The following is a 57,671-nucleotide window of genomic DNA, read 5'->3' as shown; positions in this document are numbered from 1 at the left end:
TCCTGAATCAAATCGGCTTGATTCAGGCCGTAACCATCGTAGCCGCGAGCAATGGACACGACCACGCGCAAATGTGAAAGAATCAGTTTTTTGGCGGCTTCCAAGTCGCCTTTCATTTGACGTTCTGCCAGCTGCGTTTCTTCTTCTGCCGACAGCATGGGGATATTGTTTACGGTATGAATGTACTGCTCCAAGCTACCATGACCACTGGGGACGGGTAATGCAAAGGCGTTATTCATTGTCATCTATTGGTTTTCCTTAAATTGTGTAGAAGGCGGCCGTCTGAAACGGCGGCCTGTTTGATATACCGCTAAGCAGGTCAGTATAACACTGCTTATCGAATTGTGCTGATATTAGACAGGCATTTTGCGTATGGATTCAACACTTAATAGGTAAATTTTTGTATCTTTTTATTTTTGATAGCTTTATATTATTTGAGTATATTACTCGGAAATATACCTGCTTGCAACCGGCTGTCTTAAAAACTTTCAACACCTTGAAACATTAAATTATAAATTAATCATTATTCCGAATGATTTTACGCCTGCCTGCCCAATAAAATATTATTGCGCACAAACCCAATAAAATCATCAAAGACCACGAACCTCCGAGTTTCATATATGGTGTTTCCCCCACATAGCCTTCAATTTTTCCCTCCAGCACCGTTTCGGTATCCGGTATGGTTTGTGCGACGATTTTTCCTTTCGGGTTTACGATCGCCGTAGCTCCGGTATTGGTTGCCCGGACCATATAACGGCCAAGTTCCAAAGAGCGTGCCTGCGATTGCTGCAAGTGTTGGAACATGGCATTTGATTTGCCGTACCACGCCATATTGCTGGCATTGGCGAGCAACGTGGCTTGCTTTGCCGACGCAATCAATTCGTCGCCGAAACCGTCTTCATAACAAATATTAAAAGCAACTTTTTGGTTTTTCATCACAAACGGTGTTTGTACGTTACCGCCGCGTTTGAAATCGGCCAACGGTATATTCATCATGCTGTATAGGGGCTCGGTCAACCACGGCAACGGTTTGTATTCTCCGAAAGGCACGAGATGGTTTTTGGCATAGTAAGAAACCTTATCGGGGGTTTCGCGACGATAGTCTGCCAAATTAATTACGGCGTTTTCATAATCTTGGCCGTCTGAAGTGTATTGGCTGATACCGACGGCCAATGCGCTGCCGTTTCGGGCGGCTTGTTCGGCAAATTGTTCGATTATGCCCTCGGGTAAATCCTGCCGCATCATGGGAATAGCCGTTTCAGGCAGAATAACGATATCGGCGTGTGAGCCGGCCACTTGCCCGTAATAGCGCTCGATAGTCGGAATCACTTGATCCGGCTGCCATTTCAATGTTTGAGGGATGTTTCCCTGCGCCAAAGCCACGGTGGCAGTGCTGCCGTCGGGGCGGGTAAATTCAAAATTTTTGGCAACATAACCTACTGCCGCCAAAATGATAATGGCAGATGCCGAAATCATCCGTTGTTTCAGACGGCCTTGATTATCAACCGATAAAACCAACCATGCACCCGTGAGCGCAGTGGCCAATGTAACCAAGTGGATACCGCCGAGCGGGGCGAATCCCGCCAGCGGGCTGTTATCGGCAATTTGCGAATAGCCGAGCGCACCCCAGCCGAAACCCGTCAGCAACCGTTCGCGGGCAAATTCGGCTAGCGTCCATAATACCGGTAAAACCAAACCGATCTTTGGCCAGCGCGGCAGACTGAATTTTTTCAACAGCCCAAAAACAGCAGCGGGATACAGGGCCAAAAAAGCGGGCAGCAGAAAAGTGAGCGGCACGGCGTACAGATTGGGCAGACCCGAAATATCGTGCAAAGCGGTGTGAATCCAATAAAATTGTGCGGTGTAGGCGATCAGCCCGAACAAATAAGCACTTTTTACGGCATGTTGCGGGCGCAATTCGATTAAGCGGATAAGTGCGCCAAACAGCAACGGCATCAGCCAGAAATGATAGTACGGTGCGAATGTAAGCGGTGTTGCGGCGGCGATAAGCAATAACGTCGGCCAATAAAACAAAGGTTTCCGCCAATATTGTTCGAGTTTGCGTAGAGAAGACATAAGCGTTTGAAAAGTGATTGTTTATTCTGAAACGGGCAACAAAATGAGAAGAGGCCGTCTGAAAAGGAACGTATGCATTATGCTTTTTCAGACGGCCTCATCCAGTTGCTTTTAGTGAGCGCCTTTTTTACTGAACATTTTCATTACCGGCAGTACCACCGCACACACCGCCGCTCCGGTAAGCAAACCGACAACCAATGTGGCTGCATGACCGCTCAAACCGGCATCCCAATGGCGGGCGTGAAGAAAGTAATGCACAAAATCGAGATTATGGGCAATGATGCCGCCGCCCACCAAAAACATGGCCAACATGCCGAGCACGCTCAGGCCGCGCATAAACCACGGCATAAAAAGAATAATGCCCTTACCCAACGCACGTGTCGCACCGTTCGGCTTGCCCATCAACCACATACCGAAATCGTCCATTTTAACGATGCCGGCCACCAAGCCGTACACCAGCACGGTCATGCCGATGCCGATAAGGGCCATAACCAATGATTTGGTTAAAACGCTGTACGTGCCGACCACGCCCAATGCAATGATGATGATTTCTGCGGAAAGGATAAAATCGGTGCGGATGGCACCTTTGATTTTGGTTTTTTCATCTACGATTTCATCGGCAGCGGCATGTTGCTCCTCAGCCACCTGCCGGTTTAAAAATTTATGCAGCAGCTTTTCCACGCCTTCAAAACACAGAAACGCGCCGCCTATCATCAGCAACGGTTTAATCAGCACAGGCAGAAAAATCGAAAGCAGCAGCGCTACCGGCACCAAAATAACCTTATTGACAAGCGACCCTTTTGCCACCGCCCACACAATCGGCAATTCGCGATCGGCGTTCACACCGGTTACCTGATTAGCATTCAAAGCCAAATCATCGCCGACCACGCCTGCGGTTTTTTTGGCCGCCACTTTGGTCATTACGGCCACATCATCCAAAACGGAAGCAATATCATCAAGAAGGGTAAAAAGAGAGGCAAAAGCCATATGTGTTCCTATGGATAAGCCGCTAAAAAAGCGTCTGTTTATTTAAACAAGCCCGCATTATAGCCGAATAATTCATGTTTTTTCATTCTTGCATTTTCAGACGGCCTCCGCGTTAAAGCATCTCTTTACAAAGGCCGTCTGAAAGCATACACAACCCGCACGGCATAACAAGCCGGTATTGATTCTATGCTAGAATGCGGCAATTTTACCCGCTATACGCAACGCAAATTATGGACGGTATCAACAGCCTGTTTTTATTGGGCGGACTACTGCTGTTTCTCAGCGTAATTTCAACCACTCTATCGGCACGGCTCGGCCTGCCGTTGCTGCTGATGTTTCTCGGCGTGGGTATGCTTGCCGGCGAAGAAGGCATAGGTGGGATTGCTTTTGATAACTTCTTCACCGCCACACTAATCGGCCAGCTTGCACTGGCCGTGATTCTGCTCGACGGCGGTTTGCGCACCAAACTCGACAGCTTCCGCATTGCCCTCAAACCTGCTTCGGTATTGGCAAGCTGGGGAGTGGTTGCTACCGTGGGCTTACTCGGCGTATTCGCTACGCTTTATATGGGTTTGGACTGGCGTTTCGGAATATTGATGGCGGCGATTGTCGGTTCCACCGATGCGGGTGCGGTGTTCAGCCTGCTGCGGCACAGTGGCGTGCGCTTAAACGAGCGGGTGCAGGCAACGCTCGAAATCGAATCGGGAGCCAACGATCCGATGGCGATTTTTTTAGTAACCGCTTTAATCGCCCTGACCATCAACCCTGAAGAAGCCGGCGTATTTTCGTTTTTATGGATGCTGGTACAGCAATTGGGGTTCGGCTTGGTTATCGGCTTTATCGGCGGCAAAATTCTGGCACGTCTGGTAGCGCGCCTGAATCTGGCCGAAGGGCTATATGCATTGATGATCGTTTCAGGCGGCCTGTTGGTGTTTGCCTTTACTAACCTGATCGGCGGCAGCGGCTTTTTGGCCGTTTACCTTACCGGCATCCTCATCGGCAACCAACGCAGCCACGCCACCGAACATGTGCTGCGCGTGATGGACGGTTTGGCATGGCTGGCACAAGCCAGTATGTTTGTGGTGCTGGGTTTGCTGGTAACGCCCACGCAATTGCTGGAACACGGCATAGACGCTTTGGTTATCGCCGCTTTTCTGATGTTGGTTGCCCGCCCGCTGGCGGTATTGAGCAGCGTATGGAAGTTCCACTACAACAAACGCGAGCTGGCCTACATCAGTTGGGTGGGCTTGCGCGGAGCGGTGCCGATTACTTTGGCGATGATGCCTTTGGTGATGGGTGTGCCGAACGCCCGTTTGTTGTTTGACGTGGCGTTTGCCGTAGTCATTTTGTCGCTGCTGATTCAGGGAACCACCATTCCCGTGGCCGCCCGCCTGCTGAAAGTGGCCGTTCCGCCGAAACCGGAACCGAAAGACAGCCGCGAAATCTGGCTTTCCGAAAACGAATCGGTGCCGCTTCTGGCTTATGAGGTAATGGCGGAATCGGATGCCGAAGGTATGCACCCCGACGAAGTGCCACAGGATTTGAGCCTGCTTTCCACCCGCTGCTTCGCGCTTATCCGCAATCATAAACGCGAAGAGTTGAGCTTGGATACCCGTCTTCAAGCCGGCGATACCGCATGGTATATCGTGCCGCCCGAGCAAGTGGATACGCTGGCCAAACGTTTTGCCGAAACCGGCACCACCGTGCGCCTCAGCCATAATTTCTTCGGCGAATTCGTGGTCAATCCTTCCAGCATAGCCGGCGATCTGGCCGATGCTTACGGCTTGCAGCTTTCGGAAGAAGAGCGCAAACTAACGTTGCGCGGCCTGTTTAAAGCCCGTTTTATGGGCAATGTTCCGGTGGAAGGCGACCGTATCCATATCGGCGATTTCGTGCTCACGGTAAAAGAAACCGACAAAGACGGCTCGATGAAATGGCTGGGCTTGAAGTGTCCCGGGCAGAGTGTGTAAAGGAATACCCGAAGGCCGTCTGAAACTTTTCAGACGGCCTTATTTGCCATTCAAACCGATATTTGTAAAACTGAGCACACCGGCGGCACACGGCACGGAAATATACTGTGGATAGCGGTTTCACCAAACGCCCGCATCGTGAAACAGGCCTAGAAAAACGGAAAGGAATACCATGAATATTTTCTATTTACTGCTGGCTCTGGTTGCAGGTGCAGGCATGTCGGTACAAACCGCTATCAACAGCCGCCTCAGTTTCGGCATCGGCGACCAACCTCTGGTGGCTTCATTGGTTTCTTTTATCGTCGGCACCGTCTGTTTACTGATCGTAACTCTGTTCCAATCCGACTGGGGCAATGTGTTCGCCCATGCAGGCCAACAGCCGTGGTGGAGGTGGCTCGGCGGTGCACTCGGCGCGGTGTTTGTGTTTACCATTGTTTTTCTCGCCCCCAAAATGGGCATCACCAATGTCGTGTTTTTACTGATTATCGGCCAGCTTGCCGCGGGTATGGTTATCGACGGCTACGGTCTGATTCAAATGCCCGTGCGCAGCATACACTGGTGGAAATTCGCCGGCATGGGGGTGATGCTGATCGGTTTGGCATTGTTTATGTTCGGCGACAAATGGTTTAAACAATAACGCTTGAGGCCGTCTGAAAAAGTATTCAGACGGCCTCCCCATCCTTTTCAAAATCCGATTCGGCATCACTACCTCCGATACACTTTTCCTTTTTTCAAATATGCAACAAAATCAAACCGAAAAAGACATGCTCGGCTCCGGCTGGATGATTATTGCCGCCTTGAGCTTCACGCTGATGAACTTATGGGTTAAATCCGCTTCCCTGCAATTCGGGCTGGGATCGGGCGAGCTGGTTTTCTGGCGCATGAGTTTCGCCGCACTGTTTTTAGGCTTTATGGCGAAAATGCAGGGCAAATCGTTCGCTTCGCCGCACTGGAAAGCGCATTTGAGCCGCAGCATATCGGGCACGCTGGGAATGTTTTGTATTTTTTATGCCATCATGCACCTGCCGCTGGCAACCGGAGTAACGCTCGGCTATACCTCGTCGATTTTTCTGGCGGTGCTTTCGTTTGTTGTGCTGAAAGAACGGATTTCGTTCTACACGCAACTGGTGCTGGTGCTCGGCTTCATCGGCGTGGTCGTGCTGTTGAACCCTTCGTTCCAAAGCGGGCAGGAATGGGCGGCATTGGTCGGTTTGTGCGGAGGCTTGCTGGCGGCATGGGCTTATTTGAAAGTTCGGGAGCTTTCTTTGCTCGGCGAACCGGGTTGGCGTGTGGTGTTTTATCTGTCGCTGGTCGGCACGGTTTTATCGGCAGGATGGGCCACCCTTAGCGGCTGGCATCCCGTTACCTTAAACACCCTGCCCTACCTGCTCGGCATCGGCACGTCGGCTTTGGTTGCGCAACTGTGTTTAACTCGTGCTTACAAGGTCGGCGACAAGTTTACCGTTGCCTCGCTTTCGTATCTCACCGTGGTATTTTCATCACTGGCCGGCGTTTGGTTTTTAGGAGACAAAATCAACTGGCAGGAAGTGCTGGGAATGGGTATTATTGTGGCAAGCGGCATCCTAAGCGGGATGAATCCCTTACGGTTGCGTAAATTCAAATTATTCAGATAAACAGGAGCGCATGATGATTTCCATCCGAGAACAAACTTATGGTTTGAATGTAGCTTTATACAACGAGTTTACGCTGGAAGATTTCCACGAATTCGAGCGCGCCGCTTTGGAGTGCACCCAAAAAATCCACCGCCCCGACATGCTTTTGGATTTGTCGATGTTGAAAGACTTCACGATCGACATGGCGGTGGAACAATTGAAGTTCATGCGCGAACATGAAGACGATTTCGGCCGTATTGCGATTGTGGTGAACGATATGTGGATCAAACTCGGCACCCGCCTCTCCAGCCTGATTACGCAACAGCATCCGAAATATTTCGATGATGCCGCCTCCGCCCAAGAGTGGCTGTTGGAAACACGTTCCTCATAAAAGCCGTTTCAAATACCAAAGGCCGTCTGAAAATAAACCTGTTGCAACAAGCAACGTTTGTTTTCAGACGGCCTTTTACTTCAATCGGGCCGGCAGCCGTTACTTCAATTTGGCCGCATCAATGATGAAATAACGTGCAGGCCGTTGTTTTTTCTTACTGCCTTCGTCTGCCATCACCACCAAATGCTGCTTGCCGTTGAATTTGGCAAAACCCACTGCTTCGGCATTTTTCAAACTCTTGATTTCAGGCAGGTTGACGGGACGGGCGGCCGATTTGGCATCGCCGTTCCAAAACCATAACTGCGAGTAATCTTTGCCGCCGTCGGGATTGCGAACCTCGTTGGTAATGCTGTAAACCTTGGCTACGGGGTCATAATCCAGCGAACGGATACCGCTGCCTTTGATATCCAGAAAAACCGTTTCGCCGAACACCGGAGCGGCTTTTTTCTCAAACATCTCGGCGGGATTATTAATCGGAATAATCATCGAAATACCGTTGGCAAGCGGCTCGCGCAACCCCAGTAGCAGGCGTTTGCCGGCATTGTCGTAAACCATGGCCTCGATATCGAGGTTTTCAAAATCGACATTGCGGCCGATTTTCCCTTGAACGGCTTTATGCACATTTTGCGCTTTTTTCAAAGCCTCTTTGATATTGGGGGCATCGCGCATATCTTTGGCAGTATTGCCCTCAAGTTTGAAACGCACCAAACGCTCGCGCTCAGGTTGGCGGTCCCCTTTTTTCGTTTTGCTATAAGAAGTGGAAGCATAAACATAACCGCCGGCATCGACGGCCAGTGCTTCCAAATCGCTTAATCTGCCTTTAACGCTTTTCATCAAAGCGGCGTTGGCGGCATCATCTTCTGTTAATGTACCGTTGGATGCTATTTTCAACAGGCTGAACGCTCTGTCGGGCTCATCTTCAATCACCAGCAAACGGCCGTCTGCCAGTTGTTGCACGGCCGACGGTTCGAAAATGCTTTTCAGATGGTGGAATTCAGATCCCTTTACGCTGCCCGCAGGGGCAGCAGAAACAGGACCGGCACAAACACCGCAAAATACCAACGCTGTCGCAGATAACCCCAAGGATAACTTTTTACGGGACATAAACATACTCTTCCTTTCTAAAATAAACAGCCGGCCAACTGAAAACCACCATCTGACACCTTGCCGCAAATCGCGGCAAAACGATGCAATCCCGTTATGGCCTTCGGTTATCCGGCTATGAATAGAGGCCCAACTGCCACCTTCCCGATTTCAGACGGCCTCCGGTATGCTGCAATATTAAAAATCGTTGTAATCGACAATCATATATTTGGCAGTAAGATTCTTTTTCGCATCTCCCTCATCACTCATCAATATCAGGCGGGGCTGGCCGTTGACTTTAACCGAATCAATGGCCTCCACGTTGGTCATGTGCCGCAGATTCGGCAGATCAACCGGTTTCGGTTCGTCTTTCGGGTCGCCGCTCCATGTCCAGAATTGCGAGAATTTCGTACCGTCTTCGTCTTTCACTTCGTTGGTCAGAATAAACGCTTTGAGCACCGGATCATAATTCAGAGAACGAATACCGCCCCCTTTTATGTCGATGAAAGCCACATCGACAAAATTGGGTTGCGCTCTTTCCGTGAACATCTGTTTAGGATTATCGATGTAGAGAATCATCGAGTGTTCGTTGAATTCGGGATCACGGAAGCCCAGCAGCAAACGGTTGGTACGCGGATCAAATGCCAAACCTTCGATATTGGTTGACTTGAAGTCCAAATACGTACCGATTTTTCCTTTGATTAAGGCTTTCAGCTGTTCTGAATTTTCTAAAGTATCCACCAGAGTATCAAAAGAGCTCAATTCACGCACATCATTGCCTTGAATCTTAAACCGCAGTAAATGCTCGCGGTCAGGACGGCGCAAGCCTTCGCGGGTACGTGAATGTGAAGTCGTGGCATAAATATAGCCCTCGTTATCGCGCGTCAGTCCCTCCAAGTCGCTCAACTTGCGCTTGAAGCCGCGGACAATGCGCGTATCAGCGGCATCATCTTCAACCAATGTGCCGTCGGGCCCGAAACTTAAAATACTGGCGGCACGCGACGATTCGTCTTCCATAACCAACAAACGGCCGTCGGGAAGCTGTTGCACGGCGGAAGGTTCAAAAACTCCCTTGAAGGTATTGATGCCGACATTGCGCAATTCGGCGGCCTCCTTATTCGCCTGCATAGACGGTATCACAGCAGGCAGGGTCTTCACGCCGATAAAAGCCACCAAGGAAGCCAACAACCCCCAGCGGAATGCTGCATAAGACATGTTCAGATATTTAAACTGCTTATTGGCAATCAAACCCAACCAATAAAGCTCGTCGCTCATCTTATGGTAAACTTGTTCACGGTCTGCCATGATGTCCTGCATCATCCGCCAATAACGCTCTTTGGAAATTTTCACACGGTCTTCGTAAATCAAGATATTCGGTGTTTCACCGAAATAATGTACGCGCGGCTGTATCACCCTCGTTTTGAAATCACTGATTTTAGCCTTGCGTTTCAATACATCCTGAAACCATTTCCACGCCACACGCATCTTACTGGTTCGTTCGGGCGAAGCCGACAATAGCGCAAAAACGATAGATGCGGCAGCAGTAAACATAAAAATACCCGCCGGAATCAAAAATTCGGGAGAAGAGGCAAAAATGAATGCGCCGGAAATCATCAATGCCGACACGATAAAACCATTTAGCGAAATCATGATGTTGGCCTTGGTCGCCGCCAATGCCAACAACTCCATCTCCGTACGGAAAGCGTTGCGGAACATCGTTTCCACACCCTTGGCCGTACCGATCTGCGGGCCGCTTTGCTCCGCCGCAAAAGCCAAGGCTTTTTCCCTGCGCCGCGCTTCTTTCTTGGCCGCCTTTTCAGCCTTTCTTGCGGCTTTGGCCGCCGCAATCTCTTCTTCGCTCAAATCTGAGTTTTCAAGCAGTATATCTTCCGATTCGGCAATATCATCTTCTGTTACCGCCTCTTCGGAAGGAGCCAACTCTCGAAAAGAATCGGGTTGGATGTCGAATTCGGCATCATAAACGAATTGCTCGTTTTGCTGCCCTTCCTGCTCGATCTGTGGAATACTGCCCGGCAAACCTTTCAATTCATTAGGTTCTTCAGGTTTATTATTTTGATTATCTAAAGTCATTTTTGTACTTTCTTCATTTTTCTAATTTACAAACATTATAGATACTAATGAGTAAAAAACACCGCTTTAAACTGCACGGAACATACAGAAAAGCGGCGTGATGTTTCAAATAAATGTTTTGACCACTCCCGGCATCAGCAACATACTGAATAATCAAAACCATAACCGCTCCGTTAAGAGGGTTAAGTTATAATATGACTATAAAAAAAGTAATGAATTCCTAAGCCAAGCTCAGGTTTACCAATTTTTCATATAACTTTACCGTATTCCACTTTCCGCTTACGGCCAGCGTCAACAAAGCCGTAGCCGTTTCAAGATTCGCTTTTCCGCCGTTTACCACTCCCGCCCGTCTCAAAGCACTGCCTTGCGCATATACGGCGGCGGCGCATCCCTTTTTCACTTGGCTGATGTTTAACAACAAACCGCCGTCGGCAGTAAAACGCTGCACGGCGCGGATAAACTCTTCATCCGCCGGTGCATTGCCGTGTCCGTAGCTTTGGAGAACCGCCGCATCGGCATCCGTCGTTTTCAGGCCGTCTGAAACCGCTTGGGCGGAAAAGCCCGGCACCAGCGTATAACAAACCACTTTGGCCTGCGTATCCAAAGGCAGCACCTGCAACCCGCCGCCCGTCTTTTCAGACGGCCTGATGTTCAGCGCCGTCCACCCTTGCCCCGCCGACCAGCACCCCGAAGCACCGAAATGGGGGTTGTCAAAACCCGCCGCATCTTCGGTACTTACCTTGCAACTGCCAACGGCGGGATAAATTTTACCGTTAAAAGCAATAACCACTTCCCGCAAACCGGCAAGGTTCAAAGCGGCAACGGCGGTAGCCAGATTCAGCGGCGCATCGCTGTCCGGCTCGTCAAACGGCCATTGCGAACCGGTAAGCACCACCGGTTTATCCAATCCCTGCAAAGCAAGTGCCAGAATATTGGCGGTGTAAGCCAACGTATCTGTGCCGTGCAACACGATTACCCCGTCGTATTCGGGAATTTTTTCAGCCAGCACCGACAGCCAGCTTTGCCAGTTTTCCAACGTAACAGCGGAAGAATCGATTAACGGCTCGCACACATGCCAATCAAAGTCGAGGCCGTCTGAAAACGGCTGCAAGGCTTTGCCGACCAAAGCAGTATCGGGGCGCAAACCTTCTTCGCTGCGGCACATGCCGATGGTGCCGCCGGTATAAAGCACAAAAATACGTTTGTCGGAATTCATATCAATCTCCTGCTGAAAAGGCCGTCTGAAAACTTTTCAGACGGCCTCACGATTCGATTCGGAAGTCAGCGTTGTTCGAACGCCTTCACGGTTCCGTCCTGATGAAAACTGAGGTCATATGACGCACGCGGCGTTTCTATAACCGGCGAATGCCAGTATCGACTTTGGTCGGGCACAAACAAAACAAAAGTAAACAAATCCGGTTCCGTTTTCTCCGAGCCGACCGCCCGCGCCTTTTGTTTCCAGATTCCGACCATCTCGGCTACTTTGGCAAATTTGATTTGCTCCAAAGCCGTTACATTATCCTGCATTCTACCGTTGCCGGAAATCCGAACCGGTTGCGGCCCGCTCCATCTGCCGCCCTTATAAACATAACGGTCTATATAATCGGAATTGGCGGGGTCTTGGATGCTGATTTCGATACGCGCCAAATCGCCGCCGTAAAAGCGCACATCTTGAAACACATTCAGCGCCTGCCCGTCAAACTGCGGCAATGCCTTCAAAGAATCTTCGGCATTTTGAAGCGCTTGCCCGTCGGCCAAAAAATCAACCGAAGCGGCCGTTTGCTCATTTTTACCGCCGCAGGCACTTACACCTAACATTACAAACAAACACAACAGCCCGACTTTCTGCCTGATGTTCATGATGCCATCCTCCATACGGGTTTCACCCACAGGTGATGCCATTGTAAAGAAAACTCGAATGTCGATGACAATCCGATGACGAGCGGTCATTTCCTGCATTGACCACCGCATCGGCAAATTACCACTTGCCCGCCACTTTCTTATTGCGCATCAGGCACAGCATATCGGCGGCCACGTGCGCGGCGGCAATGGCGGTAATCTCGGCGTTATCGTAAGCCGGAGACACTTCCACCACGTCCATACCGACAATATTCAAATCGCCCAGCGCGCGGACAATGCCCAGAGCGGTATGCGAGTTCAAACCGCCGGGAACGGGCGTGCCGGTGCCCGGAGCGAAAGCGGGGTCGAGGCAGTCGATATCGAAGGTCATGTAAACGGGGTTGTCGCCGATGATGTCGTAAATACGTTTTACCGTCGCTTCAACGCCGTTTTCATTAATCCACGGCGCAAACAGCATGTTCATGCCCATGAAGTCGCTGTTCCAAGTGCGGATACCGACTTGTGCTGAAGTTTTCGGCTCGATCAAACCTTCTTTGATGGCTTTGTAAAACATGGTGCCGTGGTTCAAAGATTCGGGCGCATCGTCCGGCCAAGTGTCGCAATGGGCATCGAAATGCAGCAGGCTCAAAGGCTTGCCGTATTTTTCGGCATGTGCCTGCAACAGCGGATAAGTGATGAAATGGTCGCCGCCGAACGTAAGCATTTTGGCGTTGCTGTTTTGGATGATGTCGCGGGCGTGCTGGACGATGGTTTCGCGGATTGTCCACGGCTGATGCGCGTCAAACCAGCAGTCGCCGTAATCGATTACCGCCAAATCGTCAAACGGATCAAAGCCCCACGGGAAAAGATTCAATTCGGCCAACTGCACGCTGGCGGCACGGATGGCGGCCGGGCCTAAACGCGCGCCGGGGCGGAAGGTGGTGGCCAAATCCAACGGCACGCCGGACACCACCACGTCGACATCGGTCAAATCACGCGTGTAGCGGCGGCGCATAAAGGAAAGCGCGCCCGCATAAGTGTTTTCAATTGTCGAGCCTTTGAGCGATTCGCGGCGGAACGCGCCGTCTCCGTAAATTTTTTCAGTCATCGTTCTTTCTTCCGTGTCAATCCGGTCAGGCCGTCCGAAATTCAGCAAACGGCACAAACCGGCTATTTATTGTCCAACAAATATAAAAGGCTTTCAGACGGCCTGAAAGCCTTTGATTTTATTCCGCCGCCCGCCCTGCTTTACGGGCGGCTTTGCGCTCCTTCCGCTTTGCCCTCAATTCGCGCAAATGTTCGCGGTAGAAACGCAAACGCTGGCGTTTTTTCCACCAGAAATACAGCAACACTACCGCGCCGATGCCCAACAACACAAACAATACGGCTTGAAACTGATGCACTTTTTCCAACAGCCAATCGGTATTTTCGGCACCGTAATTGCCGAGATACACCCACACCGGCACGGAAATCAGCGCGGCCAATCCGTCCATTATCAAAAAGCGCAGATAAGACACTTTGCGGCTGATGCCTGCGGTAATGTAGATCGGTGTGCGCAAACCGGGCAGAAAGCGGGCGGTAAACAATACCCTGTTGCCGTATTTGTCGAATTTCTCCTGCACTTGGGCGTAACGCTTCGGTGTCATCACGCGGGCAACAAAGCGTACTTTGAGAATCTTATGACCAAACACCCGCCCTGCGGTAAACATCAAGCCGTCTCCGACCAACACGCCTACCATGCCGACTAGAAACATTATATGCACATTGGCGTATCCCAAACCAGAAATCACGCCGCCGGCAACCAGTGTGATGTCTTCCGGAATCGGCACACCGAACCCGCAGACAACCAACACGAAGAAAACAGCGGCATAGCCGTATTGTGTGAAAAATGCTTCTAAGAGTGCAAACATCGCGCTTGCCCATTCCTATTACTTATAAGTTAATTTTTAAGTGAGTAAAACGTCGGGTTATGCCCACTGCGAATCAGGCCGTCTGAAATTATTTTTTAACCGGCGACGCTCCCGCTTGAATCGCAGCAGCAATGCGCTCGGCACCTTTTTTGGCCCAATCGGTTTGGCGCGCTTCCACCATCACGCGCACCACCGGTTCCGTGCCGGAAGCCCGCAGCACGACGCGGCCTTTGCCTTCCAGCTCTTTTTCCACCTCGGCCAGCACGTCTTTCGATGCACTCTGCCAATCTTGCCCTTTCTGGATACGCACATTGATCATGGTTTGCGGGAAAGCCTGCCAATCGGCGCACACCGCGGCCAAGTCGCGCTTCAAAATGCGCAGGGCCGCCAACACTTGCAGGGCGGAAATAATGCCGTCGCCGGTATTGTGTTTATCCATGCACAAAATATGGCCGCTGGCTTCGCCGCCGATCAACCAGCCGTGCTGGTGCAGTTGCTCCAGCACGTAGCGGTCGCCGACTTTGGCACGGCAAAACGCCACTCCCTGCTCTTTCAAGGCCAGCTCCATCGCCATATTGGTCATTACCGTGCCGACCACGCCGCCGATTTGCACCCCTTCCACGGCCCGAGCTTTGGCAATCACGTAAATCAGGTTGTCGCCGTCATACACTTTTCCGTTTTTGTCGACCATAATCAAGCGGTCGCCGTCGCCGTCCAACGCGATGCCGTAGTCCGCTTCATTTTGCAGCACGGCAGCCTGTAATGCTTTCGGATGGGTGGCTCCGCATTTTTCATTAATGTTGTAACCGTTGGGTTCGTCGCCGATGGAAACCACTTGGGCGCCGAGCTCGTGAAACACTTTCGGCGCAACGTGATAACCGGCACCGTTGGCGGTATCGACCACCAGTTTCAAGCCGCGCAAATCAAGGTTGGCGGGGAAAGTGGATTTGCAGAATTCGATATAGCGGTCGTCCGCTCCGCTGATGCGGCGGGCGCGGCCGAGTTTTTCCGAAGGCTGGGTTTGGATTTCTTCGTCCAGCTTGGCTTCGATTTCCAGTTCGATTTCGTCGCTTAATTTCAAGCCGCCTTCGGCAAAGAATTTGATACCGTTGTCGGAATAAACATTATGGGAGGCAGAAATCATCACGCCGGCCGAAAGACGCAGGGCACGGGTAAGATAGGCGATGCCGGGCGTAGGCAGCGGGCCGGTTTGAATCACATTGACACCGGCTGCGGTAAACCCCGCCACCAGTGCGGCTTCGAGCATATAGCCTGAAATACGGGTATCTTTGCCGATGATAACAGTCGGTTTTTGTTCGCTGTCATGTTGCACCAGCACTCGGCCTGCCGCATAACCAAGCCTTAATACGAAATCGGGAGTAATCGGAAACTGGCCGACTTCACCGCGCACACCATCGGTACCGAAATATTTCTTTGCCATACAAAACTCTCCCTTTAAACTTGAACCTGTATTGTAAAGCAGCCCTGCTACGGTATCCAGCGGTTTACAAGGTTTTTCGGTTGAAATTTTATTCATATCAAAGGCCGTCTGAAAATTGTTTTCAGACGGCCTTTTGTGTGCTTCATATTCAAACGCCCAACGCGCTCCATACTTTCAAGGCATCGGCGGTAGCTTTCACATCGTGCACACGCACAATCTGCACGCCTCGGGCAACTGCGGCCAGAGCCGCCGCCACGCTACCGTGTATGCGCCCGGCGGCGTTTTCTTCGCCGGTAAGCTCGCCTATCATGCGTTTGCGCGATACGCCCACGAGCAAAGGCAAGGCGGTTTGCCGCATCAATTCTTCAAGATGCCGCATCAACGCGATATTGTGCGGCAGTTTTTTGCCGAAACCGAAACCCGGGTCGAGCACGATGCGTTCGCGGGCGATACCTGCCGCTTCGCACACTGCCGCACGCCCGTTCAAGTAATCGGCAACTTCTTTAACCACGTCTTGATATTGCGGATTTTCCTGCATGGTGGCCGGCATTCCCTGCATATGCATCAGGCAGATGCCGGTATCGGTTTGCCGCGCCAGCAAATTTACCGCACCGTCGTCGCTTAAAGCGGAAACATCGTTGATGATGTCCACTCCGCCCTGCTCCAATGCCCGCCGCATTACTTCGGTGCGGCGCGTATCCAAACTCACGGGCACATTCCACGCCACCAGCTCTTGCAACACGGGCGACACCCTTGCCCATTCTTCTTCGGGTGATACGTAATCCGACCCCGGCCGCGTTGATTCGCCGCCGACATCGAGAATATCCGCGCCGTCTTTTAAAAGCTGACCGGCATGCTTCAAGGCCGTCTGAACGGTTTGCGAATACGTGCCGCCGTCCGAAAACGAATCGGGGGTGAGATTGACGATGCCCATGATTTTGGGCCGTGCCAAATCAACCGTAAAACGGCCTGCCTGCCAATATAGTGAATCCATCTTCATCTTTTTTATATCCAACTCCAACCAACCGTACAAGGCCGTCTGAAAACACGTTTTTCAGACAGCCTTTACAAATATCCTTATTTCGACAACACAAAAAACTCAATCAACACGTTTTTAAAAATGAAGCCGAACACGCCCAAGCCCAGCACCAGAAACAAAATAAACATGCCGAATTTTCCAGCTTTCGATTCTTTGCCCAAATGCCAAACGATAAAGCCCAGCAAAATCACCAGCCCCGTCAAACAGATTTTCAATGCCCATTCGGCGAATACCGCTTCATCCATATTGCTTCCTTTCTTTGCCTGTTTATTCAGACGGCCTCTCCGTCAAACAGCAAGAGGCCGTCTGAAACTTATGCCAATGCCTGTTGCAAATCAGCAATCAAATCCGCCGTATTTTCCAAACCTATCGACAAACGCAATAATCCCGCTTCGATGCCCACCGCCCGTTTCGCTTCGGGGGCCATTCTGCCGTGCGTGGTCGTCCACGGGTGTGTGATGGTGGAGCGCACATCGCCCAGATTGGCGGTTTTGGAAAACAGTTTTACCGAATTAATCACTTTCCAAGCAGATTCTTGACCGCCTTCCACTTCAAAAGCCACCACGATACCGCCCGAAGCCTGCTGTTTGCGCACCAAATCGGCCTGCGGATGGTCCTCGAAACCGGCATAGTAAACCGCTTTCACTTGCGGTTGCCTACGCAGCCAATCCGCAATCTCCGACGCATTGGCCGCCTGCTTTTCCATGCGTACAAACAAAGTTTCCACGCCGCTGAGCAGCACCCATGCACTAAAAGGCGACAAAGCCAGCCCCGTCGAATTGCAATACATGGCGATTTCTTTAATCAGTTCGTTTTTACCGCAAACCACCCCGCCGAGCACCCTGCCTTGCCCGTCAATCGCTTTGGTTGCCGACTGCACCGATAAATCCGCACCCAATCTCAACGGCTGCTGGACGGCGGGGGAACAGAAGCTGTTATCCACCACCAAAAGTGCGCCTGCGCTACGGGCAATACCGGCCAAGGCTTCGATATCGGCGATTTCATTCAAAGGGTTGGAAGGCGTTTCCAAAAACAGCATCTTGGTATTTTCTTTTACCGCCGCCCGCCATTCGGCCAAATCGGTTTGCGATACCAACGTGATTTCAATACCGAACTTGGCCACCACGCCGTTGATAAAACCCGCCGTCGTACCGAACAGACTGCGGCTGGCAACCAGATGGTCGCCCGCCTTCAAAAACGTCAACATGGCCGCCTGAATCGCCGACATGCCGGTAGAAGTTGCCACACCGCCCTCGCCCGCTTCCAAGCAGGCAACGCGCCGTTCGAAAGCCGCTACGGTAGGATTCGCCGTGCGCGAATAGGTGTAGCCGTCGATTTCTTTCGCAAACAAAGCCGCACCCTGCGCGGCATCATCAAACATAAAACTGCTGGTTAAAAACAAAGCCTGATTGTGTTCGTTGTATTCGGTCTGGCTTTTGGCACCGCGTATCGCCAGCGTTTCGGGATGTAAATTATCACTCATAATGTCTTCTTTATCTCTTTGTCTTTTGTATTGTCGGTGTCGGTAAACCGCCACATAAAACGCGGCGGAAAATTGCGGACATTTTGCGCTTATTCGTTAAGGCTTTCAACCGTGCAGCCTGATTTTTAGGCTAAAACCTTTGCACACAGAATGTAGATGGCACACGGATAAAAACACGCCGCCGACGGCGTATCCGCCAAGTTCTAAAAAATTTTACGTAGCCCGAATACAAGCAAGGCCGTCTGAAAACCTTGTCTTCAGACGGCCTTTTTCAGCTTGCCCGGCTTTTGGCACTCAAAATGCTTCGCCTACTTTCACGCCGCCGGCAACATCTTTCGGCGTGGCCAGTTTCGCTGTGGCGGCTTGAGCGGCTTTGAATTCAGGCGTTTCCATCACGGCAGTGGCTTCTTTGGCGGGCAGGGTGTTCGCCATGTATTGCCAGCGGTCTGCCAATGCAGGGTTGGACGGAATCATAAAGCCCTCGCGCAATTCGTCGACCAAATCGGGGCGGTTGCACACCAACACGATGTCGCAGCCGGCATCAAACGATAATTTTGCCCGCTCTTTGATGCCGCCCGCCCCGCACGCGCCTTCCATAGTGAGGTCGTCTGAAAAAATCACGCCGTTGAAGCCGATATCTTCACGCAGAATATCTTTCAGCCATTTGGCCGAAAAGCCCGCCGGTTGGCTGTCGACTTGCGGGTAAACCACATGCGCGGGCATCACGGCCGCCATGCCTGCCGCGCTCATGCGGCGGAAGGGCACGATGTCGGCGGCTTCCAATTCGCTCAAACTGCGGTCGTCTTGAGGCAAAACGTGGTGGCTGTCGCCTTCGACGAAACCGTGGCCGGGAAAGTGTTTGCCGCACGATTTCATGCCGCCTTTGTTTAAGCCTTTCTGCAAAGCCAGCGCCAGCTCGATAACGATTTCAGCCTTGCCGTGGAAACTGCGGTTGCCGATTACGGCACATTGACCCCAGTTCAAATCCAGCACGGGCGTGAACGACAAATCTACGCCGCACGCGCTCAATTCGGTTGCCAACACCCAGCCCACCTGCTCGGCTTGAGCTTTGGCCGCTTCGGGGCTTTGCGTATCCCAAATTTTGCCGAGCACATTCATGGCGGGCAGACGGGTGAAGCCGTCGATAAACCGCTGCACGCGTCCGCCTTCGTGATCGACGGCGATAATCAGCTCGGGAGAGCGCAATGCTTTGATTTCGCTTACCAGCTCTTTAAGTTGGGCAACGTTTTCAAAATTGCGGCGGAACAAAATCACGCCGCCGACAGCAGGGTCGAGCAGGCGTTGTTTTTCTTCGTCGGTAAGATGAAAGGCGTGGACATCGGCCATCACGGGGCCGCGCGGGATAATGGGTTTGGTCATAAGTTTTCTCAACAAATAGGGAATGTGGTGCGGAAAAGGGAAGATTATACAAGACTGTATCGGCGGGCAGTAGGCGCATGTTGTCGATGCGGTTAAGTTTATATAGTTTACGTTTATATAGATAGGCCGTCTGAAAAGCAGGTTTTCAGACGGCCTTAACTTAAACACCAGCCGTTTTACTCGGCCAACCAAGCCATTGCTTCGATTTTGTGGCCGTCCAAATCGCGCACAAAGCAGCCGTAATATTCTTTGCCGTAATCAGGGCGTGTGCCGGGTGCGCCGTCGTCTTTCGCGCCTGCGGCCAAAGCCGCTTGATAGAAGGCATCGACTTCTTCGCTGGTTTCGGCGTAAAAGGCAACGTGCACGCCGTTGGCGGCTTGTGCGGGCTGCCCGTCGTACGGAGCCTGAATCCAAAATTCAGGATAGGCGCGCCCGTAAGCCACGGCGCGGTGTTCGCTTATATCGAGAATACGGCCGATACCGAGAGAGGCTAACACTTTGTCGTAAAACGCCACCGCCTCTTCAAAACGGTTGGTACCGAGCGATACGTGAGAAAGAATGCTGGGATTGGTAGACATGGCAATGCTCCTTTCCAAAAGATTTCAGACGGCCTTTTGAGGCCGTCTGAAAAGTATGCTCTGAAATTGGTATGGTGGAAAGGCTTCAAACCGTTTTTTGCACGATTATTGCAAATTCAAAGCCAAAAACAAAGTGTTGCCTCCGCGCTGTACCAACAGCGGCACATTTTTACCGGCTCCTTCGAGCGCGCTGCGGAATGTGCTTTCGTCTTCCACATTAATCTGACCAACGGCCAGAATTTCATCGCCGCGCTTCAAACCGGCACGTGCGGCCGCCCCTTCTACTTTAGCCACCACCAAGCGCTTGGTGTTGCCGGTATTGCGCACCTGCAAACTCAAGCCGACATTGTCGACATTGAAAACTTGGGCATTGGGCGCATACAGCGGATCTTCGATTTCGGCTTCGCCGGTATCTACGTCGCTGCCGGTTGCGCCCAACTGCACTTTAACGCTGCTCTCTTTGCCTTTGCGCCAAATGCCGAGGGTAACTTCTTTGCCCGGAGCGATTGCACCCACCATCACCGGCAGGTCGCTGGAACTGCGTATTTCTTCGCCATTCACACTGCGCACGATATCGCCCACCCGCAAACCTGCTTTGGCGGCGGGGCTGCCGGGCAGCACTTTGGCAATCAGCGCGCCGCTGGCTTTGCTCAAGCCGAACGATTTGGCCAAATCATAAGAAACTTCCTGAATAATCACACCGAGCTGGCCGCGCTGCACTTTGCCGTTGTTTTTCAACTGATCGGCCACGTTCATGGCCACATCAATCGGAATAGCGAACGAGATGCCCATAAAGCCGCCGCTGCGACTGTAAATCTGCGAGTTGATGCCGACCACTTGGCCCCGCAGGTTAAACAGCGGACCGCCGGAATTACCTGGGTTGATGGCAACATCGGTTTGGATAAACGGCGTATAGTTTTCGTTCGGCAGGCTGCGGCCTTTGGCGGACACGATGCCTGCGGTAACGCTGTTGTCAAACCCGAACGGTGCGCCGATGGCGGCCACCCATTCGCCCGGCTTCAATTCTTTGGCGTTGCCCACTTTGATAACAGGCAGGTTTTGCGCATCGATTTTCAACAGCGCCACGTCGGATTGCGAATCCGAACCGACTAATTTTGCGGTATATTCGCGCTTGTCGTTCAGCAAAACTTTGATGTTGTTCATGCCCGCCACCACATGGGTGTTGGTCAGGATATATCCGTCGGGGCTGATAATGAAACCTGAACCGAAGTTCAAATCGTCGTCGTCATCCTGCTCGGGCATATCGGGAATATTGGGCACAAGCCGTTTGAAAAACTCATAAAACGGATCGTTATCGGGAAACTGGTTCAAATCTATACCGTTATCGTTATTCCGAGCTGCGCGGGGGCCTTTCACGGCTTGGATGTTGACGACTGTTTGGCCTTCCTGCTCCACCAATTTGGTGAAGTCGGGCAGCAGCATTTCTACTTTGCCGAAATCGGTTTTGGTTTCTACTTTTTGCACCAAATCGCTTTCTTTACTGCTCTTACCGAAAAAACTTTCTACCTTGTCGCAACCGCTTAATGCCAATACGGAAGCCGTCAGTAAGGCGATATATTTTGGCGTTTTGTTCACAGTGTTTCCTTTAAAGGTTATCCGTTGGTTTTCGATGGCGCCGATTGTAAACGAAAACCTATATTCCTGCACGGTAAAAACAAGCGTGAATATATGTTTAAACAAGCATTTTACATCTTCTTTACACTCTTTCAGACGGCCTCTCGAATACATAAAAAAGGCCGTCTGAAAATCTCAAACGGCATAGTGCGGCGCAAACGGCATTACACCGGCGGCATCGGTTTGGCCGGATATTCGCATAAATCGCTGATAATACATTTACTGCACAACGGTTTTTGTGCCTTGCAGGTATAGCGGCCGTGCAGAATCAGCCAGTGGTGCGCATCCATTAGAAATTCTTTCGGCACGAACTTCATCAATTTGTCTTCCACCTCGCGCACATTCTTGCCGGGTGCGATTTTCGTGCGGTTCGACACTCGGAAAATATGCGTATCGACGGCCATTACCGGCTGGCGGAAAGCCGTGTTCAACACCACATTGGCAGTTTTCCGCCCCACGCCGGGCAAGGCTTCCAGCGCCTCGCGGCTGGCCGGCACTTTGCCGTTGTGCCGCTCGAGCAGAATGCGGCAGGTTTCCATAATATGTTTGGATTTGGTTTTATACAAACCGATGGTTTTGGTGTATTCCATCACGCCTTCCAAGCCCAAATCCAACATGGCCTGCGGATTGTCGGCCACGGGAAACAATTTTGCCGTCGCCTTGTTCACGCCCACATCGGTGGCTTGGGCGGAAAGCAGCACGGCAATCAGCAGCTCGAACGGGCTGTTGAAATTCAATTCGGTTGTCGGATGCGGGTTAGCATCGCGGAGACGTTCGAAAATCTCTTGGCGGATTTGTTTGTTCATACTTATTGTAATAGCGGATAAATATCGGTTGCATGCGGATTGTTTTCAGACGGCCTGCCATACCGAGGCCGTCTGAAAAGGCCGGTTAATGCTTCCGTTTATGAAAGCTCTGTTCAAAATCTTCCAGCATGTCCAGCTCGAAACGGCTGAATCCCGCACGTTCGCGGGCCTCGATATTCACATAGCCCCGAAAAATGAACAGATCGTAACGAGCAATCAAACTGCGGAACAAGCTCAACGGTTCCAAACCGCGTTCGGCACACAGATATTGATACCAACGGTTGCCGATCTGCACGTGCCCCACTTCGTCGCAGTAAATGATATCAAGCACGGCACAGGTATCCTGATCGCCGCGCTGCGCCACTTTGGCACGGATTGCAGGCGTAACGTCCAATCCGCGCGCTTCCAGCACGCGCGGCACCAACGCCATCCGCAGCAAAGGATCGAATGCGGTTTTATAGGCCATATCCCACAAGTGGTTATGGGCTTCAAAATCGCCGTAATCAAACCCGTATGCCCGCAGCCGCGTGCGCATCAGGTTGAAATGATACGCTTCTTCTTTCGCCACCCGAATCCAATCGGCAGTAAATTGTACGGGCAGGTTGCGGAAACGGTAAGCCGCATCCAATGCCAGATTGATTGCATTAAACTCAATATGGCAAATCGCATGCAGCATGGCAGCGTAACCTTCCGCCGAGGCCATCTTGCGCGGATGCACGGCAGAGGCGGCCACCAGCTTCGGCTTGGGCGGGCGGCCTGCAAAACGGAAATCTTTCGATTTTTCAGACGGCCTGTTGTCCAGCAGGCCGTCTGAAAAACCTTTCCATATCATCTCGGTCAAACGGCATTTTTCATCAGGATCACAAGAAGTCAACGCAGATAACAGCGCAGGATAAACGGATTGTGTTGTATTCATGAGGCGCATTATAACGGTAAACAGGATTTAAATTCAGGTTAAACACATCACGATTTTTCTCTTATTCATAAGCATTTAAGCATTCAGACGGCCTTTACACGAGAACAATAATCTACCCGTAACCGCCCTAAACCTTGTCATCCGCACAGAAAGGCTTAATATACGCCCTACGCGAATCCGTCGGATACAAATCATCCATTTTCCGGAAAGGAACATTACACAATGAAGAAAAAACAACTATTTGCCACATTCGCCACCCTGCTTGCCCTGAGCATCGGCAGCGCACACGCCGGCGCGATTGATGCCTTAAAAAAATTCAATGCTGACGCAGACGGTATCAGCGGCAGCTTCAGCCAAACCGTGAAAAGCAAAAAGAAAACCCAAACCACCAACGGGTCTTTCAAAATCCTGCGCCCGGGTTTGTTCAAATGGGAATACACCAGCCCTTATAAACAAACCATCGTCGGCGACGGCAAAACCATCTGGTTATACGACGTAGATTTGGCCCAAGTAACCAAATCACCACAAGATCAAACCATCGGCGACAGCCCTGCCGCTATCTTGTCGAATAAATCCGCACTCGACAGCAGCTATGCCCTTCAGGAAGACGGCGCTTCAGACGGCATCGACTACGTGCTCGCCAAACCCAAGAAAAACAATGCAGGATACCAATATATCCGCATCGGTTTCAAAGGCGATGCCCTCGCCTCCATGCAGTTGAAAGACAGCTTCGGCAACGAAACCACCATCCGTTTCAACAACCTGAATATGAAACCCAACCTGCCGCGCAGCACATTCACATTTACCCCGCCCAAAGGTGTGGACGTTTTGAGCAATTGATTCCGCTACGCTGCCTACACAATAAAAGGCCGTCTGAAATCTTTCAGACGGCCTTTGGCCTTTTAGAGGGTTGCCTAATTACACGTCAGCAGGAGCTTCGGCACCTTCAGGCAAACCGAAAATCTCGCGCAGGATAACCTTATAGTAAGCAAAAGCCTCTTTGGCACCTTCAATCGCTTCGTCTTGGGCGGCTTTATCCAAGCCCAACTGGTTGAGATACACTACGAATTCACGCCAGTGTTGGCCGCGGCCGTCGGGATGCGGGGCCAAATGGCGCGCACCGTGTTCGGCATTGAAGCTCAATTTTTGCGCATCTTTAAACAAAAACGCCGCACCCAAGTTGGAACCTTCGGCGCAATACAACCAACCGATGGCTTTATTGCCTTCGGGCTTGGGCAAGGCATCTGAGAATTGATAAGGCTCGCTGCCCAAATCTTTCAAATCCTGCACCACCGCATCATAACGCGCCATATCCGCCAATTGGGGAATCGCTTTGTTTAACGATGCATCTTTATAAATATCGTCAACGATTTTGTGGAATACGGATTGCAGTTTTAAGAATTTGATATAGTTTTCGTTGTTAGAAAACGGCTGAACCGACATTACGAGGTTGTCAACGCTGTCATGTGTAGTGCGGTTTTCTTCTTTCAGACGTTGGGCGAAAGTTTGGGTTTCGTTAGTCATTTCGTTTTCCTTGAGATAAAAAGACCGATATTGTGTTTTAAGGCGGCTCTAAAAGCAATAGGCTAAAGAACCGCCCGATGGCACGTTATCAGAACTTGGCTTCCAATACTACGTTGAAATTACGACCGGGCGCACTGAAACGGTCGATACCGCCGTGCGTTTTATTATGCACACGGTTCACTGCACCGAATTCCCTGATGCTGCGTAAAGAATCCCATGTGTAATATTTTTTATTAAACAGGTTAAATACGCCGCCGCGCAAAGATACATGTTTGCCGAATTGATAATGGCCGATCAAGTCAACCAAGAACACATTACGGCTGTGTTTTACAAACGGCCACGGCTCATTAGGATTGTCATAGGCTCTGGACGTATCCTTTGCTTTCTTTCTGGCGAAGTAGCTGAGATTCGTACCTGCGCTCCAGCGGTTGTTCGGATGTTTATAGCCGATACCCCACACCGCATTAAACGGCTGAAGCGCATTCAAGGGAACACCTCCGTCGGCCGAACCTTTAATGTAGCTGGCAGCCAAATTGGTATATGTGCCTTGAGGTAATCCCACACTATCCAACTTCCACTGACCTTGCAACTCCAAACCTTTCACAACGGCATTGTTGCGGTTTCTATTTTGATAAGTAGGGGAAATCCAGCTTTCTTTCACAATATCGCCGTTGTTATTCAAGATTTCGTGTTGTTTACCGCCAATGTAAACGAAATCAATGAAGTTTTTGTAACGGGTACGGAAACCTGATAATTTCAGATTACCCCACTTGCCGTGCCAGTCCACACCCAATTCGATATTTCTCGAACGTTCATCTTTCAGGTCCGGATTAGGTTGCACATAAAAATCCCGATGGGGGAAGAAAAACCACATTTCATCGGTTGTAGGAGCACGGAATGCAGTGCTGTATTTACTTTGCAGCGTTAATGAGGGAACCACATTCCAATCTACTCCGGCAGAATAGCTGGGAGCTTGGAATTTGGCTTGCCGGTTCCACAATCCTTTCCACTCCAATTCACGTCTTATCCTTGGTATAAGGGTGTCGCTTTCAATTGTATTCATACGCACTTGGTCGTAGCGCAAACCCAAGCCGAGCTTAACACGGTCTCCGAAACGAATACTGTTATCCCAGTAAACATGGTTGTTTTTACTTTTCGTGCCTACCAAGAATTCTTTGGTAGTTTTTGACGAACCTAAAACATCGGGATAATAAATTAAAGCGGAATATTCTAAATTGGTACTGCTGTATTTGCCTTTATTCAAACCGGCACCGTACATGGTATCCCATGTAATAGCACCGAAATCCAAATGTTTATCGGCAGATATTTTGAACTGGTTCAAATCTTGAAACAACCCTCTGCGCTTGAAATCAGCCTCCGCATTGCGGCCTTTCTGAGCGTAATCATTAGGAATATCCCAAGTTAATGTAGTCATCTGGATTTTTTGTTTGTCCACATTCAGCTTCAAGCTATCCCAAGGACCGTTTTCAAGCTGGTTTTCATATTCCAAACCGGTACGCTTACGGTAGCTGACATCATTACGCAAACGTGTTTGCCCGCCGATATAACTGAAAAGATTCGACAATTCGGTAGTATGTTTGTCTTGGCGATAGTCTTCATATACACCGCTCAAATAGTTTGTAGGGCTGAAATAATACCCCAACTTAACCAATGTACTCTTGCTCGACACATTTTGCGGATCGGGAGTTGCACGCGCCACCCCTTTATGTGAAAAGCCGTTTTCATCGGTGTAGTCCAATTTAACATCGGCACCACCGCTGTGGTTTCTGGTTTCATGCCCATGACGGCGCGTAAATACAAACAAACCGTCCACATTACCTGCTCTGCCTGCTAAAGTCGTACTACCCATCCACTGGTCCGATTTGCCTATATAGCCGCCTTTCAGACCAATATGATAGTTTTTGTCGCCTTGAAGATAATCTTTCGGAGATTTGGTTTTATAAAGCACGGCCCCTCCCAAAGCACCGCTGCCTGCGGTAAGGGAATCCGCCCCTTTCAGAATAGCCACTTCTGAAATATTTTCCAACTCCGCCGCATTACGGTTGGTGTTGAAATTACCATAGGCGCCGAATAATTCCTGAAAAGCTTCGGACGAACGGCTTTCGGCCTGTGCCAAGCCGTCAACGCTGATTGCGACACGATCTTTATCCACGCCTCGAATGGCAAAGCCGTTGGAACCGGCGCGACCTCCTTCCACAACCGAAATTCCCGGATCATAGCGCACCATGTCGTGGATATCCTGAACCAAATTCTCATCCAATTTTTGGCGGCGGACTTTTTCACTTCCCAGCTTCTTAACAGTACGGCTACCTTTTACTTCTATGGTTTTTAACTGCACATCTTGCTCCGCTCCACCTTCCTCTGCGCCAAAAGCATTAACGGAAAAAGCACTACACAAAACCATAAACATAACGGTAGGTTTAAACTTTATTGTGTGTTTGTTCATTTTTTTATTAACCTCAATTTACAGGGTTCAAATCTTTAGAGGTATCGTCGGGTCTGCGCATAGAATTGTTTGTCGCACCACCGAATACGCTATTCAAACTACGGTCTTTATCAAAAACAATCTTGCCGCCGATTTGGTCTCCATGAGGTCTGCGATAACCGCCAGTACCGTAAAACGCACCTTCAACCTTACCTGCAACACCGCCGGAACTTGCGCTGCCACTGAAATGATTACCCTGCACGGATACATCTTCAAAGCGGATATCCGCACCAAAGTCGCTGTTTCCAATGATAGTGCCGCCTAATTTTCCTGTGTTAAAGTTCACGGTAAGCAAAGACTGCACACCGTCTTTCTTCGGGAAGTTATTCGGGCGGTAAGATGAAGAAACGACTCCGCCATTTTTTACCCGTAAAGCCCATACTTCATAAGTAGCTTTTCCTGTCGGGCTGAATTTATTCTCCTCTTTGGCGCCTTGCATTTTTGTCGCATCCGCCAAAATACCGCCGACAAACAAATCGGCTTTCCCGTTCTTATCTATCCATGCTCCGTAACGAACGGCATCTACTCTTGTAGCCGGATATTGAATTTGCCCATTTTCACAACATGCGAAGAGTTTGCCGCCATTATCCGTTACTTGCATATCATGCTTAGTTCTCAGATTTTTATCGGGATGAAAACTATCCGGCAAAATAGGGTTCGTATAAGTATTAAATACATATACTTTACCGTCGGGCGTTTGGTATGCCAGTCTATCTTGAGGCATAAGCTCGCCAAAAATATTTTTCTCTTTTATCTTCCAACTAACCACTTTGCCTGATGTTTCGCTATTGGCATTAAATGTTTCCATTTTCAGGCCTTCTGTAGGCCCAATTACATTAGGATCTTGCGGATTTAACGCAGATAATGTAGGAACGGGTACAACTGTATTCGGAATGCCAACATGCCCGCCTCCCGCACATGCTGCCAAAACAACAGGTAAAACCAAACTAATGTAAGGCCGTCTTAAAAACCACTTATCCATAAAGCACCTCCGATTATCATATTTTTAATAGTAAATTAATTTTCTTAAAAAAACCGAAATAAGATTTGTTTTTATTCAAAGATGAAATATACTCTGAAAATGAAAATTATTACAAACTTTTTTTATTCTCTTTTTACAAATTGACAATGAACTATCTAAAAACGTTAACAATTTCACTGCTTCCGACAGCCATCCTTTCGGCATATTTTCCCGCCCTCGCTGAAGCCGGCACCCTGAAAATACCGGCTTCAGACGGCCTCAAGCAAGAGCAACCTGCCCTTCAAGCACAGCAACAACCGTGGCTGGATCAAATCAACCGCCCCGCTACTGTTGTGGAAACGCAAATCGATGCTCGAAAAACAGCGATGCTGACCAATGAGGATTTAATACAACATCCTGCATTGCTTCATAATTTGATGGTTCAAGCCCTCAACAGTGGTAATCCCCATCTGCTCGAATCGTTAACTGCCGCCTACCGGAAACTACCTCAAGCCGACCGGACATTACTTGCCCGTGCCGAGGGCATGTTGGCACGCTATCGCGGCGACTATTCGCAGGCTGTCGAACTTTATTCAAACCTGCATGAACAACACCCGCAAGACAACCGCATTACGCTCGATACGGCAGCCATTTTGCAGGAAGACAAGCAATGGAAAGAAGCCGACCGCCTATTTACGGAAGCGGCTTCCGCTCCCGATTTGCCCCCCGAAGTTCTCCAAAATATCGATTTTTACCGCGATCAAAACAAAGCCTTTAACCAATGGCGTTTTGACGGAGGGATCAGTATCACCCGCGACAGCAACATCAACGATGCGGCGCCTCCTTACTGCCTACCGCTGGGTTGCATAGAACAAAAGTCCGAAAGCGCAACCGGCCTCAATTACCAAGTTTCCGCCGAAAAAAATACCCCGTTAAAGGGGCATCATAATCTGGTATTCCGGAGCAATTTCAGCGGCGTAAGTTACTATTTCGACAAAAAATCCCAATACGACAGTGCATTTGGCCGTGCTTATCTCGGTTGGCAATATCAAAATGCCCGCAGCAGTTTCAACATCTTGCCTTTCTACCAATGGCAGCTTGCCGGCACCAATGAATGGGCAAAGAAAACTGAAAAGAAACGAACGTTCAATATGGATATGCTCGCCCGCGCCGCGGGTATTCAGACGGCCTTTTCCCATCAGATTACCCCTCGTCTGCAAGGCTATCTCTCCGCCGAATTCTACCGGCAAAACTACCGTGAAGAAGAACGTGCGGAACGCAACGACGGCAAGCATTACAATTTCTTCGGCTCTCTTGCTTACCGCCTGACTCCCCAACACACCATATTCGGCGGTTTAAACAGCAGTATTTTCCAGCCTGAAACCAAAACCATCGGCAACCGCCCCAACAATGCGGGAAACACCCGCAACAGCATCAGCGCAGGCTGGCTGGCCGGCTGGCCCAAGCTGGGCGGGCTGAACACCCAATTGAGGGCAGCCTACACCGACAGACGCTACCGCCACCAAGCCCTCAATACCGATTTTGAATGGCAGCAACAGCGCAACAAAGAGAGTTATTACAGTTTTTCCCTCGCCCATCCCAAAATCGCCATCGGCAAATTCATGCCTAAGCTGACATGGGAACAGCGTTATCTCCGCAGCACCCATAAATGGGCCGAGCGCAAACATAAAAAACTCTTTATAGAAATTGAAAAAAAATTCTGACGAGGAACCGTACAGCAAACTTTTATACCAAGCAGCAAACCGGCGGTTGCACGGATTACCGTGCTCCGCCGGTTTCAATAAGAGGGCCGTCTGAAAACTTATTTTTAAGTTTTCAGACGGCCTTTTCACAAGCAGCCAAACACAATTAACGCTTAACCGACTCTATCGCCAACAAATGGTTGGTAAACGCACCTTTGGTTTCGCAACGCCAACTTGCCCACAATTTACGGCCGTTTGGGTTGGAATCCAGCTCCAACGCCAACCAGTTCCGTGCCGGCATAATATAGCGATTAGACGCGGGAAATAGCATCATCTCGGCTTCCAAATGCACATCTAACTTTTGCTTTTTCTTGGCCAACGAATTCAACATCTGGCAGAACAGCCGTTCCATCACCGATACCAGAGAAGGATGGACAATGGCACTGGAAGTAAGCTGCTGAATCTGTGTGCTGTAATCGCAAATATCCATATCGGTACGGTAAACCACACCACATGCAGCTACGTGCACATCGCCGGAAAGCACCGTTACGCGCATCCGCTTTTCCTGGGCCGTCTTAAACAGGGTTTCAATCAGGCGCTTGCGCTCGCCTTCGTGATCATCGTTGGTCCAGTGGTCTTTCAAATCGTCGGCACTGCTGTCGAGCACATGATCGTAACCCAGATTATCCATCAGAATTTCCGCCAACGAAAGTTTAGGGTGCATTACCGGCACAGAGGAAACAAACAGCAAATGGCGGTCAATCGGGCATTCGGGAATGCCTGACGAGAGCCATTGCTGCATCGACCGCCATGTTTCCGGCCCCATAATCTGTTCGTGCGAACGCTCGGTACGCAAATCCGCCACCAGCAGGCTGATCGGCCCTACCGTATGAGCAAACGAAAAGCCGGGCTGGTTGTCGAACAGCGGCAAGGCCAATTTGTCGGATTTAAGCACTTCTGACCATTTAATCGGCTCGAAAATCGGGTCGTCAATCCGCATGTTGATGTCGCTGCGCAGCTTCAATTCGGGCAGTTGGTCGTCGGCCTGCTGCATTTGGAAAATCCAGAATGCCCGCCGCGCATGGTAAAACAGGCGTTGGAACAACGGGCTGCGCTGCATTTCCGGGCTGTGCGAACCCCAACCGTCGAAAATATCGTGGTCGTCCCACATCATCACGGTCGGAATCCGCGCCATGCCGTGCGCCGAATCCAATGTTTTGTTTACCGAACCCCACGGTGCATGGTTGTTCGGCAACCAGCGGTTGAGGTAAAAATCAATATAGTAATCCTCGATTTTCTGCTCCAGTGCCGCGCTGACGGTATATTTCAACTGTTCCTTACGCGGCAGGCCGATCCATTTTTTCAACAGCTTGATATCATCCCAAATCGGGTCGAAATAAATCTGATCGCCACCCATAACCATTAAATGGAAACGCTGCAAGCCTTTTTCGTGGGTGTGCGTTTCATGCCAGAGCTGTTCTTTATCCAACCGATAATCTTTCGGACGCACGGCTTTATCATGGTTACACAGCAAATCTTCCCATACCGCGTTCTCGCCTTTAATCAGCTTGCGGATGCCGTTAGCGTCGGAAAAACCGTTGCACGATACGTAAACCATGCGCGGTGCTTCGCCTTGCGCAGGCACGGTGAAATGCCACACTTCGTCGATGCCGTCGATACGGTATTCGACTTTCCGTTCTTCTTTCTGCTGCTTGCACGACAAATCGTAGCGCAGGAAAGTTTTACCGCGGTGCTCCAACAATATTTTGGGAGCCGGAGTGGCTTTACCGTCCATTTTCAACACGGGAAATTCCGCTTTGCCGTCCACCGCGATCATTGCGGTTACTTTCCATTCGCCCTTTTGCGCTCCTCCACGGAAAGACAGCACCGGGCCGAGATAGAGTTTGGTCATATCATTTCTCCCTGTTCAACAACATTAATTCACACAACACCGCCTGCTACAAAGCAAGCGCATATCTGAAAATGCCTGCTTGCCGAAAGATATTCGAATATCTTAAAAGGCCGTCTGAAAAAAACCTGCCAACTGCCAAACAGCCCAAGCCGCAACCGCCAACCCTGCGGCAAGCCTCACGCCACGCCGTTGCAAAAACTGCTTGAACTGCACGGCAAAAAAGCCCATTACCAGCAGATTGGGCAACGTACCGAGCGCAAACGCCAGCATATACAAACCGCCCTGTTTTGCGCTGCCGCTGCCGAGTGCATATAAAGAAGCACTATACACCAAACCGCACGGCAGCCAACCCCAGAGCAGGCCCACGCCGAAACACGCAGGCACCGACTGTATCGGCAACAGTTTGTTTAATAACGGATTCAGCCGCCTCCATACCGGTTTTCCGATACTTTCCACTTTGCCCGCCAGCCCCGAAAGCCCGGCCAGATAAAGCCCTAAAAACAGCAACAACAGATTGGTGGCAACAAATAAAATGTTTTGCAGCCAACGGGTTTGGTCGAACGAAATGCCGATTTGCCCGAGCAATCCGAGCAACAACCCGATAACGACATAGCTGCCGACACGGCCTGCATTGAGCAACACAATCAACCAAAACCGGTTGATATGCGGCGGCAATTGCAAAGCAAATGCGCTGCTCAGCCCGCCGCACATACCCACGCAATGGCCGCCGCCGAAAAAACCGATAAGAAACAAAGTAAGCAGCGTAATATCACCGTTCATAATCAAATAGTTCGAATATATTATGTTCACATTGTAACAATATCATCGGCCTCATGCCCCATTTTGTAAAACCAAGTAAGGCTTGTTCCGCCCGCTTGTCAAAACCGGCGGCGCATACAATGATACGAAAGTTGGCGCGCCGGCAAACTGCCGCCGCCCGCCCGTTTTCCGGCAGGGCCGCATTTGCAGCACTCCAACGAAATTATCGGATTTTTAACGATTATTCATAAAAGAGTATCACCATGGGTTTATTCAGCTTCATTAAAAATGCAGGCGAAAAGCTGTTTGGTAAAGATGAAAAAGAGGTTGCTGCGGCAGCCGCTGCCAACGTGGAAGATCTGAACCTGAAAGCATCAACCGCCATCCAAGCATATATCGAAAAACAAAACCTCGGCTTAACCGGTTTAAGTGTCGGCTTCGACGGAGCCAGCGGCAAAGTAACCTTAAGCGGCTCCGCACCTTTGCAAGAAGCTGCCGAAAAAGCGGTTTTGGCTGCCGGCAACATAATCGGCGTATCCGATGTTGAAAATAATCTGACTTTCCCTGCGTCGGTGGCCGCACAGTATCACGACGAAGTTAAAGGTGACACCTTATCCGCCATCGCGAAAAAATACTACGGCGATGCCAACCAATACATGAAAATCTTTGAAGCCAACAAACCGATGTTGAGCGATCCGAATAAATTTACCCGGGTCAGAAATTACGCATCCCCGAATAACCTTTCCGGCACTTCTTTGCCTGTTTGAATACACAAAGGCCGTCTGAAAACAGTTTTTCAGACGGCCTCCTTATTCAAACCAAGACTACATCAACAATCAATACATGCCTTCACGCTCTTCGCGGGTACTGATGTAGATGTTTTTCACTTGGGTGTAAGCAGCCAACATCATTTTGTGGGTTTCGCGGCCGATACCGGAAGTTTTGTAACCGCCGAACGGTGCGCCTGCAGGCAAGCGGTTATAGCAGTTCACCCAAACGCGGCCGGTTTCCAAAGCACGGGAAACACGCAGGCAGCGGTTGATGTCTTTACTCCAAACCGCACCGCCCAAACCGTATTCGGAATCGTTGGCCATTTTGATCACGTCTTCTTCGGTTTTGAACTTGATCACCGTAGCCACCGGCCCGAAGATTTCTTCTTGCGAAACACGGTCGTCGTTGCTTTGTGCCGCAATCAGGGTCGGCTCGACGAATTCGCCTTTGCCCAAATCGCCGCTTTCGATTTTCTTACCGCCGGTAATGATGCGCGCGCCTTCTTGCTCGCCGATTTTCACATACTTCAGAATGGTGTCGAGCTGGCCGGCATTCACTTGTGCACCCATTTGGGTATCGTCTTCCCACGGCAAGCCGACTTTCACTTTCTTGAACTCTTCCGCCAGCGCATTCACGAATTTATCGTAAATCCCTTCTTGAACAAAGATACGCGAACCGGCACAGCACACTTGGCCTTGGTTGAACAGAATACCTTTTTGCGCGCCTTCCAAAGCCTTGTCGAACGGCATGTCGTCGAAGAAGATGTTGGCAGACTTACCGCCCAATTCCAATGTAGCCGGAATCAGCATTTCAGCGGCGGCAATACCAACGTGGCGGCCGACTTCGGTAGAACCGGTAAATGCCAGCTTGCTGAAGCCTTTATGGTGCAGCATGTATTCGCCTGATTTCGAGCCGCGGCCGGTGATGATGTTCAACACGCCTTTAGGCAGCAAGTGGTTCACTTTTTGGGCAAACGACAACAGGCTCAACGAAGTGCTGCTTGACGGGTGGATAACGATGGTACAACCCGCAGCCAAGGCAGGAGCGATTTTCCAAGCCGCCATCAGGAACGGAAAGTTCCACGGAATAATTTGGCCTACCACGCCGATAGGCTCGCGCAACACGATAGACAAATCTTCTTCGTCCAACTGGTTGCAAGTGCCTTCTTCGCCGCGGATAACACTGGCGAAATAACGGAAATGATCGGAAGCCAAAGGAATATCGGCGGCACGGGTTTCGCGGATGGGCTTACCGTTATCCAACGTTTCCTGCAAAGCAAACAACTCGGTGTTTTCGTCGATCACGTCGGCGATTTGGTTCAAAATCAAAGCACGCTCGGCAGCAGTGGTTTTTTTCCATGTTTTAAACGCTTCCTGTGCCGCTTTTACCGCCGCATCTACGTCTTCATTGCTGGCATCGACAAATTTCGCCAGCTCGGCACCGTTGGAAGGGTTGTATGATGTCATCAACTCGCCTTTGCTGCCTTTGGTCCATTCGCCGTTGATCAGCAGGCCGTATTCTTTATCAAACACATTCAGATTCTTTGACATGATTGTTTCTCCTTTTATTAATGCATCATTCGGCAAGCCCGAATAGGCTCTGTTCGAGCATAGTAGCTTTTGATAGCAGGTTCAAGCAATAAATGTTTTTGTCATTGTAAAAGTAGTTTGAGATAGCGCTTGATACTGTAATGGCGGCAATACCTTACAGAATACTCTGCCGATACGGAAAGGCCGTCTGAAAATTTCAGACGGCCTGAGACCTTTGCAATAACATACGTTACTAAAATATTCTGCCAAATAAAATTGCCGAAATGAAAAACGTCTTAAATTTGCTTACAAAATTAAGCAGATTTAAGATGTTTTTAATCGGTATGGACTGTTAAAAGCAATATTATGTGTTAAATATCATTAATTAAATATTTTGCAAAGGTCTCGGCCTTTATGTAATACAGCTACCGATTAAGAAGCATTTGTTTTAACCGTTCATATACTTACCGTATCCGACCGGTATTTTTCAGACGGCCTAATTAAACCGTTTCGCCTTGTATTGCGGCTTCATCAGGTTTTCAGGCGACAGAATGTCATCCAATTCCGCCTCGCCCAACAAACCCAATTCCAACACCACTTCACGCACGCCTTTGCCGGTTTGGGCGCAGATCTTACCTACTTTATCGCCGTTGTGATGGCCGATAAAGGGGTTGAGATACGTTACCAACCCGATGGAATTCAACACGTATTGTTCACACACTTTACGATTGACGGTAATACCGTCCACGCATTTGTCGGCGAGGTTCACGCAGGCATTGCCGATAATGGAAATGCTTTCAAACATACATTGCCCGATTACCGGTTCCATCACGTTCAATTGCAATTGCCCTGCTTCGGCAGCGAAGGTAACGGCGGTATCGTTGCCGATCACTTTGAAACCCACCTGATTAACCACTTCGGGAATCACAGGGTTGACTTTGGCCGGCATAATGGACGAACCGGCCTGCATTTCCGGCAAATTGATTTCGTTCAAACCGGCACGCGGGCCTGATGACAGCAGGCGCAAGTCGTTGCAAATCTTGGAGAGTTTTACCGCAGTGCGTTTCAACGCACCGTGCACGGTTACATAATCGCCGCAGTCTGAAGTGGCTTCAATCAGGTTGGGAGACAGTGTGCAAGCCAAACCGCTCACTTCGGAAAGTTTTTTTACCGCCAGTTGCGAATAACCTTCGGGCGCATTCACACCGGTACCGATTGCAGTCGCCCCCAAGTTCACTTCCAGCAACGAAGCCGCAGCATGTAAAAGGTGGCGGGTTTCCTCTTCAAGCAATGTGGCGAATGCGCCGAATTCCTGCCCGACCGTCATCGGCACGGCATCTTGCAACTGGGTACGCCCCATTTTCAATATGCCGCTGAATTCTTCAGCTTTATTTTCAAATGATTTTTTCAGACGGCCTACATGCTCCAACATGGCGACAATGCTGTTGTAAACCGCAATGCGAAAGCCCGTCGGATAGGCATCGTTGGTGGACTGGCTGGCATTAACATGATCCATCGGGTTGATAATATCGTAGCGGCCCTTTTCATAACCTAATGTTTCCAAAGCAAGGTTGGCAATCACTTCGTTGGTATTCATGTTTAATGAAGTACCCGCGCCGCCTTGAAAAACATCCAACGGAAACTGATCCAAACAGCGGCCTTTTACCAATACCTCATCGCAGGCCGCTTCAATCGCTGCCGCAACATCAGCGGGAATCACCCCCAATTCGCCGTTGGCGCGGGCGGTTGCTTTTTTTACCATTACCATGCCGCGTACAAACTCGGGAATATCTGAAATCTTCTGCGAAGAAATTTTAAAATTCTCAATGGCGCGCAAGGCGTGAATACCCCAATAAGCATCATTGGCAATCAAACGTTCGCCGAGTAAGTCGGTTTCTTTGCGGGTGTTCATATCATTTCTCCATATTATCAATTAGCTAACCAAAACAGCAAAAAGCAGGTCAGGCCGTCTGAAAACAAATAGTTCGTTTTCAGACGGCCTTCACCACTCAATCAAACAATTGCCGCACAAAGCCTTCCGCACAACAATCTGTGCAGCACAAACCGTTACAACTTCACGCCGAGCCGGATTACGGTAATCCAAAGCAAAAGAAGCGGAATTCGCAAAGCCGTTGCCATTTCAGACGGCCTGTTTCCGCCGTTTCAACCAACGCCATGCAAACATCACATAGCCCGACAAACTGTATCCCAAGAAAAACAGAAACAAGACCAGCGAAGGTTCCCAAGCCACGATCAGCAGTATCAGCATGAAAACCACCATGGCAAAAAACGGTACGCGGCGGCGGACGTTGATTTCTTTGAAACTCCAAAACGGAATCTGTACCACCATCGAAAGCCCTGCGAACAGCGTTACAATCAGGCAAACCCATTCCAGAGCAGGCAGCGCTTCATAACTGTGGCTTACCCAAATCATACCCACAATCAATGCCGCGGCAGTCGGGCTCGGAATACCGATAAACCAGCGTTTATCAACTTTTCCTATCAAAGTATTGAATAATGCCAAACGCAAAGCGGCACAGGCGCAATAAATAAACGCTACCGAATAACCTATTTTGCCAAATTGCCAAAGCTGCCATTTATAGGCAATCAATGCAGGGGCCACGCCGAAACTTACCATATCGGCCAAACTGTCGAGCTGTTCGCCGAACGCACTTTGGCTGTTTGTCCAACGCGCTACGCGCCCGTCCATACCATCGAGCAGCATGGAAACGAACACGGCGATTGCCGCCGTTTCATAACGCCCGTGCATGGCTTGGGTAATCGCAAAAAACGCAGAAAACAGCGCTGCAATGGTAAAAGAATTGGGCAACAGATAAATACTGTTCTGCCGCAGAGAAGCGCGATGACGCGGCAGTGGATTTTGCGGTGTATCCATTTTCTCTTCCGTAATAAGCCGTTTCAGACGGCATTGATATAAATTTAGCCGAATATGCAAAATACAGACATAAAATATCCCAACATTCCGGCTGTGATTATTTGATTATACCGCATCCGAATGCAAAGCTATGCAAAAGGCCGTCTGAAATATGCAGACGGCCTTTTTTCGATGGCTTAAATCCGTTTAGAACGCTTTAGTCAACTCAACAAACGCACGGTTTTTACTGTGTTCGTGGAAAACGTCATTACTGGAAGTACGATTATGTGAGAAAGTCAAACGCGGGGTAATGCCGCCCAAATGTACGGCACGATGCCACAACGACACCGAAGCATTCCACTCTTTATCTTCGCGTCTCGCGCCGTCACTCAACAACGTCGGCGTATCATACAAACGTCTCGCCCCTCCGACCTGCACACGGCTGGATAATCCTCCGCCCCATTCCTGACCCCATGCCGCTCTCACGCCATATCGGTTGAAATTATCGCTGCGGTCTTGGCCGTTTCGCTCCTTATAAAAATCGGTTCCCAACAACCAATACTGGCGAGCACTCGAATAAAATACCAACGAACCACTCACCAGCTGGCTGGTAATATCGGAACGCTCGCGTTGGATATTTTTCAGACGGCCTAATTCGACGGCAGTGAGGGTCTGCAACCGCGGTGTCAGCCAGCGGTTCCAATGCAGGCGTGCGCCGTTGGTATAACTATAGGCATCGTTACCGTAGATACGCCGTTCATGAAAAGGCGAAACCCCTACATCATTACGCTGATCCGCATAACCTACCCCACCGGTAACGCGAACCGTAATATCGTTATAACGGGAATACGACGGATAGCTCTTGCCATAAATATCCACTCCCGCTTTGGTATAAAAACCGCTATTCAGCGACCATTTTTTCTCAGCCCCTGCCTGATAGCTGATAACCGTTGCGTCTATCGGCGCATCAAACGTCCAACCGCGGAAGCAATCGTCACTCGGATAATTCTTTCGTGCGTCGGCACATTGCTGCTCGTTAAGATAATTACCTAAACGCCGCTGTTTCGGCGCTTGGTTGATGTTCTGCTCGCGGGCGATATTGATTCCCCCATATACCTGCCACGCATCACGCTTACGTAAGGCTTCACGGTATTGGGCAATCCGTTCACGTACAACATCCGGTAAATTTTCACTCTGCAAACGGTCAAACTGATCGATTGCCGCCTCATTCTGCTGGTCTTCAAATAAAGCCTGCGCCAACTGCATGCGGATAACCGCGGCATCCGGCTGTTCCGCAATCAATTCACGGTAAAGGGCTACTGCTTCTTTCGCTTTACCTTCGGATTGCGCCACCAATGCCCGCCCGAATTTTGCCAGCCCTTTATCATGCTGCGGCCATTGCTCATAAATCGGCAATAACACTTTAATACCGGCCACATTCTGCATCATCACCGCGGAATACATCGCTCTCGAAAGCAGTTTCGGATTTTCCAACAGCATCTGCGCATTCACTTCCAACACCTGCTCCTGCTTCGTTTCTGTTACAGGTTTAGGTTTGTCTACCGCGTCAAGTACACTCGGCTCCGCCGTATGGAGTTTCAACTCCGGCTCAACTTGAGGTTCCGGCCTAATAGCCGGAGGCGTATTAGCAAGTACGGCTGACGAAAAAAAAGCCAAAGAACAAAAAAGTAATGTTTTTTTCATAAGTATCATTTAATCAAGCCGTCTGAAATGTTCAGACGGCCTTTTCTGAATATTCCCAAAATGAATAATAATAATGATTTGTACTATCAATTATTTCATGGAGAGATAATACTCCAATCCTCTCCATCACACTATAAAAAATCCAGCAAACAGCTGATCCAGTTCTTTAACATAATGTTTTAAATATTTTTTTAAATGTTGTGAAGTTGTTTAAAATATTTTCAGACGGCCTAGGATATTAGAAATAAGCCATAAGCAGCGTTTTGTTATTATTTCACAACCCGCATAAACCCAACAAAGTAAAACCGCCTGAATTGCTCAAGCGGTTTCATTCGGAAAAAACAATTTATGGTCGTTTCGCGCCGTAACCGCCGATCAATTGCTTATCCTTGCCCGACAAGCCATAAGTACCGCCGATTTCAGCAACATTGGCACCATAGAATTTACCATTTAACGTACCGGTCATCGCTTTATTGGCAGTATTAACCTCGCCTTTAAAACTGTTGCTGTTGTCTGTCCAAACTGCCGAGCCTTTCATATCGTATTCGTCAGCTTTGCTGGAAACACGCACACCGTTTGCCAAAGCATGGAAGTGCGAATTGCTGGTTTCAAAACGTAAAGCTTTCTTGGCAAAATCGGCAACCGCAGTTACATCTGCAGTAAGCCGGAGATTTTCATTCCCTTCGCGAAGATAAGCCGTAGTCAACCCACGGTAAGTGGCGGTACCTGCTTTAGGTATTGAAGCAATCGGCGTTTCATCACCCAAGCTTTGATAAGCATGGGTAACACCATTTCGTGTATCCGTATAATGGGCAAAAGTTTGATAAGTCCAACCGGCTGCAGCAGAGTCATGCAACACAACTTGCGTGCCATCATTAAATTGGATGATATAAACACCATCGAACGCTTTGTTGAATACTAAGTTATCTTTATCTTTTTTAATGTAGGCAAGATTATTAACAGTACCAGTGAACTCTTTAGCGAGCTCTTCACGTACAGCGCGATCTTTATTGTAAGTATTTTCAATTTTTACTTTTTCTTTCAATGCTTCATCTTTGGCTTTTTTAGCATCAGCCAAAGCTTCTGCATCTACCTTATCTTTTTCAGCCTTAGCTAAAGCCTTTTCTGCTTTTTCTAGTGCTTCTTTAGCGGCTTTCAGCTTGACGTAATTTGCTTCAATTACTTTATCTAAAGAAGTTTTAACCGGCGAGAAAACGGTATTAGGTTCATCACCTGTCTGAGCACTGATATCCTCTTTGGAAGTACCACTGGAAAAAGCTTTACCAATACCGGAATGAGGTGTGGCAAAGCTGACTTCAGTTGCATTATCACCCGCAGTAGTGTTATTCAACACTACTCCATCGATTACAACAGCACTATTTTTGTTGGAAGCCAAACTGCGGATCAAACCGATTTGAGTATCCACTAACGCAGGTTTTCCGTTCACTGTGCGCAATTGCATATGCGGATTATGTTGCTGCGCTCCGGCAGAAGAAATAAACGAAGTATGCAGCGGGGTAGGCAGGTTTAACGGCTCAAGGCTTTTATTATCGGTAATTGCTTCACCTAAGCTACCGTCAGCCGAAGGAGGTACACCAACATTTCCTGCAGTTTCCAGAGCTTGGACAACGGCATTTAATTTTTCTAATAGTTCTTTACTTACCAAAGATCTTTCTGCCGGACCTAATTTTCTGAAACCGGCCAAAGCAGCTTCGACAGCTTGCTTGTCTTCAATAGTAATTTCTTCAGGCGCATCCAGTTGTTCAATCTGATCCATCACGTTGCGTGCGGCTCTGGCATTTTCAACCAACTGCGTATTCAGCGGATCACCACCGCCTCCTCCACAAGCTGCGAGCATGGCAGCACAGATTACAGTTAATGCGATATGTTTAGCAGACATTTTTTTAGACATAACATCCCCTTTATTGTGGATTTAAGTGGGCAAGTGGCTTAACCGCCCTTGCATTACATTTCATAACAAAATTGTACGAATTTTAAACTAAAATCCCAACAAAACAAACGTCATTAACAAATATCGTTATTTTTTCAATCTTTATATATCAATTTTGCAACAAATCTAACTAAATAATTTTAAATATATGGGAATCAAACAGTTATATTTTAAAAAACGCAAAAAAGCACCGAAATCATCGGTGCTTTTTTATTTGAGTTGGCGGAGTGGACGGGGCTCGAACCCGCGACCCCCGGCGTGACAGGCCGGTATTCTAACCAACTGAACTACCACTCCGCACAAGAAACTTGGTGGGTGATGACGGAGTCGAACCGCCGACATTCTGCTTGTAAGGCAGACGCTCTACCAACTGAGCTAATCACCCGTATCGTTGCGAAAACGTGATTAAATCAAATTTCCGAATTTCATGCAAGTTTTTTTTATTACCTGTTTTTGCAATATTCAATAAATATCTGAAATTTAAATGCAATTAATTCCAAATAACCTCCACTTTAAAACCAATGTCCCAATTTTTCTGCTTTTGTATTCAAGTACCGCTCATTTTCAGCATTTTCACCGACCTGTAACGGTACACGGTTCACAATTTTAATACCGGCATCTGTAAGCACTTGAACTTTTTCAGGATTATTGGTTAAAAGATTAATTTCCCTCACACCCAAATGCTCAAAAATATGCTTGGCCAATGTGAAATCCCGTGCATCCACAGGCAACCCCAATGCTACATTAGCTTCCACAGTATCCAACCCCTGATCTTGCAGTTGATATGCGCGGATTTTGTTGATCAATCCGATCCCCCGCCCTTCTTGTCTCAAATACACAATCACACCCCGCCCTGCTTTTTGAATAACTTGCATAGCAGCCTGAAGTTGCGGACCGCAATCACATTTTTGCGAAAACAATGCATCACCGGTAAGGCACTCGGAATGCACTCGCGCCAAAACCGGTGCCCCATCCGTAATATCCCCCATTACCAAAGCGACATGTTCTTGCCCTCCGGATACTTCTTCAAAACCATGTAATGTAAACACTCCCCATTCAGTTGGCAGGCGGCAGGCGGCAATAAATTTAACCGGTTTAGTCATTTTTTTCTTCCTGTGATTCGTATTTCAACAAAGCCTTCATAGGCTCGATTAAAGCCAACGACAACGCCACCCAATCTATTTGTGCAGCTTCATTTACCGCTGTTTTATCGGCATATTCCGCATGTAGCACGCCTAAAACTGCACCACTTTCTGTACATATCGGCAGTGAAATTTGACTCTGACTACGCGTATGATGCGAGCCTTGCAGCTCCTCCTGCTCCTGCCAGTGCGCCACATCATCTACGATATTCAACCATCCCGTTTGCGCTGTCCGCGCGGGCAGATAGAAACAGCCATTTTCTTCATTTACTGGAACCTTCTGCTCAATCCCTTTCCCTTGCTGCACCAAACGTAACAAATAAGGCTCATTGTTTTCAGACGACATCAAAGCATAAATTGCCACACTTTGAACATTTTGATTACGGCTGAATACCGAATCTAAAGCCATAAAAATCTTTTTTAATAAAGCTTCATTTTCAGAATTTTGCTCTATATATTCCGATAAAACCACTTCGTCGTTGATATACCATAAGACCGAACGGTCTATTGACGCATTACCGATATTAATCACTGCCTGAGTGGCTAAATAAGCAACACGCACTTCATCTCTCGGCAAACGCAGTCCTTGCGTCTGCAAATAATCCTGAATCAACAAAACGGGCATAATCTTTCTTCTTTCCGAAAACATCTCTAATACATTGAAGCCGCCTGAAAACTATTCAGACGGCCTGTATCAAGCATCTAAATGAAGCCCATTATACCGTTTTTCAAGTAACGATAATCTTGCATTTCACTCTACTTCCAGTATAATAATACACTTGCCTACAGCGGAAGTGGCGAAATTGGTAGACGCACTGGATTTAGGTTCCAGCGCCGCAAGGTGTGAGAGTTCGAGTCTCTCCTTCCGCACCAAACTCAAAAAACAACAGCCTTTACGGGCTGTTTTTTTACATCTATACCCATCTACCCAAATACACAAAAAACCAAACCTATCAAGGCTTTCAAACTGATAAAGAGCTGTTTCAGACGACCTTTGTTATCTACATCAATCTACACCCATCTTACTAAATCAACAAAAAAATGTTGGTGCTTTTGTTGGGTACATGGCAAGATGGCGGAAAAAGCACCAACATTTCTTTTAAAATCCCCATAACACGGGTACTTCACTCAATATCCAAAGCACCAACATAACCGCTATGCCGCTAAACGACTTGCAAATAAAACGCATCAAACCGATCGATAAAAAACAAACCTTATCCGATGGCGGCGGGCTTTCCTTGGTAGTCAACGCCGTTTCACGCGGCGGAACAAAATATTTTGTTTATAACTATCGCTTTGACGGCAAACAGCAATCACTGAGAATCGGCAAATACCCCGATATAGGCTTGGCTGAAGCAAGGGAACAACACCAGCAAGCTCGAAATAACTTGGCAAAAGGTATTAATCCCAGCCAAGCCAAGCAACAGGCCAAACAAGAGCGGCAAGCCGCCCTACTGAATACCTTTGCAGCGGTAACGAAGCAATGACACACCAAGAACCTGCCCCGCTGGAAAGAGAAACACGCCGCCCGTATCATGCAGTATTTTGAATCGGACGTTTTCCCACATATCGGCAACCGCTCGATTAAAGAACTGCGGGTAAGCGATATTAAGGCCGTAATCGAGCATATCGCCGCGCGGGGCGCATTGGAAACGGCGGAAAAAATCAGGCAATGGATAGGCAGCGTTTTCAACCATGCCGCCTTGCTGGAACTGACAGACGGCAACCCAGCCGCCCCGCTTGTCGGCTATTTACCGAAAAAAGAAGCGGCACACATGCCCGCCCTGCCCCGTGAACAACTGACGGAGTTTTACCGCCGTTTGATATTGGCCGATACACACCAACAAAACCGTATATGTGTGATGCTGATCATGCTTTGCTTTGCCCGCAATACCGAAATACGCGGCGGCAAATGGCAGGAAATCGACTTTGATAAGAAAATATGGACGATACCGGCAGAGCGCATGAAACGCCCCCGACCGCACGTTATCCCGCTGGCAGATTGGCCGCTTGAGCTACTGAAAGAACTGCACGCCATAACGGGGCACAGCCCGTTTCTATTCCCCAGCCGCACCGCCATAGACGGCCATATCAGCGAAAACACGGCGGGCAAAATCATTAACAATATGGGCTATAAAGGCATTGCGACACCGCACGGATTCCGAAGCCTTGCTAGCAGCCTACTAAACGAACAGGGCTATAACCCCGACGCAATCGAACGGCAGTTAGCCCATATCGACGATAACAAAATCAGAGCCGCCTATAACCGCACGGACTATATGGCCGAGCGGCGCGAAATGATGCAATGGTATTCGGATTATTTACGCGCCCGCTATGATGAAGCGCGGGGGTTGGTTAAGAACAGTATTGGCTAAGAACAGTATGGAATACTGTAAATTTCTTGACACCGTGTAACTTTTAATATGTAATTCAGGAAAGCTGTTATTTTTGCGTCCATGCGATGCAATACAGAAATGCAACCGACTTGATTGAGTCGGTTTTGTTTTGTGTAAATACCTACACAACGGCAAAACAAGGCTATTCCCTGCCTGCTTTCCTGCGTCTGTTCCGATTGGCGGTAAAAAATATATGTGGAGACGTTCGGATGTTGAAGCATGGAAGTTTAAGCGGGATATGGACGCAATAGAAACGGCGGATTCGCCGTAATGATTAAGTTTTGAAATAACGGATTTTCTGTATATAAATTAATATTTTTAAATTGTTTTTAGCGGCCTGCGTGTTTTCATGCGGGCTTTTTTCATTTCTGCCGCCCCGTGCGGCTTTTTTTATTGGAGTTTTATACATGAAAACTTTAATTAAATTGCGCGATGTACAAAAAGCAACGGCATTAAGTCGGAGCTCCATTTACTGCAAGATGAACCCAAAAGATGCCCGTTATGACCCTGAATTTCCCCGCCCCGTTCGTATTGCAAGTAATTCGGTGGCTTGGATTGAGCAAGAGATACAGGCATGGATTGATAAGCGCATTTCTGCGAGCCGAAAACAACACCAGCAAGGGGCGAAGGCATGAAAAACGCTATGCAGTTGGGCGATTTAGATGATTTTTTGACGGTTTATGTAGCGCGTGTATCGGCGGGCTGTGCAAAAGAACCTGATGACTTGATGTATGTTGTGCGCTGTGGTGCGCCTGATGATAACCGTGAAGGGTTTAAACGGCTAAATGGTGGCCAAACGCGCTTTCTTTCCTTTTTTGCCGACCCATACGGGCATTTGCCTACCGCTATACGGGTTGACCGTGTAACCGATTCGGAATCATTAGTCGCGGCGCGTGAATGGCTGTATATCGAAGCGGCGGGCAACAAACAAAGTAAGAGCAGTATCGGTTTTATCGCTGATGGAGCGTTTGCGCCTGAAAAAGTGCAGTTGGAATTAATCAGCCGTATTGCTTCGCTGCTTTTTCGAGACCGTGAATATTTAGCGGCAATGTCGTGGGCGCAATTTGAAGTGTTGGCGGTGGAAATGACGCAAAAAGGCGTATCACTGGTGCATCACGGCTGGTGTGAGCAAACCGTGTTTGATAAACAGCTTGCGGATTTTTTTAAGGAAATCGCCCAATGCCTGAAACACAAGCGGCCTATGCTTTCTCATCAAGGGATTGTGCAATGAGTGCCGTGGCAGCCATGAAAACCAAAACCGCCAAACCTGAAACAGGCAAGGCGGCTTGGTTAGGGGGTAGCCAAAAACGGCTTGGAAAACTTTGATTGTGATTCAAAGGAAACATTATGTTAATGCAGTTTTTATCAACATATCAAGCATTTTCGGTCGATATGGGCGTAAACCGCCGTATCCTGCTTGACGTTTTAATCAGACGGTTGCAAAATGAATCCGCTGCTTTCAATCAAGCGGCAGGGTTTGACAGCCCTAATACAACGTGGCAGACAAGCCGCCGTTATCCCTTATCGGGCGGCGTTTTTACGTCTGCATTCCCTTGCTGTACCTTTTCCTACGGGGAACAGGGGAACGGGAGGCTTTACGCCTGCTGGAAACACGTTGTCCAGTCTGTCAACCCGTTCCTTTTGTTCCCCGCCCTCACGTTTGACAGCGTGAAACGGGGCATTAAAAACCAACGTGAAAAGGTACATATCATGCGTAAAATCCGTAAGGGCTATTCACGCCCGCTTATTTCCCGTTCTATCCGTTCTTTTGATTCTTTGGCCGATGCAGGCCGCTTTATCGACCGCCTGACGGCTTCCAACAGCAACGACTACCGCTTCAATATCGTGCAAAACGGCACGCGCTGGACGGTGTGCAATGTGATTAGCGGGGAAGTGTAATTATGAATTCTCAAGCTATCCGTTTATACGAAAACCATCAAAGCAATCAGCAAGAGAAGCAGATTTTTCACGGCATGGGCGATTTTGGCGGCTTGGATTTGGTGATGTACCGGCCTGAATCGGACTGTATGAAGCCTGCGATTCTGAAAAGCGATGTTGTCGGCCTTTTGCCGTGTGAAAGCTATCAAGGCTGCGGCGTGTATTTGGTTATGGTACGCGGTATCGACGAGCCGATTTTGCGCCGTGTTGCCCGTTCCCCGAAAGGGTTTCATCTGATTTGCGACAATGAGCTTTATCAATCCGATATAGCCAAGCCCGATGATGTGGCCTTTTTGGGGCGGGTAAAACGGCTTTACCGCCTGCACGAACTGTAAGGGGGTGGGCAATGAATCCACTGTATATCACGCCCCATCATGCCCATGCGGGCTTTACAGCCGCCTGCCAAGCCTTAGACGGCCTTACCGACTGCTATCCGGCGGTTAGGTTCGGCATGTTGAAAGACGGCAGTCAATGGCTGGTATTCCGTATTCATGAGCAACACCAGCGGGGCATAGCCTTTGATGCGCCTGAAAGCGTTTCAGACGGCCTTAACGGAGGTGCGCCATGATGACTATCTGCGTTCTATCCAGCCTGCACGAAGCAGAAACGGCAGACGAAGCCGCCCGTTATGCGGCAAGCCTTGCTAATGATGCCGCTTACAGCCGTTTATGCCTGATACAGCTTGCAAGCGGCAAATGGGCGGTGTGTTTGTGCCGTGGCGGCGGATAAGGCCGTCTGAAGATGCGGAAATGCGTAAATGCGCCTATTTTGCGTTTTAAGCGCATTTCCGCTTTCAGATACCTACCCCATTATCCAATCATTACCCCCCCCTAATTTTGCAGATTTAAGCCCCTAGCGCATGTTTTACGCACTAGGTAGGGGGCTTTCAGCCTTAAGAAAGGCAAAATTATGACTAAATCAACAGAAAACCATCAAAACAGGCCGTCTTACCGCCTTGCCGATGTGAAAGAAGCGGCGCGGGGGCGTTGGCCTGAAATCCTGCGGGCTTTGGGTGTGCCGGAAAACTACACCGATACCCGCAAACACCAGCCCTGCCCGTCATGCGGGGGAAAAGACCGTTTCCGCTTTACCGACCACAAACAGGGCGGTGGTTTTATCTGCAACCATTGCACGCCCGACGGGGGCAGCGGCTTTGATTTGCTGATGCTGGTGTACGGCTATACGTTTGCGGAGGCGGTTAAGGCCGTGGCCGTGGTATTGGGTTTGGACGGCGGCCATATTGCCCCCGCCGTGGCGAAAATCCCGCCGAAGCCTGCCGATAATGAGCAGGACGGCAAGAAAAGAATCGAACGCCTGCTTACTTTGTGGGCTGAATCCCTGCCGTGGGATACGGACGGCATCATAGGCGATTATCTGTACGGGCGCGGGATTCCCCTGCCTGAAAAATTACCCGTTTCAGACGGCCTGCGCCTGCATAAACGGCTGTGTTATTGGCACGATGGGCGGGTATTGGGGCATTTCCCCGCAATGGTAGGGCTGTTTCAGGATATAGCGGGCAAGCCGTGCGGCTTGCATATCACTTATTTTCAGACGGCCTCATACAACGATTTGCCCATGAAAGCGGCGTTGTTCGACCCGAAAACCCGCGAGCGTCTGCCCGCTAAGAAAATGCGGAGTGCAGGGGCGGGCAGCCTTACGGGCGCGGCCATACGGCTGTTTGAGCCTGAAAACGGCGTTTTGGGCGTGTGCGAAGGCATAGAAACGGCTTTTGCGGCGCGTTATGTATCGGGTGTGCCTATGTGGGCGTGCGGTTCGGCGCACGGCATTCAATCGCTGGTATTGCCCGACGGTATCCGCGAGCTTGTGATTATTGCCGATAACGATGCTAACGGCACGGGCATAAATGCGGCGCGGGCTTTGCAGCGCAAATATCAGAAAGACTTAGACAGTATCAAGATTTGGCAGCCTGACGGCATGGGCGCGGACGCGCTGGACGTGTTGGCGGCGCAAGTGCGGAAAGGAGCGGCGGTATGACGGACGAAACCAAAAACAACGGCAAGGGCGTTTCAGACGGCCAAAACGGCGAAAATAAAGTCAAGCTGCGCATGGTTAAGGGTAAGACGGGCAAGAGCCGTAAAAACGCGCCTGAAAGCGATTTTGACGCATTGGCGGACATTCAGTCGGCAGACGGTACGCCGATAGAGCCGTTTTACGATGTTGTGGAAAGCAACAGCAGTTTGTCGGCGGGCGTATGGTACTACGGTGTCGGCGTGGATAAAGACGGTATCGAGCATTGGAAGAAGCCCGTTAAGTTATCCGACCCTTTCCGCATTATCGGGCGCGGGCAGGATTTGGAAGGCTTGGAATACCGCGTTATCGAGTTTAAACGCAACGGCAAACGGCAGCGTGAAGCGATGCCGCTAGGCATTGTCGGGCGGCCTGACGGGTGGGAATTTCTGCGGAGTTTGGGTATAGGCGTTAAGCAGAGCGGCGCAGCAATGGGCTTGCTGGCCGATTATATCCAATGGGACGGCAGCCGCGAAGATTGGCGGATTGTGAAGCGCGGCGGCTGGTGTGATAACGCTTTCAGCGCGTATGTCCTGCCGAGCGGGGAAATTATCGGCAACCCTGAAAACAAGGTTATCTATATCGGCGATACCAGCAAGCGGGAAGCGTTTCAGACGGCAGGCAGTTTGGAGCAATGGCGGGCGGAAATCGGCCGTTATGTAAGCGGCAACAGCCGCCCCTTGCTGGCTTTGGGTATGGTATTCGCCGCCCCGCTGCTTAAATTGATGAAACAGGAATCGGGCGGGTTTCATTTTTTCGGCAGTTCTTCAATCGGCAAGAGCATATCCGGCCTGATCGCCGTTTCCGCATTGGGCGAGCCGACCCGCATTAAGGTGCAGTGGAAGGGTACGTCTTTAGGCTTCGACAACGAAGCGGCAGCCAACAATGACGGCCTGCTTTTTTTGGACGAAATCAGCGAAGCCGACCCGAAAACCGCTAAAGATGTTGCCTATTCGATTTTTAACGGTGTGCAGAAACTGCAGGGCGCGGCCAAAGGCGGCAACCGTGCGCGGTTGAGTTGGACTGTGGCCGCCGTTTCTACGGGGGAATTTGACTTGGAGAGCTATTTACGGGCGGCAGGCTTTGAGCTGAATGCAGGGCAAGCGGTGCGCCTGCCGTCTATTCCTGCCGATGCGGGCAAAGGCTACGGCGTATTCGATACCCTGCACGGCTTTTCAGACGGGCGGGCTTTGGCTACGCACTTGGAAGAAGCGGCAAAAAGCTGTTACGGCCATGTGTACAGGGCGTATTTATCCGAGCTGGTAGGCCGTCTGAAACAGGATTGCGAAGCCGTGAAAGCACGGATTAAAGCATTGCAGCAGGAATTTGAAGCCATGTTGCCGCCTGATTTGAGTAATCAGCCTGCCCGCGCGGCCAAGCGGTTTATTTTGGCGGCGGCTGCGTTGGAGTTGGCGGCAGAATGGGGCGTTACGGGCTTTGATAAGGGCGCGGGCTTTACCGGGGTGTTGTCGTGTTTTTCGGCTTGGTTTGAGCGCGATGGCGGCGGAAACCGCGAAGATATGCAGATTCGTAAAAACGCGCGTGATTTTTTACAGGGGCATGGCAGAAGCGGTAAACATTTTGTCAATTTGGCTTCTGCGGGTGTCGGCGGGGATTATCAGGCGGATTATTTTGAGTTTTGGGGCTTTTATGTTCCTTCCAGCTACGAGCGCGGCGGCGCGGCAAGACCTTGCTATTACATTACGGATAAAGCCTTTGAAGAGCATATTTGCAAGGGTTTTGATGTGCGTAAGGTGTGTCATGTGCTGGCGGATTGCGGTTGGCTGAAGAAAGACGGTAAGAATACCAAGTATCCCATACCCAAAAAAGCCGTTGATTCCCAATTTGTCGGGGCAAAGCGTATGTATTGCTTTAGCGGCGATGTTCCCCCCGATGAATGGGAAGATGCCGCCTGCCGTGCCGCCGACGGCGGGGAATAACGAAAGCGGGGCAAGCTTTGGGGCTGGTGTGAAAAAAACGCTATCACGCGAGAAACAGCCTAAAAGGTAGGAAAGGTAGGAAACAGTTTTTATTTATTCATAAAAACCTATATTAATCAATGGCTAATGAGATTTTAAAAAAGCAAGCAAAAGTAGGAAATTGGTAGGAAAGCGGTAGGAAAGGTAGGAAAGGCTTAAAACTTAAGCCTTAGGGCGGGTTTCCATGCGGTTGGCGGATTGTTTGGACAACGGTTTAAACCCGTCTGCCGATGGCGGTTAAGGCCGTCCGAAATGGGGGCGGCATGGTCGGCTTTTCCTACCTTGAAAAGTGCTTTTCCTACTGATTTTCCTACTTTTTGAAATTATAAGTTATTGAATATATTTATGTTTCCGACTTTTCCTACCTTTCCTACCATATTTGTGTATATATGAAATTTAAAAATATTCTGCTTTTCAATAAATCAAGGTAAATCAATATGATAGATGGAATCGTAAGCGGAAAACTGCAATTAAAGCCCAAAATGTTAAAAACAAGGCGGGGAACAGACTACCTGATAGCCAAGATGTCGGTATACGGATACGCGGCGGGCAATCTGCAGGCGGTTGAAATGAATGCCGACGTTATCGCCTTTGACCGTAAACTATGCCATGACTTAATGCAGTACGAGCAGGGCAGCGTATTGAGTATCTGCGGTGTTATCCGACCCGTTGATGAAGAAGAATTGGGCGGGCGTGAAACGGTATTGAAGATAACGGCTATGCGTATCGTGGACGGCTATATCTACGGGCAGGCAAAAGGAAAAGGCCGTCTATTCAGATTAACGGTATAAACCTTATGAATTAAGGGCTTAAGGTACTTTCAGGGGTTTGATTCATGCGGGTAATTCGCACCGCGTTTTTTGTGAAGTGTAGCGGGTGTATAGCTTCCTTCCTTGCTTTTGTTGAATAGGTAGGGGGTGTTAAAAGTTCAGACAGTCTATGTTTCCTAGACCGCCCGCCCTCCCATTCACAGAATTTTTTTCCGTGGAGAGTTGTTAAAGGTATTCTTTAACAGCCTGATTAACATTAACTTTTTGATATTTTGTTGCGTGGTTTTCAATGGTTTCAGACGGCCTAAAAATGCGGCCGTCCCTTGCCCCATGACAGCGGTTAAGGTTGCCATACAGCCCGCCTTGTTTTAGAATGGTACTAAATATTAGTGCCATTTTGTTTTTATGAAAAAGAAACACCAAAGAACGCTTGCTTTAATATTCAGCCGTCCCGTATCCGGCAGCATCAAATGGGCGAATATTGAAGCCCTGTTTATCGAATTGGGCGCGGAAGTTCAAGAAAGGGAGGGCAGCCGTATAGCGGTCATCCTTTTCGGGCAAGTGAAAGTGTTTCATAGGCCACATCCAAGCCCTGATACGGATAAAGGCGCGGTTGCGAGCGTGCGTAAATGGTTGGAAGAAAACGGAGTAAAGCCATGAACAATGTAATGGAAATCAACGGCCATAAAGCTATTATTCAATACGATCCTGAAACCGAGTTACTGCGCGGCGAGTTTGTCGGCCTTAACGGCGGGGCGGATTTTTACGCCGATAACGTGGCAGACTTGCACAAAGAAGGGGCGGCCAGTTTGTCGGTTTTTCTCGATGTGTGCAAAGAAAAAGGCATTGAGCCGTATAAACAGTATTCAGGCCGCTTTAATGTGCGGGTAAGCCCTGAAACCCATGCAGCGGCGGCAGCGGCGGCGGCGGCGCAAAATATCAGCCTTAATGAGTGGGTAAACCGTGCAATCAGCCAATCCGCCCATGCCTGAAATCGAGTGAGTTTGCAAAAATGTTGGTGCTTTTGTTGGTGCTTTTAAATTTTATAATTTTTATCTACAATAAAATCATAAGCTTAAATTAAAAGTTATTGTCTCTCCTTCACCACCCTACAAAAATAACAGCCTTTACGGGCTGTTTTTTTACGTCTATACCCATCTACCCCAATACACAAAAAACCAAGCCCAGCAAGGCTTTCAAACTGATAAAGAGCTGTTTCAGACGACCTTTGTTATCTACATCAATCTACACCCGTATTATTAAATCAACAAAAATATGGGGTATATTTCAGGGTATCTAAAAAAATACTACTCAAAAATACCCCCAAATGTCCTAAATACCCGACAAATAAAGCACTTAAAGCTCATCGATAAAATTCAAAAGTTATCGGGTGGCGGCAACTTAACTTCAAGCTCGACGGCAAACAGAAAACCCTATCGCCACATCAATCATGATTGAAGATGAGAAAGGCTATGAGGCCGTCTGAAAACATCCACACCAGCCCTGTTGCCGGTATTTTTCATTTTAATTAGCTAATTTTATATAAACATTGTTCGATTATACATATTGTGTATAATTACGTATAACGTTATCCAATCAGATGCAAACAGCCATGAAAGACCCCTTGTTTTTCCACCGCAGGGAATATGCCCGCAAGCTTATCAACAGCCTGAAAGACGGCATCACTCATGCTTTTACCTTGTTTGCACCGCGCCGCATGGGTAAGACGCAGTTTCTATTGCAAGACGTATTACCGTTGGCCGAGGAAAACGGCCTTAACGTGTTTTACTTTTCATTTATGGACAGCACCAACCCCAGTGCTGATTTTCAGACGGCCTTATATCAATTCGCTCAAAGCATCCAAACGGGAAACAAAGCCAAAACCTTTTTAAGCAGCATCAGCAAAATCGAAATCATGAGCGTGGGCTTGGAGCGCGAAACAAACAAAGCCGAAATCCCCCGCTTATCCGACCTGCTTACCCTGATTGCCGCAGACAACCGCCCTACCCTTTTATTGCTGGACGAAATTCAAGAGCTGGCGCGCCTGCCTGATACGGACGGCCTAATCAGGTCATTCCGAACAGGGCTTGATGTCAATCAAAACAAAATCAAGGCCATCTTCACAGGCAGCAGCACCAACGGCTTGCGCGCTATGTTCAACGACAACAAAGCCCCGTTTTTCCATTTTGCCCATGCTTTGGATTTTCCTTTGCTGGGAAAAGATTTTACGGATTTTTTAGCAGACGTTTACCAAGACAGAACGGGAAATTCGATCGACAAAACAGAGCTATACAGCTTGTTCGAACGCTTGCACCATACCCCGATGTATATGCGTGCCATCATTCAAGACATGATATTGAGCCCGTCTGCAAGCTTGGAAGCAGCCGCTGCAGGCAGAATTGAAGAACTGGGGGCGAACCACAACGAAGTGAACCAATGGCAGCAAATGAAACCGCTGGAACGGGCTATTATCCGTGACATTGCTACAAACCCTGATGCAAGCCCGTACAGCAGCGAAAGCCGTAAGAGATACGCGGCAATGCTGGGCGTGAAATCCATCAGCAGCAGCAGCACGCAAGGTGCAATCAGGCGTATGGAAAGGCACGATTGGATAAGTCGGGATACCAGCGGCAAATTAATCATCAACAGCCCCATATTCAAAATTTGGGTTATTGAAAACATCAAGTGAGGCCGTCTGAAATGGAAGTTTATAGTCGGTATGGGCAGTTTATCGAATAGTAGGAAATAAATTTTTTGGGAAACATGAAAATGGATACTAAAAAAATCACAGAGTGTTAAAACCATTCTTGAAAATCTTAAACCAGAACTTAAAAAAGAATTTTTAAAATTAAGTTTAAAACAGAAGAAACACATTTACATTTAGAACTGAAAACATAAACAACGGCTAAGGAACGATAAAACTCGACCTAAATTAAATAGAAAACTAAACAAAAAACAAGCCGCCCTGTTTTCTGCCGTTGAAAAATAATCGGGAATGCAGCGGAAAACAGGACGGCTTGTTTTGTTTGGCTCAAACGCCTTCGGTTATCTTGAGATAATCCCTTAGAATTTTATGCGTAAGCCGGTAGAAAATTCGTTTCTATGTAATTTTACATCTTGGAATTTGCCCCAGTAATTGTATCGGTATCCTGCATCTAAAGTTATTTTTTCATTAATCTTAAATCCCACTCCTGCCAATACGCCCGCACCTACACCGTCTTTCTCTTTATGAAAGAGCTTTGTTCTGCCTACTTGCGGGAAAGTCTTTTTCACCTCTACTTCAATACGGTTAAACCCTACACGCACACCCAAATACGGTTTAACTCTTTCGCTGACCGGAAAATCATAGATGGTAGAAACACCGAAGCTTTTAAAGTCGACTTTTCCTTCATCCTGATATTTCAATTTGATGGTAGTTTTTAATTTTTTGATTCTATAGTTAAACGTTCCGCTATCGGAAAAATTCAAAGGCCGATAGTGCGTGTAATCCACCCCGATACGAAAATTGTTGCCGAAATCATATCCGGCAGTGATGCGCGGGCTGAAACTGCTTTTCGAATACTGAAGATTTTTATCACTTTCGATTTTTATTTTGCTGATAGCCACCTCCGGTTGCAAATAAATGCCCGATTCCGCGTAAACCGATACCGCTGAGGAAAGAAAAAATACCGCTAATAAGATTTTTGTTTTCATTGTAAACTCCAGAATTATTTTTTAAGTTAAATATATGTTTTATCTGTAATAATTATATGACAAAACAATTTTGCACTCAATTTAATTATTTAATAAGCATAAATTGGAATTTATATAACCAATCTTTCTTACATTAAAACCAAGCATTCTTTCCTTTTTTCAGACGGCCTCGATACAGTATCGGCATCACAACAATAAAGCCGAGGAACATTCATGACCGCCGCCGACCCCAGAGCCAAACTCCCCGACGCGCCGCTTGCCGACAACGAACGCTTGAAAGACCAAAGCCGCTATCTCGAAGGCACGATTAAAAACGACCTTTCAGACGGCCTCACCGGAGGCTTCAACGGCGACAATTTCCAACTGATCCGTTTTCACGGCATGTATGAGCAGGACGACCGCGACATCCGCGCCGAACGCGTCGAGCAGAAACTGGAGCCGCTGAAAAACGTGATGCTGCGCTGCCGTTTGCCCGGCGGCATCATCCAGCCCGCGCAATGGCTGGGCATCGACGAATTCGCCACCGACCACACCCTTTACGGCTCCATCCGCCTCACCAACCGCCAAACCTTCCAATTTCACGGCGTGCTCAAAGAAAACATCAAACCCATGCACCAATGGCTGCACAAGCTCGGTTTGGATTCCATCGCCACCGCCGGCGACGTGAACCGCAATGTGTTGTGCACCAGCAATCCCGTTGAAAGCGGGCTGCACAAAGAAGCCTACGAATGGGCGAAAAAAATCAGCGAGCACCTGCTGCCGAAAACCCGTGCCTATGCCGAAATCTGGCTGGACGGCGAAAAAGTCGAATCCACCGAAACCACCGAACCGGCTCCGCTGAAAGACGCAGTGAAAAGTGGCGATGCCACCGAACCCGTGCTCGGCAAAAACTACCTGCCGCGCAAGTTCAAAACCACCGTCGTGATTCCGCCGCACAACGACGTCGATTTGCACGCCAACGATTTGAACTTCGTGGCCATCGGCGAAAACGGCAAGCTGGTCGGCTTCAACGTATTGGTGGGCGGCGGCCTGTCGATGGAACACGGCAACACCAAAACCTATCCCAACACCGCCAAAGAATTCGGCTTCGTGCCGCTGGAAAAAACGCTCGATGCCGCCGCCGCCGTGGTTTCCGTGCAGCGCGACTGGGGCAACCGCAGCGACCGCAAAAACGCCAAAACCCGCTACACGCTCGAGCGCGTGGGCGTGGACGTGTTTATCGAAGAAGTGGAAAACCGCATGGGCGCGAAGTTCGAACCCGTGCGCCCGTATGAATTTACCTCGCGCGGCGACCGCATCGGCTGGGTACAGGGCGAAGACAAAAAATGGCATCTCACCCTGTTTATCGAAAACGGCCGCCTGCTCGATTACCCCGGCAGGCCGCTGAAAACCGGTATGCGCGAAATCGCCAAAGTCCACAAAGGCGACTTCCGCCTCACCGCCAACCAAAACCTGATCGTGGCCAACATTACCCCGCGCGATAAAACCAAAATCGAAGCCATTGCCCGCGAACACGGCTTAATCAGCGATGCCGTTACCCCGCAGCGCGAACACAGCATGGCCTGCGTGTCGCTGCCGACCTGCCCGCTGGCGATGGCCGAAGCCGAACGCTTCCTGCCGCAGTTCACCGACAAGCTGGACGCGCTGTTTGCCAAACACGGCTTGCAGCAAGAGCATATCGTGCTGCGCATCACCGGCTGCCCCAACGGTTGCGGCCGCGCCATGATTGCCGAAATCGGCTTGGTCGGCAAAGCGGTAGGCCGCTACAACCTCTACACCGGCGGCAACCGCGAAGGCACGCGCATTCCGCGCCTGTTTAAAGAAAACATCACCGAACCGGAAATTTTGGACATCATCGACGGCTGGCTGGCCGCATGGGCAAAAGGCCGTCTGAACAACGAAGGCTTCGGCGACTTTGCCGTGCGCACCGGCATTGTGAAGCCCGTGCTGGATGCACCACGCGATTTTTGGGCGGCATAGCCCGATACAACCGAAATTAAAGGAACAATTATGCAAAAAACCGGTCTGATTTAAGTTCAGTCCGGTTTTTGAACAAAGGCCGTCTGAAAACTTTTAAGACGGCCTTTAAACAGCATTCTTTCCGATAGCAAAATAAACAAAACAATTTAAAGCCTTAGCCGTGCCGCAATGATGAAAATAATTGGCGGCCTTGCACCACCATCCGGTTTATCGGCTATACTTGCGGCAACGGAAGCTACGGAATACTAATAAAAAGCTGATTTAAAAACCCATTATTTTTTCTTCACTTACCCAAGGAAATCATCATGGCCA

At 49.3% G+C, this 57,671-nt stretch carries 54 protein-coding genes and 3 tRNA genes (1 of these 57 running past the window's edge); 23 read left to right on the top strand and 34 right to left on the bottom strand.

Annotated features, from left to right (window positions below; all coding sequences use genetic code 11):
• The 3 genes from rpoH to Q0X97_RS00270 form a co-directional block, all read right to left on the bottom strand.
• Positions 1-239: the 5' end (the start) of an RNA polymerase sigma factor RpoH gene (gene rpoH / locus Q0X97_RS00280; protein ID WP_302065511.1), read on the bottom strand. 622 nt of this gene lie to the left of the window's left edge; the window shows 239 of its 861 coding nt (coding positions 1-239); the start codon lies at positions 237-239; the stop codon falls past the left edge of the window.
• Between the two features lie 277 nt (positions 240-516).
• Positions 517-2,076, bottom strand: coding sequence for an apolipoprotein N-acyltransferase (lnt, locus tag Q0X97_RS00275; protein WP_302065277.1), 1,560 nt, complete (start codon positions 2,074-2,076; stop codon positions 517-519).
• 111 nt (positions 2,077-2,187) lie between these two features.
• A complete protein-coding gene (locus Q0X97_RS00270; protein WP_302065276.1) occupies positions 2,188-3,063 on the bottom strand; it encodes a DUF808 domain-containing protein in 876 nt (291 codons plus the stop codon).
• 230 nt (positions 3,064-3,293) lie between these two features.
• Here Q0X97_RS00270 and Q0X97_RS00265 point away from each other — a divergent pair, with 230 nt between their 5' ends.
• From Q0X97_RS00265 to Q0X97_RS00250, 4 genes are all read left to right on the top strand, one after another.
• On the top strand, positions 3,294-5,033 hold the full coding sequence (locus Q0X97_RS00265) for a potassium/proton antiporter (protein WP_302065275.1): 1,740 nt from the start codon (positions 3,294-3,296) through the stop codon (positions 5,031-5,033).
• A 172-nt stretch (positions 5,034-5,205) separates the two neighbouring features.
• Positions 5,206-5,670 (top strand): DMT family transporter, encoded by a 465-nt coding sequence (locus Q0X97_RS00260; RefSeq protein ID WP_302065274.1) that lies wholly within the window; start codon positions 5,206-5,208, stop codon positions 5,668-5,670.
• Between the two features lie 100 nt (positions 5,671-5,770).
• Complete coding sequence (locus tag Q0X97_RS00255; protein WP_302065273.1) at positions 5,771-6,667, top strand: DMT family transporter; 897 nt, start codon at positions 5,771-5,773, stop codon at positions 6,665-6,667.
• Positions 6,668-6,680: 13 nt separating this feature from the next.
• Positions 6,681-7,037, top strand: a complete 357-nt coding sequence (locus tag Q0X97_RS00250; protein WP_302065510.1) for an STAS/SEC14 domain-containing protein — start codon at positions 6,681-6,683, stop codon at positions 7,035-7,037.
• Between the two features lie 99 nt (positions 7,038-7,136).
• Here the strand turns inward: Q0X97_RS00250 and Q0X97_RS00245 are convergent, their stop codons facing one another.
• The 15 genes from Q0X97_RS00245 to Q0X97_RS00175 all read right to left on the bottom strand — a co-directional run bounded on the left by Q0X97_RS00245 (position 7,137) and on the right by Q0X97_RS00175 (position 23,238).
• The gene (locus Q0X97_RS00245; RefSeq protein ID WP_302065272.1) at positions 7,137-8,141 is read right to left on the bottom strand and encodes a DUF3616 domain-containing protein; all 1,005 of its coding nucleotides are present in this window, start codon (positions 8,139-8,141) and stop codon (positions 7,137-7,139) included.
• A gap of 177 nt (positions 8,142-8,318) precedes the next feature.
• Positions 8,319-10,211, bottom strand: coding sequence for a DUF3616 domain-containing protein (locus Q0X97_RS00240; protein WP_302065271.1), 1,893 nt, complete (start codon positions 10,209-10,211; stop codon positions 8,319-8,321).
• Between the two features lie 220 nt (positions 10,212-10,431).
• Positions 10,432-11,427 carry an asparaginase gene (locus Q0X97_RS00235; RefSeq protein ID WP_302065270.1) on the bottom strand — a complete coding sequence of 332 codons (996 nt, stop codon included), beginning with the start codon at positions 11,425-11,427 and terminating at the stop codon, positions 10,432-10,434.
• A gap of 65 nt (positions 11,428-11,492) precedes the next feature.
• A complete protein-coding gene (locus Q0X97_RS00230; protein ID WP_302065269.1) occupies positions 11,493-12,071 on the bottom strand; it encodes a hypothetical protein in 579 nt (192 codons plus the stop codon).
• Between the two features lie 118 nt (positions 12,072-12,189).
• The gene (gene speB / locus Q0X97_RS00225) at positions 12,190-13,158 is read right to left on the bottom strand and encodes an agmatinase (protein ID WP_302065268.1); all 969 of its coding nucleotides are present in this window, start codon (positions 13,156-13,158) and stop codon (positions 12,190-12,192) included.
• 118 nt (positions 13,159-13,276) lie between these two features.
• Entirely contained in the window at positions 13,277-13,960 is a 684-nt protein-coding gene (locus Q0X97_RS00220) for a DedA family protein (protein WP_302065267.1), read from the bottom strand.
• Between the two features lie 88 nt (positions 13,961-14,048).
• Positions 14,049-15,401: a phosphoglucosamine mutase gene (gene glmM, locus Q0X97_RS00215; RefSeq protein ID WP_302065509.1), complete on the bottom strand. Its 1,353-nt coding sequence runs from the start codon at positions 15,399-15,401 to the stop codon at positions 14,049-14,051.
• Between the two features lie 148 nt (positions 15,402-15,549).
• Positions 15,550-16,395 (bottom strand): dihydropteroate synthase, encoded by an 846-nt coding sequence (folP, locus tag Q0X97_RS00210; protein WP_302065266.1) that lies wholly within the window; start codon positions 16,393-16,395, stop codon positions 15,550-15,552.
• 83 nt (positions 16,396-16,478) lie between these two features.
• On the bottom strand, positions 16,479-16,685 hold the full coding sequence (locus Q0X97_RS00205) for a DUF2788 domain-containing protein (protein WP_085391208.1): 207 nt from the start codon (positions 16,683-16,685) through the stop codon (positions 16,479-16,481).
• A 68-nt stretch (positions 16,686-16,753) separates the two neighbouring features.
• Positions 16,754-17,923 (bottom strand): O-succinylhomoserine sulfhydrylase, encoded by a 1,170-nt coding sequence (gene metZ / locus Q0X97_RS00200; protein WP_302065265.1) that lies wholly within the window; start codon positions 17,921-17,923, stop codon positions 16,754-16,756.
• 294 nt (positions 17,924-18,217) lie between these two features.
• Complete coding sequence (gene nagZ / locus Q0X97_RS00195; RefSeq protein ID WP_302065264.1) at positions 18,218-19,303, bottom strand: beta-N-acetylhexosaminidase; 1,086 nt, start codon at positions 19,301-19,303, stop codon at positions 18,218-18,220.
• A gap of 176 nt (positions 19,304-19,479) precedes the next feature.
• Positions 19,480-19,881, bottom strand: coding sequence for a VOC family protein (locus tag Q0X97_RS00190; RefSeq protein ID WP_302065263.1), 402 nt, complete (start codon positions 19,879-19,881; stop codon positions 19,480-19,482).
• A 105-nt stretch (positions 19,882-19,986) separates the two neighbouring features.
• Complete coding sequence (locus tag Q0X97_RS00185; RefSeq protein ID WP_302065262.1) at positions 19,987-21,477, bottom strand: DegQ family serine endoprotease; 1,491 nt, start codon at positions 21,475-21,477, stop codon at positions 19,987-19,989.
• Positions 21,478-21,680: 203 nt separating this feature from the next.
• Complete coding sequence (gene nth, locus Q0X97_RS00180) at positions 21,681-22,322, bottom strand: endonuclease III (protein ID WP_302065261.1); 642 nt, start codon at positions 22,320-22,322, stop codon at positions 21,681-21,683.
• Positions 22,323-22,407: 85 nt separating this feature from the next.
• Entirely contained in the window at positions 22,408-23,238 is an 831-nt protein-coding gene (locus Q0X97_RS00175; protein ID WP_302067647.1) for a ferritin-like domain-containing protein, read from the bottom strand.
• 222 nt (positions 23,239-23,460) lie between these two features.
• Here Q0X97_RS00175 and lolA point away from each other — a divergent pair, with 222 nt between their 5' ends.
• The gene (gene lolA / locus Q0X97_RS00170) at positions 23,461-24,078 is read left to right on the top strand and encodes an outer membrane lipoprotein chaperone LolA (protein WP_302065259.1); all 618 of its coding nucleotides are present in this window, start codon (positions 23,461-23,463) and stop codon (positions 24,076-24,078) included.
• A 78-nt stretch (positions 24,079-24,156) separates the two neighbouring features.
• On the opposite strand, the gene Q0X97_RS00165 is transcribed toward lolA, so the two are convergent.
• The 3 genes from Q0X97_RS00165 to Q0X97_RS00155 all read right to left on the bottom strand — a co-directional run bounded on the left by Q0X97_RS00165 (position 24,157) and on the right by Q0X97_RS00155 (position 28,250).
• On the bottom strand, positions 24,157-24,762 hold the full coding sequence (locus Q0X97_RS00165) for a biliverdin-producing heme oxygenase (protein WP_302065257.1): 606 nt from the start codon (positions 24,760-24,762) through the stop codon (positions 24,157-24,159).
• An 88-nt stretch (positions 24,763-24,850) separates the two neighbouring features.
• Positions 24,851-27,229, bottom strand: a complete 2,379-nt coding sequence (locus tag Q0X97_RS00160; RefSeq protein WP_302065256.1) for a TonB-dependent hemoglobin/transferrin/lactoferrin family receptor — start codon at positions 27,227-27,229, stop codon at positions 24,851-24,853.
• A gap of 13 nt (positions 27,230-27,242) precedes the next feature.
• Positions 27,243-28,250 carry a Slam-dependent surface lipoprotein gene (locus Q0X97_RS00155; protein WP_302065255.1) on the bottom strand — a complete coding sequence of 336 codons (1,008 nt, stop codon included), beginning with the start codon at positions 28,248-28,250 and terminating at the stop codon, positions 27,243-27,245.
• 146 nt (positions 28,251-28,396) lie between these two features.
• Between Q0X97_RS00155 and Q0X97_RS00150 the strand changes: the two genes are divergently transcribed.
• Complete coding sequence (locus tag Q0X97_RS00150) at positions 28,397-29,953, top strand: surface lipoprotein assembly modifier (protein WP_302065254.1); 1,557 nt, start codon at positions 28,397-28,399, stop codon at positions 29,951-29,953.
• 145 nt (positions 29,954-30,098) lie between these two features.
• Here Q0X97_RS00150 and Q0X97_RS00145 read toward each other — a convergent pair whose 3' ends face one another.
• Together Q0X97_RS00145 and Q0X97_RS00140 are read right to left on the bottom strand one after the other, a co-directional pair.
• Positions 30,099-31,844: an alkaline phosphatase D family protein gene (locus Q0X97_RS00145; protein ID WP_302065253.1), complete on the bottom strand. Its 1,746-nt coding sequence runs from the start codon at positions 31,842-31,844 to the stop codon at positions 30,099-30,101.
• A 102-nt stretch (positions 31,845-31,946) separates the two neighbouring features.
• Positions 31,947-32,624, bottom strand: a complete 678-nt coding sequence (locus Q0X97_RS00140) for a sulfite exporter TauE/SafE family protein (protein WP_302065251.1) — start codon at positions 32,622-32,624, stop codon at positions 31,947-31,949.
• Positions 32,625-32,866: 242 nt separating this feature from the next.
• Here Q0X97_RS00140 and lysM point away from each other — a divergent pair, with 242 nt between their 5' ends.
• Complete coding sequence (lysM, locus tag Q0X97_RS00135; protein WP_302065249.1) at positions 32,867-33,370, top strand: peptidoglycan-binding protein LysM; 504 nt, start codon at positions 32,867-32,869, stop codon at positions 33,368-33,370.
• Between the two features lie 69 nt (positions 33,371-33,439).
• Here the strand turns inward: lysM and Q0X97_RS00130 are convergent, their stop codons facing one another.
• The 9 genes from Q0X97_RS00130 to Q0X97_RS00090 form a co-directional block, all read right to left on the bottom strand.
• On the bottom strand, positions 33,440-34,924 hold the full coding sequence (locus Q0X97_RS00130; RefSeq protein ID WP_302065247.1) for an aldehyde dehydrogenase family protein: 1,485 nt from the start codon (positions 34,922-34,924) through the stop codon (positions 33,440-33,442).
• Between the two features lie 475 nt (positions 34,925-35,399).
• Complete coding sequence (aspA, locus tag Q0X97_RS00125; RefSeq protein WP_302065245.1) at positions 35,400-36,815, bottom strand: aspartate ammonia-lyase; 1,416 nt, start codon at positions 36,813-36,815, stop codon at positions 35,400-35,402.
• Between the two features lie 228 nt (positions 36,816-37,043).
• Positions 37,044-37,799 carry a CDP-diacylglycerol--serine O-phosphatidyltransferase gene (pssA, locus tag Q0X97_RS00120; RefSeq protein ID WP_302065244.1) on the bottom strand — a complete coding sequence of 252 codons (756 nt, stop codon included), beginning with the start codon at positions 37,797-37,799 and terminating at the stop codon, positions 37,044-37,046.
• Positions 37,800-37,985: 186 nt separating this feature from the next.
• Entirely contained in the window at positions 37,986-39,380 is a 1,395-nt protein-coding gene (locus Q0X97_RS00115; RefSeq protein ID WP_302065243.1) for a surface lipoprotein assembly modifier, read from the bottom strand.
• Between the two features lie 448 nt (positions 39,381-39,828).
• Positions 39,829-41,394 (bottom strand): transferrin-binding protein-like solute binding protein, encoded by a 1,566-nt coding sequence (locus tag Q0X97_RS00110; RefSeq protein ID WP_302065240.1) that lies wholly within the window; start codon positions 41,392-41,394, stop codon positions 39,829-39,831.
• Between the two features lie 259 nt (positions 41,395-41,653).
• Positions 41,654-41,730 (bottom strand) — tRNA-Asp (locus Q0X97_RS00105).
• Between the two features lie 12 nt (positions 41,731-41,742).
• Positions 41,743-41,818: transfer RNA gene (locus tag Q0X97_RS00100), tRNA-Val, on the bottom strand.
• A gap of 127 nt (positions 41,819-41,945) precedes the next feature.
• Positions 41,946-42,536 carry a GTP cyclohydrolase II gene (gene ribA / locus Q0X97_RS00095; RefSeq protein WP_302065238.1) on the bottom strand — a complete coding sequence of 197 codons (591 nt, stop codon included), beginning with the start codon at positions 42,534-42,536 and terminating at the stop codon, positions 41,946-41,948.
• The gene (locus Q0X97_RS00090; protein ID WP_302065237.1) at positions 42,529-43,200 is read right to left on the bottom strand and encodes a hypothetical protein; all 672 of its coding nucleotides are present in this window, start codon (positions 43,198-43,200) and stop codon (positions 42,529-42,531) included. Before Q0X97_RS00090 ends, ribA begins: the two co-directional genes overlap by 8 nt.
• 163 nt (positions 43,201-43,363) lie before the next feature.
• Between Q0X97_RS00090 and Q0X97_RS00085 the strand changes: the two genes are divergently transcribed.
• From Q0X97_RS00085 to Q0X97_RS00035, 12 genes are all read left to right on the top strand, one after another.
• Positions 43,364-43,448 (top strand) — tRNA-Leu (locus Q0X97_RS00085).
• A gap of 284 nt (positions 43,449-43,732) precedes the next feature.
• Complete coding sequence (locus tag Q0X97_RS11875; RefSeq protein ID WP_367881720.1) at positions 43,733-44,062, top strand: Arm DNA-binding domain-containing protein; 330 nt, start codon at positions 43,733-43,735, stop codon at positions 44,060-44,062.
• A 48-nt stretch (positions 44,063-44,110) separates the two neighbouring features.
• Positions 44,111-44,950 carry a tyrosine-type recombinase/integrase gene (locus Q0X97_RS00080; RefSeq protein ID WP_367881719.1) on the top strand — a complete coding sequence of 280 codons (840 nt, stop codon included), beginning with the start codon at positions 44,111-44,113 and terminating at the stop codon, positions 44,948-44,950.
• Positions 44,951-45,378: 428 nt separating this feature from the next.
• Positions 45,379-45,606, top strand: coding sequence for an AlpA family phage regulatory protein (locus Q0X97_RS00075; protein ID WP_302065235.1), 228 nt, complete (start codon positions 45,379-45,381; stop codon positions 45,604-45,606).
• Positions 45,603-46,202: a hypothetical protein gene (locus Q0X97_RS00070; RefSeq protein WP_302065234.1), complete on the top strand. Its 600-nt coding sequence runs from the start codon at positions 45,603-45,605 to the stop codon at positions 46,200-46,202. The genes Q0X97_RS00075 and Q0X97_RS00070 overlap by 4 nt, the downstream gene beginning before the upstream one ends.
• A 116-nt stretch (positions 46,203-46,318) precedes the next feature.
• Positions 46,319-46,870, top strand: a complete 552-nt coding sequence (locus Q0X97_RS00065; protein WP_302065232.1) for a hypothetical protein — start codon at positions 46,319-46,321, stop codon at positions 46,868-46,870.
• A 2-nt stretch (positions 46,871-46,872) separates the two neighbouring features.
• On the top strand, positions 46,873-47,244 hold the full coding sequence (locus Q0X97_RS00060; RefSeq protein WP_302065231.1) for a S24 family peptidase: 372 nt from the start codon (positions 46,873-46,875) through the stop codon (positions 47,242-47,244).
• A gap of 11 nt (positions 47,245-47,255) precedes the next feature.
• Positions 47,256-47,477 carry a hypothetical protein gene (locus tag Q0X97_RS00055; RefSeq protein WP_302065229.1) on the top strand — a complete coding sequence of 74 codons (222 nt, stop codon included), beginning with the start codon at positions 47,256-47,258 and terminating at the stop codon, positions 47,475-47,477.
• On the top strand, positions 47,474-47,638 hold the full coding sequence (locus Q0X97_RS00050) for a hypothetical protein (RefSeq protein ID WP_302065227.1): 165 nt from the start codon (positions 47,474-47,476) through the stop codon (positions 47,636-47,638). Before Q0X97_RS00055 ends, Q0X97_RS00050 begins: the two co-directional genes overlap by 4 nt.
• Before the next feature lie 180 nt (positions 47,639-47,818).
• The gene (locus tag Q0X97_RS00045; protein WP_302065226.1) at positions 47,819-48,904 is read left to right on the top strand and encodes a primase-helicase zinc-binding domain-containing protein; all 1,086 of its coding nucleotides are present in this window, start codon (positions 47,819-47,821) and stop codon (positions 48,902-48,904) included.
• Positions 48,901-50,877 (top strand): DUF927 domain-containing protein, encoded by a 1,977-nt coding sequence (locus Q0X97_RS00040; protein ID WP_302065224.1) that lies wholly within the window; start codon positions 48,901-48,903, stop codon positions 50,875-50,877. Before Q0X97_RS00045 ends, Q0X97_RS00040 begins: the two co-directional genes overlap by 4 nt.
• 608 nt (positions 50,878-51,485) lie before the next feature.
• Positions 51,486-51,707, top strand: coding sequence for a hypothetical protein (locus Q0X97_RS00035; RefSeq protein WP_302065223.1), 222 nt, complete (start codon positions 51,486-51,488; stop codon positions 51,705-51,707).
• A gap of 176 nt (positions 51,708-51,883) precedes the next feature.
• Here Q0X97_RS00035 and Q0X97_RS00030 read toward each other — a convergent pair whose 3' ends face one another.
• Entirely contained in the window at positions 51,884-52,039 is a 156-nt protein-coding gene (locus tag Q0X97_RS00030; protein ID WP_302065221.1) for a hypothetical protein, read from the bottom strand.
• A 52-nt stretch (positions 52,040-52,091) separates the two neighbouring features.
• Here Q0X97_RS00030 and Q0X97_RS00025 point away from each other — a divergent pair, with 52 nt between their 5' ends.
• The 3 genes from Q0X97_RS00025 (at position 52,092) to Q0X97_RS00015 (ending at position 54,375) form a co-directional block, all read left to right on the top strand.
• Positions 52,092-52,346, top strand: coding sequence for a type II toxin-antitoxin system HicA family toxin (locus Q0X97_RS00025; RefSeq protein WP_302065219.1), 255 nt, complete (start codon positions 52,092-52,094; stop codon positions 52,344-52,346).
• Entirely contained in the window at positions 52,343-52,678 is a 336-nt protein-coding gene (locus Q0X97_RS00020; RefSeq protein ID WP_302065217.1) for a type II toxin-antitoxin system HicB family antitoxin, read from the top strand. The genes Q0X97_RS00025 and Q0X97_RS00020 overlap by 4 nt, the downstream gene beginning before the upstream one ends.
• 620 nt (positions 52,679-53,298) lie before the next feature.
• A complete protein-coding gene (locus tag Q0X97_RS00015) occupies positions 53,299-54,375 on the top strand; it encodes an ATP-binding protein (RefSeq protein ID WP_302065215.1) in 1,077 nt (358 codons plus the stop codon).
• A gap of 374 nt (positions 54,376-54,749) precedes the next feature.
• Here Q0X97_RS00015 and Q0X97_RS00010 read toward each other — a convergent pair whose 3' ends face one another.
• Positions 54,750-55,379, bottom strand: coding sequence for an opacity family porin (locus Q0X97_RS00010; protein WP_302065214.1), 630 nt, complete (start codon positions 55,377-55,379; stop codon positions 54,750-54,752).
• 213 nt (positions 55,380-55,592) lie between these two features.
• Here Q0X97_RS00010 and cysI point away from each other — a divergent pair, with 213 nt between their 5' ends.
• On the top strand, positions 55,593-57,359 hold the full coding sequence (gene cysI / locus Q0X97_RS00005) for an assimilatory sulfite reductase (NADPH) hemoprotein subunit (RefSeq protein WP_302065213.1): 1,767 nt from the start codon (positions 55,593-55,595) through the stop codon (positions 57,357-57,359).
• Positions 57,360-57,671 lie beyond the last annotated feature (312 nt).

Source organism: Neisseria sp. MVDL19-042950, from assembly GCF_030504625.1.
Classification (GTDB): Bacteria; Pseudomonadota; Gammaproteobacteria; order Burkholderiales; family Neisseriaceae; genus Neisseria.
The sequence above is the reverse complement of the archived record's forward strand: the minus strand, read 5'-3'. Positions and strand labels throughout refer to the sequence as shown.

What these genes read in the sequence shown, in the direction of transcription:
- lnt (WP_302065277.1), bottom strand. Translation starts at nt 2,076, where the DNA reads ATGTCTTCTCTACGCAAACTCGAACAATATTGGCGGAAACCTTTGTTT.
- Q0X97_RS00270 (WP_302065276.1), bottom strand. Translation starts at nt 3,063, where the DNA reads ATGGCTTTTGCCTCTCTTTTTACCCTTCTTGATGATATTGCTTCCGTT.
- Q0X97_RS00265 (WP_302065275.1), top strand. Translation starts at nt 3,294, where the DNA reads ATGGACGGTATCAACAGCCTGTTTTTATTGGGCGGACTACTGCTGTTT.
- Q0X97_RS00260 (WP_302065274.1), top strand. Translation starts at nt 5,206, where the DNA reads ATGAATATTTTCTATTTACTGCTGGCTCTGGTTGCAGGTGCAGGCATG.
- Q0X97_RS00255 (WP_302065273.1), top strand. Translation starts at nt 5,771, where the DNA reads ATGCAACAAAATCAAACCGAAAAAGACATGCTCGGCTCCGGCTGGATG.
- Q0X97_RS00250 (WP_302065510.1), top strand. Translation starts at nt 6,681, where the DNA reads ATGATTTCCATCCGAGAACAAACTTATGGTTTGAATGTAGCTTTATAC.
- Q0X97_RS00245 (WP_302065272.1), bottom strand. Translation starts at nt 8,141, where the DNA reads ATGTCCCGTAAAAAGTTATCCTTGGGGTTATCTGCGACAGCGTTGGTA.
- Q0X97_RS00240 (WP_302065271.1), bottom strand. Translation starts at nt 10,211, where the DNA reads ATGACTTTAGATAATCAAAATAATAAACCTGAAGAACCTAATGAATTG.
- Q0X97_RS00235 (WP_302065270.1), bottom strand. Translation starts at nt 11,427, where the DNA reads ATGAATTCCGACAAACGTATTTTTGTGCTTTATACCGGCGGCACCATC.
- Q0X97_RS00230 (WP_302065269.1), bottom strand. Translation starts at nt 12,071, where the DNA reads ATGAACATCAGGCAGAAAGTCGGGCTGTTGTGTTTGTTTGTAATGTTA.
- speB (WP_302065268.1), bottom strand. Translation starts at nt 13,158, where the DNA reads ATGACTGAAAAAATTTACGGAGACGGCGCGTTCCGCCGCGAATCGCTC.
- Q0X97_RS00220 (WP_302065267.1), bottom strand. Translation starts at nt 13,960, where the DNA reads ATGTTTGCACTCTTAGAAGCATTTTTCACACAATACGGCTATGCCGCT.
- glmM (WP_302065509.1), bottom strand. Translation starts at nt 15,401, where the DNA reads ATGGCAAAGAAATATTTCGGTACCGATGGTGTGCGCGGTGAAGTCGGC.
- folP (WP_302065266.1), bottom strand. Translation starts at nt 16,395, where the DNA reads ATGGATTCACTATATTGGCAGGCAGGCCGTTTTACGGTTGATTTGGCA.
- Q0X97_RS00205 (WP_085391208.1), bottom strand. Translation starts at nt 16,685, where the DNA reads ATGGATGAAGCGGTATTCGCCGAATGGGCATTGAAAATCTGTTTGACG.
- metZ (WP_302065265.1), bottom strand. Translation starts at nt 17,923, where the DNA reads ATGAGTGATAATTTACATCCCGAAACGCTGGCGATACGCGGTGCCAAA.
- nagZ (WP_302065264.1), bottom strand. Translation starts at nt 19,303, where the DNA reads ATGACCAAACCCATTATCCCGCGCGGCCCCGTGATGGCCGATGTCCAC.
- Q0X97_RS00190 (WP_302065263.1), bottom strand. Translation starts at nt 19,881, where the DNA reads ATGTCTACCAATCCCAGCATTCTTTCTCACGTATCGCTCGGTACCAAC.
- nth (WP_302065261.1), bottom strand. Translation starts at nt 22,322, where the DNA reads ATGAACAAACAAATCCGCCAAGAGATTTTCGAACGTCTCCGCGATGCT.
- Q0X97_RS00175 (WP_302067647.1), bottom strand. Translation starts at nt 23,238, where the DNA reads ATGAATACAACACAATCCGTTTATCCTGCGCTGTTATCTGCGTTGACT.
- lolA (WP_302065259.1), top strand. Translation starts at nt 23,461, where the DNA reads ATGAAGAAAAAACAACTATTTGCCACATTCGCCACCCTGCTTGCCCTG.
- Q0X97_RS00165 (WP_302065257.1), bottom strand. Translation starts at nt 24,762, where the DNA reads ATGACTAACGAAACCCAAACTTTCGCCCAACGTCTGAAAGAAGAAAAC.
- Q0X97_RS00160 (WP_302065256.1), bottom strand. Translation starts at nt 27,229, where the DNA reads ATGAACAAACACACAATAAAGTTTAAACCTACCGTTATGTTTATGGTT.
- Q0X97_RS00155 (WP_302065255.1), bottom strand. Translation starts at nt 28,250, where the DNA reads ATGGATAAGTGGTTTTTAAGACGGCCTTACATTAGTTTGGTTTTACCT.
- Q0X97_RS00150 (WP_302065254.1), top strand. Translation starts at nt 28,397, where the DNA reads ATGAACTATCTAAAAACGTTAACAATTTCACTGCTTCCGACAGCCATC.
- Q0X97_RS00145 (WP_302065253.1), bottom strand. Translation starts at nt 31,844, where the DNA reads ATGACCAAACTCTATCTCGGCCCGGTGCTGTCTTTCCGTGGAGGAGCG.
- Q0X97_RS00140 (WP_302065251.1), bottom strand. Translation starts at nt 32,624, where the DNA reads ATGAACGGTGATATTACGCTGCTTACTTTGTTTCTTATCGGTTTTTTC.
- lysM (WP_302065249.1), top strand. Translation starts at nt 32,867, where the DNA reads ATGGGTTTATTCAGCTTCATTAAAAATGCAGGCGAAAAGCTGTTTGGT.
- Q0X97_RS00130 (WP_302065247.1), bottom strand. Translation starts at nt 34,924, where the DNA reads ATGTCAAAGAATCTGAATGTGTTTGATAAAGAATACGGCCTGCTGATC.
- aspA (WP_302065245.1), bottom strand. Translation starts at nt 36,815, where the DNA reads ATGAACACCCGCAAAGAAACCGACTTACTCGGCGAACGTTTGATTGCC.
- pssA (WP_302065244.1), bottom strand. Translation starts at nt 37,799, where the DNA reads ATGGATACACCGCAAAATCCACTGCCGCGTCATCGCGCTTCTCTGCGG.
- Q0X97_RS00110 (WP_302065240.1), bottom strand. Translation starts at nt 41,394, where the DNA reads ATGTCTAAAAAAATGTCTGCTAAACATATCGCATTAACTGTAATCTGT.
- ribA (WP_302065238.1), bottom strand. Translation starts at nt 42,536, where the DNA reads ATGACTAAACCGGTTAAATTTATTGCCGCCTGCCGCCTGCCAACTGAA.
- Q0X97_RS00090 (WP_302065237.1), bottom strand. Translation starts at nt 43,200, where the DNA reads ATGCCCGTTTTGTTGATTCAGGATTATTTGCAGACGCAAGGACTGCGT.
- Q0X97_RS11875 (WP_367881720.1), top strand. Translation starts at nt 43,733, where the DNA reads ATGCCGCTAAACGACTTGCAAATAAAACGCATCAAACCGATCGATAAA.
- Q0X97_RS00080 (WP_367881719.1), top strand. Translation starts at nt 44,111, where the DNA reads ATGCAGTATTTTGAATCGGACGTTTTCCCACATATCGGCAACCGCTCG.
- Q0X97_RS00075 (WP_302065235.1), top strand. Translation starts at nt 45,379, where the DNA reads ATGAAAACTTTAATTAAATTGCGCGATGTACAAAAAGCAACGGCATTA.
- Q0X97_RS00070 (WP_302065234.1), top strand. Translation starts at nt 45,603, where the DNA reads ATGAAAAACGCTATGCAGTTGGGCGATTTAGATGATTTTTTGACGGTT.
- Q0X97_RS00065 (WP_302065232.1), top strand. Translation starts at nt 46,319, where the DNA reads ATGTTAATGCAGTTTTTATCAACATATCAAGCATTTTCGGTCGATATG.
- Q0X97_RS00060 (WP_302065231.1), top strand. Translation starts at nt 46,873, where the DNA reads ATGAATTCTCAAGCTATCCGTTTATACGAAAACCATCAAAGCAATCAG.
- Q0X97_RS00055 (WP_302065229.1), top strand. Translation starts at nt 47,256, where the DNA reads ATGAATCCACTGTATATCACGCCCCATCATGCCCATGCGGGCTTTACA.
- Q0X97_RS00050 (WP_302065227.1), top strand. Translation starts at nt 47,474, where the DNA reads ATGATGACTATCTGCGTTCTATCCAGCCTGCACGAAGCAGAAACGGCA.
- Q0X97_RS00045 (WP_302065226.1), top strand. Translation starts at nt 47,819, where the DNA reads ATGACTAAATCAACAGAAAACCATCAAAACAGGCCGTCTTACCGCCTT.
- Q0X97_RS00040 (WP_302065224.1), top strand. Translation starts at nt 48,901, where the DNA reads ATGACGGACGAAACCAAAAACAACGGCAAGGGCGTTTCAGACGGCCAA.
- Q0X97_RS00035 (WP_302065223.1), top strand. Translation starts at nt 51,486, where the DNA reads ATGAATGCCGACGTTATCGCCTTTGACCGTAAACTATGCCATGACTTA.
- Q0X97_RS00030 (WP_302065221.1), bottom strand. Translation starts at nt 52,039, where the DNA reads ATGGCAACCTTAACCGCTGTCATGGGGCAAGGGACGGCCGCATTTTTA.
- Q0X97_RS00025 (WP_302065219.1), top strand. Translation starts at nt 52,092, where the DNA reads ATGAAAAAGAAACACCAAAGAACGCTTGCTTTAATATTCAGCCGTCCC.
- Q0X97_RS00020 (WP_302065217.1), top strand. Translation starts at nt 52,343, where the DNA reads ATGAACAATGTAATGGAAATCAACGGCCATAAAGCTATTATTCAATAC.
- Q0X97_RS00015 (WP_302065215.1), top strand. Translation starts at nt 53,299, where the DNA reads ATGAAAGACCCCTTGTTTTTCCACCGCAGGGAATATGCCCGCAAGCTT.
- Q0X97_RS00010 (WP_302065214.1), bottom strand. Translation starts at nt 55,379, where the DNA reads ATGAAAACAAAAATCTTATTAGCGGTATTTTTTCTTTCCTCAGCGGTA.
- cysI (WP_302065213.1), top strand. Translation starts at nt 55,593, where the DNA reads ATGACCGCCGCCGACCCCAGAGCCAAACTCCCCGACGCGCCGCTTGCC.